This is a genomic window from Cellulomonas gilvus ATCC 13127 (assembly GCF_000218545.1).
Lineage (GTDB): Bacteria > Actinomycetota > Actinomycetes > Actinomycetales > Cellulomonadaceae > Cellulomonas > Cellulomonas gilvus.
Window position 1 is genome coordinate 1537330 of record NC_015671.1, and the last position, 56535, is coordinate 1593864.

The window sequence follows — 56535 nt, forward strand, 5'->3', positions numbered from 1 at the left end:
GGTGCCGTCGCCCGCGAACGGCGGAGGCGGCGTGCCGTCCAGCGTGAGGTCGGACAGCGCCTCGTCGCCCACGACGAGCGTGCGGGTGCGTGTCGCGAGCTCGCGCACGCGGACCCGGGTCTCGGCCGTCAGCGACGTGCCGGTGGGGTTGCGGTGGTCCGGGATCAGGTACGCGAGCCGGGGCGCGGCCTGCCGCAGCGTGGAGGCGAACAGCTCGAGGTCGAGCCCGTCGGGACCGGACGGGACGGCGACCGGGCGGGCGGCCGCCGCGCGCACCGCGTCGAGCGCGTGCGGGTACGTCGGGTGCTCGACGAGCACGCGGTCGCCCGGGCCCGCATGCGCCGTGACGAGCAGGTGGATCGCCTCCTGCCCGCCCGTGGTGACGAGCACCTGGTCGGGCGTGGTCGGGACGCCGCGTGCGGTGTACCGCGCCGCGACGGCCGCGCGCAGCTCGGGCAGTCCTCCGGGCGCGTACCCCGTCCCGGGCAGGTGGCGGGGGAGCAGGTCGAGCGCCTCGACCACGGCGTCGTGCAGCGCGGGCGGCGCGGCCGGGGCCGCGATCGTGAGGTCGACGACGTCGTGCGGCGTGAGCGGGTCCGGCGCCTCGCGGCCGGCCGTGCCCCGGTCCGGGAGCGTGGTGACCGTGCCGGACCCGCGGCGGCTCAGCAGGTAGCCCTCGTCGCGCAGGGCGTCGTACGCCGCTGTCGTGGTGGTGCGGGAGACCCCCACGGCCTCGGCGAGCTCGCGCTCGCTGGGCAGACGCGTGCGCAGCGGCAGCCTCCCGGACAGCACGGCCGCGCGCAGGCCGTCGGCGAGCGCGGCGTACGCCGGGCCGGGCCGCTCCCATGCGCCGAGCACGGTGCGCAGCCGCTGGCCCGAGACGCGGCGGTCGGTGGGCAGGTCGTCGACGGACATGGAGCCACTCTCGCAGAAGTGGCTATGGAGTGCATAGCCAACGTGTCGCGACGATGGGGCCATGATTCTTGCGGTCGCTATCGTCGTGCTCATGGTTCTCGTCGTCCCGCTCGTCCGCGTCGTGCGCGCGGACGGCCTCGGGCACCGCGCTCCCGCGCGCGCCGACTGGGCGGCGGGCACCACGGTCGAGATCGCGCGCAGTGTGGCGGCCCACCGGTGAGCCGGCCGACGGTGGCCCCGGCCGGTGTGCTGCCCCCGCCGCGGCTGCGGCGCGGGGTGCAGCTCCTGATCGGGCTGGTGCTCTACGCGCTGTCCATGGCCCTGCTGGTCGACTCGGCGCTGGGCAACATGCCCTGGGACGTGCTGAGCGAGGGCGTCGCACGCCGGACGGGCCTGTCGTTCGGCGCGGTGACGCTGGTGATCAGCGCGCTCGTGCTGGCGTGCTGGGTGCCCATGCGCCAGCGGCCGGGTGTCGGCACGGTCGCGAACGTGCTGGTGATCGGCCTGCTCGCGGACCCGTTCCTCGCGCTCGTCGCGGGCGTGGGGGACCTGGCCGTGGGATGGCGCGTGGTCGTGGCGGCGGCAGGCATCGGGCTCAACGGCCTGGCCACCGCCCTCTACGTCGGTGCCGGGCTGGGGCCCGGGCCGCGCGACGGGCTCATGACCGGGCTGGTCGCGCGGACCGGGCGGCCCGTGGCGCTCGTCCGGACGGCGATCGAGGTCGCGGTGGTGCTCTCCGGCATCGCGCTCGGAGGGACGTTCGGCGTCACGACGGTGGCCTACGCGCTGCTCGTCGGGCCGTTGGTGCACGTGCTGCTCCCGCCGCTGCGCATCGCGCCCGCCGGACCCCCGCACCCGGTGCGCGTCGACGCGACCGTGGTGCGACCCGCCCCGCCGGAGCAGGGCCGCACCACGGTCGTGTGATCGTCAGCGGGCGGCGGGGGAGGACTTCGCCGTCTCGGCCGGGTCGCGCACCACGCTGTCGCCCAGGACGTCGTCGATGCGTGCGAGCAGCTCCGCGGGGATCGTGACGCCCGAGGCCTTGACGTTCTCCGCGACCTGCTCGGGCCGCGACGCGCCGATGATCGCCGCCGCGACGTTGTCGTTCTGCAGCACCCACGCGACCGCGAGCTGGGCCATGGTGAGCCCGAGCTCGTCGGCCACCGGGCGCAGCTGCTGCACCCGCTCGAGCGTCTGCGTCTGCTCGAGGAAGCGGCCGATCATGCGCGCGCCGCCCTTGTCGTCAGTGCCGCGCGAACCGGCGGGTGCGGGCTGACCGGGCAGGTACTTGCCCGTGAGCACGCCCTGCGCGACCGGCGACCACACGACCTGCGAGAGGCCCTCGTCGCGTGAGGCGGGGACCACCTCGTCCTCGATCACGCGCCACAGCATCGAGTACTGCGGCTGGTTCGAGACGAACGGCACGCGCAGCTCGCGCGCGAGCGCGGCACCGGCGCGGATCTGGTCCGCGGTCCACTCGCTCACGCCGATGTACAGCGCCTTGCCCTGCCGGACGACGTCCGCGAACGCGAGCATCGTCTCCTCGAGCGGCGTCGCGTGGTCGAACCGGTGGGCCTGGTAGACGTCGACGTAGTCGGTGCGCAGCCGCTGCAGCGAGCCGTCGATCGACTCGAGGATGTGCTTGCGGGACAGGCCCCGGTCGTTCGCGCCCTGCGGGCCCGTCGGCCAGAAGACCTTCGTCATGATCTCGAGCGACTGGCGCCGCTCACCCGCGAGCGCCTCGCCCAGCACGGACTCCGCGGCCGTGTTGGCGTAGACGTCGGCCGTGTCGAACGTGGTGATGCCCGCGTCGAGCGCGGCACGCACGCACGCCTTGGCCGTGTCGTTCTCGACCTGCGAGCCGTGCGTGAGCCAGTTGCCGTAGATGATCTCGGTGACCTGCAGGCCGGATCGGCCCAGGTGTCGGTAGGTGACCATGGCAACCACCCTAGGTCGTCACGGGGCGCCGGGCTCGTTCCCGGCGTCGCGTCACTCGGGGTACTGGCGGCGCTTGACCTGGGGCTTGGGCAGGCGCGCCCGGCGGAGCTGGAACGCGCGCATCACGGCGTACATCAGCGTCCCGCGCGGCACCGCGCCGAACTTGACGACGAGGCGGCGCTTGAGGCGCCACCACAGGATCGCGCCGTCGACGACGGCCGCGATCACGTAGACGTACAGCACGAGCAGCGCGAGCACCGCGATCTGCGGGTTGATCTGGGTGAACGAGAGCTGGAGCACCAGGAAGACGGCCGCGACGGGCAGGAAGTACTCGCCCAGGTTGAACCGCGCGTCGACGTGGTCGCGCACGAAGCGCCGGACCGGCCCGCGGTCCCGGGCGGGCATGGCGCGCTCGTCGCCCGACTGCATCGCGCGGTACTCGGCGTCGCGCTGCTCGCGCTGGGCCTGGCGCGCGGCCTTGGCGGCGGTCTTGCGATCGGCGGGGACCAGCGGCCGGCGGTTGGCCGCCTCGGCCTCCTTGCGCCGCGGCGTCGGACGGCCCTTGCCCGTGGCTGCCTGCTCGACGGGCGCGTCGGCCGCGGGGTCGGTCGAGCTCGTCACGGGGTCCTTCTGGCGTCCGAACACCGGACCAGGGTAGTCGAGTAGCGTGGCGGTCCGTGACCGAGGACCGCACCGCCGCACCCGCCCCCACCGTCGTTCCCGACGACCGCGTCGACGCCCTGCGCGAGCGTGTCGCCCGGGCGTTCCCGGACCTGCGCGCCGAGCTCGAGACGCTCGTGCGCATCCCCAGCGTCTCCAACGGCGAGTTCGACCAGGCGCACGTCGAGGCGAGCGCCGAGCACGTCGCGGGACTGCTGCGTGGCGCAGGGATCGACGACGTGCGCGTGCTGCGTGTCACGGGCGCCGACGGCACCGTCGGACGCCCCGCGGTCGTCGCGCGTCGCCCCGGCCCGCAGGGTGCGCCGACCGTCCTGCTGTATGCGCACCACGACGTGCAGCCGCCGGGTGGCGACGCGGACTGGGACACCCCGCCGTTCGAGCCGACCGAGCGCGACGGCCGCCTGTACGGCCGCGGGGCCGCCGACGACAAGGCGGGGATCGTCGCCCACGTGGGCGCGCTGCGCGTCCTCGGTGACGAGCTGGGGGTCTCGCTCGTCGTGTTCGTCGAGGGCGAGGAGGAGATCGGCTCGCCCACGTTCGCGGACTTCCTGCGCGCGCACCACGAGGCGCTCGCAGCCGACGTCATGGTCGTCGCGGACTCGTCCAACTGGTCCGTGGGCGTGCCCGGGCTCACGACGTCGCTGCGCGGCCTCGTCGACTGCGAGGTCGAGGTCCAGGTGGTGGACCACGCGATCCACTCGGGCATGTACGGCGGCCCCGTGCTGGACGCGCCGACGCTGCTCGCCAGGCTGATCGCGACCCTGCACGACGAGCAGGGCGACGTCGCGGTCGCCGGCCTGCACCGCGCACCCGACCCGGTGGTCGACTACGACGAGGCGACGTTCCGCGCGGACTCGGGCGTGCTGGACGGCGTGCGGCTGGCCGGGACCGGTCCGGTCACGGCGCGCATGTGGACGCGGCCGGCGATCTCCGTGATCGGCTTCGACGCACCGCGCGTGGCCACCGCGTCCAACACGATCGCGCCGCGCGCGACCGCGAAGCTCTCGCTGCGCATCGCGCCCGGCAGCGACCCCGCGCGGTCGATGGCGGCGCTGCGCGCGCATCTGGAGGGACACGCGCCGTTCGGGGCCCGGGTCACCGTGCGCGACGGGGACCTGGGTCGCCCGTTCCAGGCGCCCGGGGACTCGCCCGCGATGCAGGCGGCCCGGTGGGCGTTCGCGAGCGCGTGGGGGACCGAGCCCGTGGACCTGGGCATCGGCGGGTCGATCCCGTTCATCGCCGACCTGCTCGAGCTGAGCCCTGACGCCGCGATCCTGGTCACGGGCGTCGAGGACCCCGACTCGCGCGCGCACGGCGCCAACGAGTCGGTGCACCTGGGCGAGCTCGAGCGCGTGGTGCTGGCCGAGGCGCTGCTGCTGGAGCGGCTCGCGCGCGGCTGACCGACGGGGTCAGCGCGCGGCCACGTCCACCGCGCGCGCCCAGGCCGCGACGTCGTCGGGCAGCGGGGGGCTCGTGACGCCCTCGCCGGCCAGGAGGCGCACCACGTCGGGTGCGGCCACGCGGCTGCCGTCGCGGCCCAGGAACCTGCCGGCGATGATCGCGCGCGCCACGTGCTCGGACGCCCCGTCGCGCCCCGGCCGGGAGAACGCCTGCTCGAGGTACACCACGCGCTCGTCCCAGCCCAGGACGGTCGTCGTGATGTCGAAGCGCTGCCGGTACGTGAGCGAGCGGCGGTACTTGATGGTCTGGGCGGCGACCACCGGGTACCACCCGCGCGCGTTGAGCGCGTCGAACGCACCGAGGTCGGCCAGGTAGTTGCTGCGTGCCACGTCGCAGCACTGCAGGTAGATCCCGTTGTTGACGTGCCGGTACAGGTCCAGGTCGGACAGGTGGACGCGCATGCGCGTCACCGACGGGTCGAGCAGGGTCTGTCCCGGGACGGCGCGCCGGGGGCGGAACGTCGCGGTCGCGAGCTGCAGCGTGCGGATCACGGCGCGATGTTACTCACGGGTACAGACGTCGTGTCAGATCGGCGGGTGCGGGTCGTACTGGATGCCCCGCCGCACCTCGCGCGCCGCGGTCACGCCGTCCAGCCGCGCCACGAGGTGCAGCGCCATGTCGATGCCCGCGGACACGCCCGCGGACGTGATCACGTCGCCGTCGTCCACGAACCGCGCGACGCGGTCGGGCTGCACGCTCGGGTCGAGCTCGGTCAGCAGGTCGAACGAGCCCCAGTGCGTCGTCGCGGGGCGTCCCGCCAGCAGGCCGGCCGCCGCGAGCACGAGCGCACCCGTGCACACGCTCGTCAGGAGCGGCGTGCGGGTGCGCAGCTCGCGCACCCACGCGAGGTGCGCCTCGTCGCGCATCAACGTGCGGGTCCCGCGGCCGCCGGGGTAGACCACGACGTGCAGCGGGCCGACGTCGTCGGCGCCCGCGTCGGGCAGCAGCCGCAGGCCCTTCGAGCAGCGCACGCCCGCGCCGTCGGCGGAGAACGTGACCACCTCGGTGTCGGTGCGCAGGTTGCGCGCCCACCATGCGAGCACCTCGTACGGGCCGACGACGTCCAGCTCCTCGCAGCCGTCGAACACGAACACGCCGATGCGCATGGGCTTGCCGGTGCTCACGCGGGCTCCTCGGGGATCACGGCCGGGTGGGTCAGTACCCGGGCAGGGCCAGCATCTGGTCCAGGGCCACGCGGGCCCAGTGCGCGTCGTCCGGGTCGACGACGATGCGGTTCACGGTGCGTCCGGCCGCGAGCGACTCCATGGTCCACACCAGGTGGGGCAGGTCGATGCGGTTCATCGTCGAGCAGAAGCACACCGTCGAGTCCAGGTAGTGGACCTTCTTGTCCGGGTGCGCGGCCGCGAGCCGCCGCACCAGGTTGAGCTCCGTGCCGATCGCCCACGACGAGCCCGCGGGCGCGGCGTCGAGCGCCTTGATGATGTACTCCGTCGACCCCACCATGTCCGCCGCGGTGACCACCTCGTGCTTGCACTCGGGGTGCACCAGGACCGTGACGCCGGGGTCGGCCGCGCGCACGTCGGCGACGTTGCGCTCCGAGAACCGGCCGTGCACCGAGCAGTGGCCGCGCCACAGGATCATGCGCGCGTCGCGGAGCTGCTGAGTGGTGAGCCCGCCGCCCGGCCGGCGCGGGTCGAACACCACGCAGTCGTCGAGCGACAGCCCCAGCTGCTGCACCGCGGTGTTGCGGCCCAGGTGCTGGTCCGGCATGAACAGGACCTTGCCCGTGCCGTCGACGCCCCCGACCTTGTCGAACGCCCAGCGCAGCGCGACGTGCGCGTTGGACGACGTGCAGACCGTGCCGCCGTGGCGGCCGGTGAACGCCTTGATCGCCGCGGTCGAGTTCATGTACGTGACCGGGACGGTCGCGTCCGCGACGCTGGCGTCGACCAGCACGTCCCACGCGTCGGTGACCTGGTCGATCGCGGCCATGTCGGCCATCGAGCAGCCCGCGGCGAGGTCGGGCAGGACCACCTGCTGCGTGTCGGACGTGAGGATGTCCGCGGACTCCGCCATGAAGTGGACGCCGCAGAAGATGACGAACTCCGCGTCGGGCCGGGCGGCGGCCTCGCGCGCGAGCTTGAACGAGTCGCCGGTCACGTCCGCGAACGCGATGACCTCGTCGCGCTGGTAGTGGTGACCCAGGACGAACGCACGGTCACCGAGCGCCGCACGCGCCGCGCGCGCCCGCTCGACGAGGTCGGGGTCGCTCGCGGCGGGCAGGCCGCCGACGCACTCGACACCACGTTCGGACTGCAGGTCCGCACCGCGGCCGAGGAGCAGCAGGGCCGAGGGTGCCGGCTCGGTGAACGCGGCGTCGGCGGCGGGGGAGGTCGTCAGGCTCACGAGCACGATCCTCGCACAGCGACCCGACGCCCCCTGCGGGACCCCGTGCCCTGCGGGCGCCGTCGCGTGGCACCATGCGGACGTGCGAGTGCTGGTCGCCCCCGACGGCTTCGGGTCGAGCCTGACGTCCGCGCAGGCGACGACGACGATGGTCGCGGCCTGGCGCGCCGCTGCGCCGCACGACGACGTCCGCGGGTGCCCGCTGTCCGACGGCGGGCCGGGGTTCGTCGAGACGCTGCACGCGACGCTCGGGGGCGAGCTCGTCGCGGTCACCGTGACCGGCCCGGTCGGCCGTCCCGTGCCCGCGGCGGTCCTCGTGGTCGGCGACGGCCCCGCGCGCACGGCGTACGTCGAGTCGGCGCACGCGGTCGGGCTCGCGCTCGTGCCGGCCGCCGAGCGCGACCCCACGCGGACCACGACGCGCGGGCTGGGCGAGCTGCTCGTCGCCGCGCGGGGCACGGGTGCGCGGCGCGTCGTCGTCGGGCTCGGCGGCTCGGGCACCAACGACGCGGGCGCGGGTGCGCTCGTCGGGCTCGGGCTGGCCGACCCGCACGGTCGGCTCGGTGCGGGCGGCGGTGCGCTGGCCGGCGTCGAGCCCGGCGACCTCGCGGGGCTCGCGGCGCTGCGCGCGGACTGGGCCGGCACGGAGCTCCTGGTGGCCACGGACGTCGACGTGCCGTTGCTCGGGCTGCAGGGCGCGAGCGCCGGCTTCGCTCCGCAGAAGGGGGCGACGCCCGAGCAGGCGCAGGATCTCGAGCGCGCCCTGGCGACGTTCGCGCGCCTCGCGGTCGACGCGCTCGGCGGCGTGCTGCGGCCGGACCTCCTGGCCGGTGCGCGCCCGGCCTCGACCAGCGCACGCCTGACCCACGCACCCGGTGCGGGAGCCGCCGGCGGCCTCGGGTTCGGGCTCGCGCTGGTCGGTGCCCGCGTGGTGCCGGGCGCCGCGCTCGTGGCGGACCTCGTGGGCCTCGACGCGGCGCTCGCGGACGCCGACCTCGTGGTGACGGGTGAGGGCCGGTTCGACTGGCAGTCGCTGCACGGCAAGGTCGCGTCGCTCGTCGCGCAGCGCGCGCTGCCGCACGCCGTCCCGACCGTCGTCGTCGCGGGCCAGGTGCTGGTCGGGCGGCGCGAGCTGTCCGCGGCGGGCATCACGGGCGCGTACGCCGTGTCCGAGCAGCCGGACCAGGTGCCGGCCGCGCTCGCCGACCCGGCCGGGACGCTCGCCGCGCGCGTGACGCGCGTCGCTCGCACGTGGTCGCCCCGGTGAGCGTGCGACCCACGGGTCCTCGCGCCCGTCGGTGCGGCGGTTCGCCCCGCGCGCGGCGCGTCGTACGCTGAGCGGGAACATTCGGCCGGCCGCCGCTGTTGCGACCGTCCGAGACACGTTCGACATCCGTCAGGGAGTGCCCATGAGCGAGACCACCGAGGTCGCCACCCACGGCGTCATCCTCACCGACTTTGCCGCGAGCAAGGTGCGCAGCCTGCTCGAGCAGGAGGGTCGCGACGACCTTCGGCTGCGTGTCGCCGTCCAGCCCGGCGGCTGCTCCGGCCTGATCTACCAGCTGTACTTCGACGAGCGCCTGCTCGACGGCGACGTCACGCGCGACTACGACGGCGTCGAGGTCGTCGTGGACCGCATGTCGGTCCCGTACCTCGAGGGCGCGACGATCGACTTCGCCGACTCGATCGAGAAGCAGGGCTTCACGATCGACAACCCCAACGCGGGCAGCGCCTGCGCGTGCGGCGGCTCGTTCAGCTGATCGACACCGACGAAGGCCCGGGTCCGTGCGACCCGGGCCTTCGTCGTCCCCGGTCGCGTCAGAGGCCCGTGACGCCCAGGAGCGCCCGCACGTCGGCCACCGCGGAGGGCAGCGCGTCGAGGAACGCGTGCACGTCGGCCTCGGAGGTGCCCGGGTGCAGCGCGAGGCGCACGTTGCCCTGCGTGAGCGCCCCCATCGCGGCGAGCACGTGCGACGGCTCGAGCGTGCTCGACGTGCACGCCGAGCCCGAGCCCACGGCGAATCCCCGCCGGTCGAGCTCGGTGACGATCGCCTCGCCGTCCACGTACAGGCACGAGAACGTCACGACGTGGGGGAGCCGCTGCACCGGGTCGCCGACGACGTCGACCGCGGGCACGCGTGCCGCGACCTCGGAACGCACCAGGTCGACGAGCCCGTGCAGCCGGACCGCGTGCCGCTCGGCCGTGGCCACGGCGTGCTGCAGCGCCACCGCCGCGGCGAGCGCGAGAGGCACGCTCACGCCGCCGGGGAACCAGCGGTCGTCGTCCTGCGGCCAGTCCGGCGCACGACGCACCCCCGCGCGCGTCACCAGCACGCCCAGGCCGCCGGGCCCGCCCCAGTCGCCCGGGTCGGCCGCGAGCACGTCCCACGCGTCGCCGACGCCCACGTGCCCCACGCTCGCCCCCGCGTCGACGAGCAGCGGCACGCCGGCCGGCCGAGCCGCCCCGAGGGCCTGCTCCACGGGTTGGAGCGTCCCGACCTCACCGTTGGCGTGCTGCAGCGCGGCCAGCGCCACGCCGGGTGCGGCGACGGCCTCCGCGAACGCCTCGGGGTCCACGCGACCGGTGCCGTCGACCCCGACCGTGACGCGCCGACCGCCCGCCCGGTCGGTGACGAAGTCCGCGGCGTGCAGCACCGCGGCGCGTTCCACCGCACCCACCACCACGTCCGGTCCGCTACGCCGCCGTCCGTGCGCGATCGACCTGACCGCGCCGTGCAGCGCCGCGGTCAGGGACGGCGCGAGGTCGACGTCGTCGGTGCGCGCGCCCAGCGCGCCCGCGATCGCCTCACGTGCGCCGTCGAGCAGGAGGCGCGCCCGGCGGCCCTCGGCGTGCAGGCGGCGCGGGTCCGCCCAGCCCTCGTCCAGCGCGGCCACCAGGGCCTCGCGGGCGGCGGGCAGCAGCGGGGCGCGGCCGCCCGCGTCGAGGACCACTCGGGGTCGGGGCGCGGACGTCGAGGAGCTCACACCGCGCACGGTAGCCGCCGCGCCGGGGACGCCGCGGTCACGTGCGTCCGGGCGACCGGTGAAGGTCCCGTGGTCGCGCGGCGGTGTGACGGTGCTGACACCGTGTCGTCAACGCGCGCCATCAGGCCGTGATCCGGCGATCTGCGCGCTAGGCTGCACGGGTCGAGGACGAAGGTCCCAGGTGTGTGCCGCTCGGACCGGGCGGTGCGGGCCGGGGACGTGAGCGAGAGGTCGCCCGTTGCACCCGGAAACCCCCCGCCGGAAGCGTCGCCCGGCCCTGAAGTGGGCGGGCCTCGTTGCCGCCGCCGCAGTGGTCCTGAGCGGCTGCTCCGACCAGGTCCAGCGCGGCTGGCTGCCCGGCAGCTCGGACGCCGAGGTCACCGACCAGACCGGCCGCATCGTCGACCTCTGGGTCGGCTCGTGGGTCGCCGCCCTGCTCGTCGGGCTCCTGACGTGGGGCCTGATGCTGTGGTGCGTCGCGGTGTACCGCAAGCGCAAGGACGACGACGTCCTGCCCGTGCAGCTCCGCTACCACGTGCCGCTCGAGATCATGTACGTGATCGTGCCGATCGTGATGATCGGCGTGCTGTTCTACTTCACCAACCGTGACGTGACCGAGATCAACGACACGTCCGCCGAGGCCGACGTGCACGTGCAGGTCATCGGCAAGCAGTGGAGCTGGGACTTCAACTACCTCGACGAGGACGTGTACGAGACCGGTCAGCACGCGCAGGACGTGGGCGGCACGCAGGGCGTGCTCGACGAGCAGGTCACGCTGTACCTGCCCGTCGGCGAGAAGGTCGAGTTCACGCTCGACTCGCGTGACGTCATCCACTCGTTCTGGGTCCCGGCGTTCCTCTACAAGCTGGACATGATCCCGGGCAAGACCAACACGTTCCAGGTCACGCCCGAGCAGCTGGGCGTCTACCGCGGCAAGTGCGCGGAGCTCTGCGGCGAGGAGCACTCCTCGATGCTGTTCAACGTCGAGGTCGTCACGCGTGAGGTGTACGAGGAGAAGATGCAGGAGCTGCGCGACGAGGGCCAGACCGGCTCGCTCGGGCTGGAGTACAGCCGTCTGCAGGACGTGAACGGCGTGACGCAGGAGGACGAGCACTGATGGCCACGGCTACCGAGCACATCCCGGGACTGGCGCCGTCGCGCCAGACGCTCGGGCGCACCGTGGTGAAGTGGGTCACCTCGACCGACCACAAGACGATCGGGTACATGTACCTGATCACGAGCTTCGTGTGGTTCGTGGTCGGCGGGCTCCTCGCGCTGCTGATCCGCGCCGAGCTGTTCACGCCGGGCATGGAGGTCTTCCAGTCCAAGGAGCAGTACAACCAGGCGTTCACGATGCACGGCACGATCATGCTGCTGCTGTTCGCGACGCCGCTGTTCGCGGGCTTCGCCAACGTGATCATGCCGCTGCAGATCGGCGCGCCGGACGTGGCGTTCCCGCGGCTCAACATGTTCGCGTTCTGGCTGTTCTTCTTCGGCGGCCTGATCGCGGCGGGCGGCTTCCTGACGCCGCAGGGCGCGGCCTCGTTCGGCTGGTTCGCGTACGCGCCGCTGTCGAACACGGTGTACTCACCGGGGCTCGGGGGAGACCTCTGGGTGTTCGGCCTCGCGATGGGCGGCTTCGGCACCATCCTCGGCGCCGTCAACTTCATCACGACGATCGTCACGATGCGCGCTCCCGGCATGACGATGTTCCGGATGCCGATCTTCACGTGGAACACGCTGGTCACGTCGCTGCTCGTGCTGATGGCGTTCCCGCCCCTGGCCGCAGCCCTGTTCGCGCTCGGCGCGGACCGCCGGCTGGGTGCCCAGGTGTTCAACCCCGACAACGGCGGCGCCATCCTCTGGCAGCACCTGTTCTGGTTCTTCGGCCACCCCGAGGTGTACATCATCGCGCTGCCGTTCTTCGGCATCGTGACCGAGATCCTGCCGGTGTTCAGCCGCAAGCCGATCTTCGGCTACAAGGGCCTGGTCTACGCGACCATCGCGATCGCCGCGCTCTCCGTGACCGTGTGGGCGCACCACATGTACGTCACGGGATCCGTGCTGCTGCCGTTCTTCGCGTTCATGACGATGCTCATCGCGGTGCCCACCGGTGTGAAGTTCTTCAACTGGATCGGCACGATGTGGCGCGGCAAGCTCACGTTCGAGACGCCGATGCTGTGGACGATCGGCTTCCTGGTCACGTTCCTGTTCGGCGGCCTGACGGGCATCATCCTGTCCAGCCCGGCGCTCGACTTCCACCTGTCCGACACCTACTTCGTGGTGGCGCACTTCCACTACGTCGTGTTCGGCACCGTCGTGTTCGCCATGTTCGCGGGGTTCTACTTCTGGTGGCCCAAGTTCACCGGCAAGATGCTCGACGAGCGGCTCGGCAAGATCCACTTCTGGCTGCTGTTCATCGGCTTCCACACGACGTTCCTGGTCCAGCACTGGCTCGGCGTGCGCGGCATGCCGCGGCGGTACGCGGACTACGCCGTGGGGGACGGGTTCACGTGGATGAACCAGCTCTCGACCATCGGTGCGGTCATCCTTGCGGCGTCGACGCTGCCGTTCTTCTGGAACGTCTACACCACCGCACGGAACGCGCCGCGCGTGACCGTCGACGACCCGTGGGGCTACGGCGGCTCGCTCGAGTGGGCCACGTCCTGCCCGCCGCCGCGGCACAACTTCACGTCGCTGCCGCGCATCCGCTCGGAGCGCCCCGCGTTCGACCTGCACCACCCCGAGGTCGCGGCGATGGACTTCGTCGAGCCCGATCCCGGCCCGTTCGACTGGGAGGCCGACCGGCGCGGTGAGACGGACGTGGCCGCCGAGCGCGTCGCCAACGGCTCGGGGGAGCCCGAGCAGTCGTCGGCCACCGTCGTCGACGAGGCCCCGGTCCAGCGCGACGACAACGAGGAGGGGACCAAGTGAAGATCGAGGCCAAGCTGTTCGGCTACGGCGTCCTGTTCTTCTTCCCGGTCGGTCTGGTCTACGCGCTGTGGAGCAAGGGCGAGCCCGTGGGCACCGTCGGCATCCCGCTCGTCGGCGGGCTGGTCGGCATGATCGGCGCCTACTTCGCGCTCCTGGCCCGTCGGATCGACGCGCGGCCCGAGGACGACGAGTTCGGCGAGATCGAGCAGGGCGCCGGCGACCAGGGCGTGTACGCGCCGTGGTCCTGGTGGCCGCTGGCGATCGGCGCGGCGAGCGCCGTGGTGTTCCTCGGCCTCGCCGTCGGGTGGTGGCTCGTGCTCATCGGCATCGGGCTCGGCGTCATCGGCCTGATCGGATGGGTCTTCGAGTTCTCCCGCGGGCAGCACGCGCACTGACCCCGCACCGACGACGCCCGGCCGGACCCCGTGTCCCGCCGGGCGTCGTCGTCTGTGCCCGGGTCGGCGTGGCGCGATGGGGGAGCCGTGCGGCCCACACCCGCCGTGCGCAGCGCAGGAGGTCGTGGACGCGCTGAGGGCCGCCCCCCGGAGCGGGGACGGCCCTCAGCGCGTGGTGCGGCGCCACAGGGCGCCGGTGGTGCGGTCAGACGGTGGGGACGATCAGGCCCGAGGTCTGGCTCCGCGCACGCTCGAAGCGGGCGGCCGCGTCGGACCAGCTGACGATGTTCCACCACGCCTTGACGTAGTCGGCCTTGACGTTGACGTAGTCCAGGTAGAACGCGTGCTCCCACATGTCGAGCACGACGATCGGCACGAGGCCGAGCGGGAAGTTGCTCTGCTGGTCGTACAGCTGGAAGATCGCGAGCTTCTGGCCCACGGAGTCCCAGCCGAGGATGGACCAGCCGGAGCCCTGGATGCCGACTGCGTTCGCGGCGAAGTGCTTCTGGAACGCGTCGAACGAGCCGAAGAACTCGTCGATCGCCGCGGCGAGCTCACCGGTCGGCTTGTCGCCGCCCTCGGGGGACAGGTTCTGCCAGAAGACCGAGTGGTTGACGTGACCACCCAGGTTGAACGCCAGGTTCTTCTCGTGCAGGTTGACCGCGGCCAGGTCCCCGGACTGGCGCGCCTCGGCGAGCTTCTCCAGGGCCGTGTTGGCGCCGGTCACGTACGCGGCGTGGTGCTTGTCGTGGTGCAGCTCCATGATCCGGCCGGAGATGTGCGGCTCGAGCGCCGCGTAGTCGTACGGCAGGTCCGGAAGCGTGTAGTCAGCCATGCGTGAGTACCTCTCCTGCGTCGTCGCGGGAGCGTGAGCCCCCGCTGGGTACGAAGCGGGCGGCCCGCCGGTGAGGCGAGCCGCCCGACTCGGTCAACTCTGGCGGAGGATCAGCGATTCCGCCCGTCCGGGACGGTCTCACCCTCCGGGACACCGTGCTGCGTGCCACCGCCTGCCGTGATCGCGGCGACCGCGTGGTCGTCGTGACCCGGGCCCACCTCGGCCGGCGCATGGCCGTGAGCGGCATGCGCGGCGGCGAGCTCGGCGGGGGTGACGGGCTCGACGCGGTCCTCGTAGAAGACCTGCGAGAGGCGCTGCCGGACACGGTCCTTGCGGTAGCCCTTGCGCCGCACGCCGCGCGAGTCCTCGGCCGGCTCGATCTCGAGCGGCCGCACCGCCTCGTGCTGCACGCGCAGCCAGCGCTCGTGCGCGTCGAGCGGCTTGTGCACCTCGATGTACTCGCCGGACGCGAAGCGGACGATCCGGCCCGTCTCGTGCCCGTGCAGGACCAGCTCGCGGTCCTTGCGCTGCAGGCCGAGGCAGATGCGCTTCGTGACCACGAACGTGAGCCACGGCCCGACGAACAGCAGCACCCGGAACACCCAGGTGATGTCGTTGATCGACAGGTGGAAGTGCGTCGCGATGAGGTCGTTCGAGCCGGCGAGCACCAGGATGAAGAACGCCATGAGCAGCGAGGTGCCGAACGCCGTGCGGAACGGGCGGTTGCGCGGGCGGTCGAGCAGGTGGTGCTCGCTCGTGTCGCCGGTCGCGAACGACTCGATGAACGGGTAGGCGGCGAGCAGCGTGAACAGCACGCCCGGCACGACCATCGCGGGGATGATCACGTTCAGCGGGACCGTGAAGTCGCCGATCATGAACTCGGCACCGCCCGGCATGAGGCGCAGCGCTCCTTCGAGGAACAGCATGTACCAGTCCGGCTGGGCGCCCGCGGAGACCGGGGACGGGTCGTAGGGCCCGTAGTTCCAGACCGGGTTGATCGACATCGTGCCCGCCATGAGCGCGATCACGCCGAACACCACGAAGAAGTTGAACAGCAGCTTGCCCGCGTACACCGGGAGCGCCGGGTAGCCCACCACGTTGGAGTTGGTGCGGCCCGAGCCGGGGAACTGGGTGTGCTTGTGCATCACCATGAGGAACAGGTGCAGGCCGATGAGCGCGAGGATCAGGCCAGGCACCAGCAGGATGTGCACGGTGAACAGGCGGGGGATCAGGTCCGTGCCCGGGAACTCGCCGCCGAAGATGAAGTACGACAGGTAGGACCCGATGATCGGGATCGCCTTGACCACGCCGTCCGTGATGCGCAGGCCGTTGCCGGACAGCACGTCGTCCGGGAGCGAGTAGCCCGAGAAGCCCGCCGCGAGCCCCAGGATCAGCAGCACGAAGCCGACGACCCAGTTGATCTCACGCGGCTTGCGGAACGCGCCCGTGAAGAACACGCGCATCATGTGCACGACGATCGACGCCATGAAGATCAGCGCCGCCCAGTGGTGGATCTGCCGCATCAGCAGACCGCCGCGGACCTCGAAGGACAGGTCCAGCGTGGACTTGAACGCCTCGGACATCTCGACGCCGCGCATGGTCGCCCACACACCGTCGTCCGGGTAGTGCGTCTCGGCCATGCTGGGCACGAAGAACATCGTGAGGAACACGCCGGAGACCAGCAGCGTCACGAACGAGTACAGCGCGATCTCGCCCAGGAAGAACGACCAGTGGTCGGGGAACACCTTGCGTGCGAAGAACTTGACCGCGTTGCCGACTCCGGTGCGCTGGTCCAGGTAGTCCGCCGTGGCCGCGGCGGCCTTCGCGCCACCGCTCGGGGGGGTCTTGAGCTCGCTCACTTGGTCGCACGCTCCCAGAAGGTCGGACCGATCGGCTCGGTGAAGTCGCTCTGGGCGACGAGGTAGCCCTCGTCGTCGACCGTGATCGGCAGCTGCGGCAGGGGTCGCTTCGCGGGGCCGAAGACGACCTTGCAGCCGTCCGCGACGTCGAACGTCGACTGGTGGCACGGGCACAGGAGGTGGTGCGTCTGCTGCTCGTAGAGCGCGACGGGGCAGCCGACGTGGGTGCAGATCTTCGAGTACGCGACGATGCCGTCGTGCGACCAGGTCTCACCCTCGGGGGACTGGTCGGAGCGCAGGTCGCGCGGGTCGAGCCGGACCAGCAGCACGACGGCCTTGGCCTTCTCGTCGAGCTTGCCGTGCTCGAGCTCCTCGAGGCCTTCGGGGATCACGTGCCACACGTCGCCGATCGTGACGTCCGCGGCCCGGATGGGGCGGTTCGTCGGGTCGGTGTGCAGGCGCATGCCCTTCTTCCACATCGTGTGCTTGAACTTGCGCACGTTCCAGTCCGAGCCCACGTTGCCCAGCAGCGGCACCAGGATCGAGAGCGGGAACAGCGCGAGCGCCGTGACACCGGCGCCGACCAGTGCTTTGCGCCGTGTCAGGCCCGAGTCCTGCGCGCCGTCCTGGAGCATCTGGACGGCGACCTCACGCGTCTCGTCCGACGAACGCTGCGCGTGCCGCTCCTCGGTGTACTCGCGGTTGCTCATCAGGACCTTGATGAAGTAGTTCCCACCGATCCCGATGCCGAGCAGGCACACCGCCAGGCCCACGCCGAGCACGATGTTCGAGGTCCGCATGGACGAGGCCGTCTCGCCGGGCGGGAGCGCGAAGTACGCCCACACGACCACGATCGTGCCGATGATCGACGCCGTGAACAGCGCCAGGACCTGCCGCTCGACGCGCTTGGTGACGCGCGGGTCGACGTCCGCCTGACGCGGCGTGTGCTCGTGCAGGCCGGGGTTCTCGAACCGCGCGGGGGTCGTCTCGCCGTCGGCGTGGACGACGACGTCGTTGTGGTCGTGCGTGCTCACGAGGACTTCGCTCCGATCCAGACAGAGATGCCGATCAGGAGGCCGAGGCCGACCACCCAGGCCCACAGGCCCTCACTGACGGGGCCGAGCGACCCGAGGTCGAGCCCACCCGGGACCACCTCGCCCTGCTCGTCCAGGAACGCGATGATGTCGCGCTTCTCCTCGGACGTCAGGTTCGCGTCGTTGAACACCGGCATCGACTGCGGTCCGGTGAGCATCGCCTCGTAGAGGTGCGTCGGCGTGGTCTCCCACAGGTTGGGAGCGAACTTGCCCTGCGAGAGCGCACCGCCCGCGCCGCTCGCGTTGTGGCACATCGCGCAGTTGGTGCGGAACAGCGCCATGCCCGAGGCGGAGTCGCCGAGGGCGGGGTCGACCTGCTCGTCCGTCGGGATGGCGGGACCCGCGCCCAGCGAGGCCACGTAGGCCGCGAGCTGGCGGATCTGCTCGTCGTCGAACTGCACCGGCTTGGCCGGTGCCTGCGGGCCGTTCATCTGCATCGGCATGCGGCCGGTGCCCACCTGGAAGTCGACCGCCGCGGCTCCGACGCCGATCAGCGACGGCACGGAGTCCGTGCCCGCGGCCGAGGGGCCGTGGCACGTCGAGCAGTTGGCCTGGAACAGCTTCTCGCCGGCGGCGATGTCATCGGCGGTGGCGGTCTCGTTCGTGGCCTGGGCCGACGACGGGACGACCACGGCGTAGACGCCACCGACGATCAGCAGCGCCAGCAGGAGGAGCAGCGCCGGCGCGCGCCGGTCGTGCCTGCGGGCGGCGAGTGCCTTCACGGATGGATCCTCGTCTCGCGGGGGTGGGGGTACGGGGCGTGTGGTGCGCGGGTCAGCGCAGCAGGTAGATGACCGCGAACAGCGCGATCCAGACGACGTCCACGAAGTGCCAGTAGTACGACGTGACGATCGCCGTGGTCGCCTCGTGGTGCCCGAACCGCTTGGCGGAGAACGACCGGCCGAGCAGGAACAGGAACGCGATGAGCCCGCCGACGACGTGCAGCCCGTGGAAGCCGGTCGTCAGGTAGAACACCGAGCCGTAGGGGCTCGAGGAGATCGTCAGGCCGTGCTCGACGAGCTCGGCGTACTCGAACACCTGGCCGCCGATGAAGAACGCGCCCATCACGTAGGTGAGCGTCATCCACTCGTTCATGCCCCAGCGGTTGACCTGGAGCAGGGACCCCGAGCGCACGGGCTGGAAGCGTTCGGCGGCCCACACGCCCATCTGGCACGTCACCGACGACAGCACCAGCACGGTGGTGTTGATCGCCGCGAACGTGAGGTTGAGCTTGGCCGTCTGCTCCGCGAACTCCTCCGGCACCGCTGCACGGATGGTGAAGTACATCGCGAAGAGGCCGGCGAAGAACATGAGCTCGCTCGCCAACCACACGATCGTGCCGACCGACACAGGGTTCGGTCGGTTGACGCTCACGTGGGGCGAGGTGCGCGGGGCAGCCGTTGCGTTCGACACGGTCGTCATTATGGCCGAAGACGGCGCCGCATGGGTCATTGGGCCCAGGCGTTGCGGGCGTTAAATGTCACACCGTCAGGATCGCGGGCCCGTGGGGCGGGTCCGCGACCCCGTCCGCGGGCGTGCGTGGTCTGGTGCGTGGTGGCTCGTCGTGCCGCCGCGCGCCTCGTGCCAAGATGCACCACGGACCACGTCGACGACGAGTGAGGGACCCCATGAGCACCGCGCACGACCCCGCCGGCACGCCCGCCGGACTCCCCGCCGGACCGCGGATCGTCCTGTACAGCGACGACGTCGACGTGCGCGCGCAGGTGCGGCTCGCCGTGGGCAGCCGGCTCGAGCACGGTGCGGCCGAGATCGAGTGGCTCGAGACCGCGACGGCGCCGGCGGTGATCGCCGCGGTCGAGGCCGGTGGTGTGGACCTGCTCGTGCTCGACGGCGAGGCGGACAAGGTCGGCGGCATGGGCCTCGCGCGGCAGCTCAAGGAAGAGGTCTACGACTGCCCGCCGGCGCTGGTGATCACCGGACGGCCGCAGGACGCGTGGCTCGCGTCGTGGTCGAACGCGGACGCGTCGGTGAGCCGGCCGATCGACCCCTTCGAGCTCCAGGCGGCCGTCGCCTCGCTCGTGCGCAGCGGGTCCGTCGCCGGATGAGCCCCGCGTACACGTGGCCCGACCTGCTCACGAGCCTCGTCGCGAAGCAGGACCTGACGTCCGACCAGGCGTCGTGGGCGATGGACGAGATCATGCGCGGAGAGGCGACCCCCGTCCAGATCGCCGGGTTCCTCGTCGGCCTGCGCGCCAAGGGGGAGACGGTCCCGGAGCTCACGGGGCTCGCGGCGACGATGCTCGCGCACGCGCACCGCATCGACGTGCCCGGACGCTCGGTGGACATCGTGGGTACCGGTGGCGACCGGTCGCACACCGTGAACATCTCGACGATGGCCGCCCTGGTCGTCGCCGGGACGGGGCTGCGCGTCGTCAAGCACGGCAACCGGGCTGCGTCGTCGTCCTCGGGGTCGGCCGACGTGCTCGAGCAGCTCGGCATCCGGCTGGACCACGCACCCGACCGGGTCACGCGGATCGCGCTCGAGGCCGGCATCACGTTCTGCTTCGCGCAGGTCTTCCACCCGTCGTTCCGGCACACCGCGGCCGCGCGCGCGGGCCTCGGCATCGCCACCGCGTTCAACTTCCTGGGACCGCTCACCAACCCGGCGCAGCCGGCCGCTGCCGCGATCGGCGTGGGCGACGCGCGCATGGGACCTCTGATCGCGGGCGTGCTCGCGGCGCGTGGTGCGTCGGCGCTGGTGTTCCGCGGCGAGGACGGGCTCGACGAGATCGCGCCGACGGCCTCGACCCGGATCTGGGTCGTGGCGGGCGGCACGGTCGACGAGCACCTCGTCGACTGGTCCGAGCTCGGCGTCGAGCGCGTGCAGCTCGACGAGCTGCGCGGGGCGGACGCGGCGCACAACGCCGGCGTCGCCCGGCGCCTGCTGGACGGGGAGCCCGGACCGGTGCGCGAGACCGTGCTGCTCAACGCGGCGGCCGCGCTCGTCGCGGACGGCACGCTGCCCGGCACCGCGACGGGGACGCTGCACGAGCGCCTGCTCGCAGGGGTCGCCGCGGCCCGTGCGTCGATCGACGACGGTGCCGCGCGGGACGCGCTCGCGCGCTGGCAGGCCGCCAGCGCCTGACGCGGGCGGCTCAGTCCTCGAGGCCGAGCGCGAACGCCTGGTCGAGGTCGTGCTGGCTGTAGGTGCGGAACGCGATGTAGGTCTGCGTCCGCAGCACGCCCTCCACCTTGCTGACGCGGTCGGCGATGACGTCCGCGAGCTCGTCGTGCTCGCGGACCCGGACCATCGCGACGAGGTCGACCTCGCCCGTCACCGAGTAGACCTCGCTGACGCCCGGGATCTCGGCGATGGCGGCCGCCACCTCGGGGATGCGCGCGGCGTCGGTGTCGATGAGCACGATGGCAGTCAGCATGTCGGCCATCATGCCGCGGTCACGCCGTGCGCGGCACGGGCTGCTCCGGCGCGTCGCGCGGCACCACGTGCAGCACCCGGGCGACCTGCCCGCGCACGCGCTCGGTGTGCGCCGCGATCGCCGCAGCCGGGTCCACGTCGCCCAGCGCGGTCCGCACGGGGAGCGCCCAGGTGCCGCCCGAGACCTCGACGATGCGGACGCCGGGCCGCTCGAGCCAGTCCAGCACCAGATCCGCCTCCTCCGGATGGGCCGCGGCCATCGGAGGGACGGGCGCCGCGACGTGCTCGGCCGTCGCGCGCAGCGTCTCGATGGCGGGGCGCGGATCGGTCGAGCGGTCGACGCGCGCGGTCGCGGCCAGCCGCCCGTGCCGCACGAGGACGATCTCCCAGCCGCCGTCGTCGGCGCGCCGGGCGGCCACGAGCTCGGGGAGTGCGGCGAGCGGGCCGACGCGCTGGACGCGCGCGGCTCCGCGCAGGAACGCGCCCAGCCGGTCGCGGACCGTGGCCGCCTCCTCGTAGCGCTGCTGCGCGACCAGGGTCTCGATGCGCTCGGCATGTGCGGCGACGACGGGCGCCGGGTCGCCGGCCATGGCTGCACGCACGCGCTCGACGACCGACGTGTAGGCGTCCTGGTCCTGGCCGCCGACGCACGGCGCGCCGCACCGACCCATGCCCGCCAGTGCGCACGACGACGCGGCGGGCGTGGCCACGAGCGGCAGCCGACGCGTGCACTGCCGGATCTCGAACGTCTCGTGCAGGGCCTCGAGCGCGAGCTGTGCGGAACGCTGCGCGCCGAACGGACCCAGGTAGGTGGCGCCCGGCTCGTCGCGCACCTCGCGCACCACCGACAGCCGCGGGTACGGCTCGCTGGTCAGCCGGAGCCACGGCATGCGTTCGGGGAACCGGGAGCGGCGGTTGTAGCGCGGGGAGTGCTCCGCGATGAGGCGCAGCTCCCGCACGCGGGCCTCGAGCGGGGTGGCGCACACCACCGGGTCGACGCGTTCGGCGATGCGCACCATCTCGCGGATGCGTCCGCGCTTCTCCGACGACGTGAAGTACGAGCGGACGCGTGTGCGCAGCGACGTCGTGGACGTCCCGACGTACAGCACCTCCTGCCCGGGACCGCGGAACAGGTAGACGCCGGGCGCATCGGGCAGGTGGTCGGCGAGCGTGCGCTTGCGACGGACCTCCTGCGGCACCGGGTCGGTCGCGCTCGCGAGGTCCTCGAGATGCGTCACGCCCAGCGGGCCGAGGCGTCCGAGCAGCGCGTGCAGCACGTCGACCGTCGCGCGCGCGTCGTCGAGCGCACGGTGCGTGGGCGTCACCTCCGCGTGGAACAGCGCCGCGAGCGTGCTGAGCTTGTGGTTCGGCGCCTCGTCGCGCGTGACGACCCGACGCGCGAGCCGCACGGTGTCCACCACGCGTGGGCCCGGCCACGCGTGACCGGTGCGGGCCGCGGCCGCACGCAGGAAGCCGACGTCGAACGGGGCGTTGTGCGCGACGAGGACGGCCCCGTGCGCGAACTCGAGGAACGCCGGCAGCACCTCCTCGATCGGGGGTGCCCCGATGAGCATCGCCGTGGTGATCCCCGTCAGCACCTGGATGAACGGCGGCACGGGACCACCCGGGTCCACCAGGGTCTGGAACTCGCCGAGCACCTGGCCGCCGCGCACCTTCACGGCGCCGATCTCGGTGATCGCGCAGTCCGCCGGGGTGCCGCCCGTGGTCTCGAGGTCGACCACCACGAACGTGACGTCGGCGAGCGGGGTCCCGATCTCGTCGAGGCCCAGCTGCACCGGTGTGCCGCCGGCGGCGGGCGCGCCCGCCCAGACCGGGCGCAGGCGGTGCAGGGCTGACATGGCGGCGACGGTACCCGCGCGCACCGACACCGCGGCCGAGCGCGCCTCGGCGCGCCTAGGGTGGCGCCATGAGCGCTGCGAGCCCCGACGTCCCGGCCGCGCTGCGCCACCGGCTGGTCGAGCTCGCCGCACGCACCGTGGGTGAGCTGGAACCTCTCCTGGTCCCCTCGTCGCTGCGCCGCGTGCGCGCGTTCGCCCCCGCCAAGCGCGCCGCGTCCGGGAGCGCGCCCCTGTGGGCCGCGCTCGAGGCCGACGCGGCCTTCCGCGCGCGCGTGGCCCGCACGTGGCGCCACGCGCACCCGGACGTGGCGTCGCTCGTCGGCGGTGTCGAGGACGACGACGAGCGTGCGCCCGACGACCCGCGCGGCGCCGAGGTCGCCACCGGGCCCGCCGCCGAGCCGGCGCCGGAGTCCGGTGGCCCGGCGCTGCCGCCGTCGGTTGACGCGCCCGCACCGTCGTGGGACGCGGCGGCCGGTGCGTGGCTGCACGCGCAGGACTGGTCGGTGTGGGTCCCGCGGGAGCTCGACGCCGCCGAGCCGGCGTCCCCGGACCCCGCCGTGGCGCGCCTGCGCACGCGGGCTGAGGAGCTCACCCGTGCGCTGGAGGAGTCGCGCGCGCAGGCCGCGGCGCTCACGGACGAGGTCGCCACGACGCGCCGCGAGCTGCGGCGCCTGCGCTCGGACGCCGATCGCGCACGTGCGCAGGGCCGGCAGGCGGCGCAGGACGCGCAGACCGCGCTCGAGGAGGCCCGCGCGGCACAGGCCGCGGCCGCCGACGCGCAGCGCGTGGCCGCCGAGGACCTCCGGGCCGCACGTGCCGAGCGCGACGCCGCCCGCGCGGAGGTGCGCGTCGCGCGCAGGCTCGCGGACGCACGTGTGCGGCTGCTGCTCGACACGATCGTGGACGCCGCGAGCGGTCTGCGCACCGAGCTCGCGCTACCCCCGGCCGCCGACCTGCCCGCCGACCTCGTCGCTCCCGAGCCCGACGCCGCGCCGGTGCGGGTCGGCTCCCGGGGGCGCCTGGTGGACGACCCGACGCTGCTCGACGAGCTGCTCCGCCTGCCTCGTGCGCACCTGGTGGTCGACGGCTACAACGTGACCAAGTCCGCGTTCGGCGGGCTCACGCTCGAGCTCCAGCGCCGGCACCTGGTGGACGGCCTCGCGAGCCTCGCGGCCCGGACGGGTGCCGAGGTGACGTGCTGCTTCGACGGCAGGCCCTCGCCGATGCCCACCGCGTCGCTCGCGCGGGGCGTGCGGGTGCGGTTCTCGGTCGGGGAGATCGCGGACGACCTGATCCGGCGCCTGGTGCGTGCGGAACCCGCCGGGCGGGTGGTGGTCGTGGTCACGAGCGACCAGGAGGTCACGCACGACGTCGAGGCGGACGGTGCCTACGTCGTGCCGTCCGCCACGCTCGTGGGGTGGCTGCAGCGCAGGTGAGCGGCCGTGTCGGTGGCTCGGCCTAGCGTCGCGCCATGATCATCGACTGCGAGGGGTGCACGGCCCGGCCCCGGGCGTGCGGGGACTGCGTGGTGTCGTTCGTGCTCGAGGTCCCGGCCCGCGCCGACGCCGGGCGTCAGGCCGGCGGAGGACCGGCGTTCGAGCTCGACGAGGACGAGCGTCGCGCGCTGGGCACGCTCGCCGCGCTGCACCTGGTGCCGCCGTTGCGCATGGCCGCGCACGGCTGACCCGCCCGATGCGCGTCGAGGGCGGCACCTCGACGGTGCCGCCCTCGAACGCGCTGCCAGGTCAGGCGCGGCTCACTCGGCGCCACCGACGGGGCCGTCGTACAGCGCGTCGATCTCGCCCTCGAAGTCCTTGAGCACCACGTTGCGCTTCACGCTCAGCTTCGGCGTGAGATAGCCGTTCGCGATCGTCAGGTCCGTGTCGAGGATGCGGTACTTGCGGATGGACTCGGCGCGCGAGACGGCCTTGTTCGCGCGGTCGACGGCCTTGTCGATCGACGCGAGCACGTCCGGGTCCTGCGCGGCCTGCGCGAGCGTCATCTCGGGCTTGCCGTGCGCGGTCAGCCAGCCGGGCACGCCCTCGGGGTCGAGCGTCACGAGCGCACCGATGAACGGGCGCTGGTCGCCGACCACGACCACCTGGCTGATGAGCGGGTGGCCGCGCAGCCGGTCCTCGAGCACCGCGGGCGCGACGTTCTTGCCGCCCGCGGTCACGATGATCTCCTTCTTGCGGCCCGTGATGCGCAGGTAGCCCTCGTCGTCGAGCGATCCGAGGTCGCCCGTGCGGAACCACCCGTCGTGCATCGACTCCTGCGTCGCGGCGTCGTTGTTGTGGTAGCCCTGGAAGACCTGGATGCCCTTGATCTCGATCTCGCCGTCGTCGGCGATGCGGACCGCGGTACCCGGCAGCGGCTTGCCGACCGTGCCGATCTTGGTGCGTGCGGGCCGGTTGACGGTCGCGGGCGCGGTGGTCTCGGTCAGGCCGTAGCCCTCGAGCACCTTGAGGCCGACACCGCGGTAGAAGTGGCCGAGGCGCTCGCCGAGGGGCGCACCGCCCGAGATGGCCCACTTGGCCTGACCGCCGAGCAGCGCCCGCAGGCGGTGCAGCACCAGGACGTCGGCCACCTTGTGCTGCAGCCGCAGCCACGGGCTCGGGCCGCGCGGCGTGTCGAGCGCGCGCGAGTAGACGATCGACGTCTTCGCGGCGCGCTGGAAGATCGACCCCTTGCCGCCGGCCGCGGCCTTCTGCTCGGCGCCGTTGTAGACCTTCTCGAACACGCGCGGGACCGCCAGGATGAACGTCGGCCGGAACGAGGCCAGGTCGTCCAGCAGCGTGCGCGTGTCGGGGGAGTGGCCCAGCACCGCACCCGCGGGCATGCACAGCACGTGGATGAAGCGTGCGAACACGTGCGCGAGCGGCATGAACAGCAGCGTCCGCGAGCCCGGCTCGGACACGACCTCGCGCAGCCCCTCGACCGCGTTGACCGTGAGCTCGTAGAAGTTGCCGTGCGTGAGCTCGACGCCCTTGGGGCGTCCCGTGGTGCCCGAGGTGTAGATGACCGTGGCGACGCTCGCGAGCTCCGCGAGCCCGCGCCGGCGGGCGATCTCGTCGTCGGGGACGTCGGCGCCCGCGCTGACGAGCGTCTCGACGGCACCCTCGTCGATCACGAGGACCTCGCGCAGTCCCGTGAGCCCGGTGCGCGCCTCCTGCGCGACGGCCGCGTGCGCCGTGCTCTCGACGACGAGCACCGAGACGTCCGAGTCGCTCAGGATCCAGTTGACCTGCTCGGCCGACGACGTCTCGTACAGCGGCACCGGGATCGCGCCCGCCGCCCACGTCGCCCAGTCCAGCAGCGACCACTCGTACCGGGTGCGGGACATGATCCCGACGCGGTCGCCCGGCTCCACCCCGCGCGCGACGAGACCCTTGGCGACGGCCACGACCTCGGCGTCGAGCTCGCGCCCCGTCAACGGGATCCAGGGGCCGTCCTGCTGCGTCTTGTGCTCGATCACCACGCCGTCCGGGTCTGCCGCGACGCGGTCCGCGAACAGGTCGTTGAGGTTGCGCGAGCGCTCGATCTCGACGAGCAACGGTGTGCTGAACTCGACCATGCTGACTCCAGTGGCAGTGGTGGCAAGTGCGACGAGGATACGGGACGTCGGTCCAGGTACGAGGGGGTGGGCCCCGGTCTACGCTCGACGCGCCTGTGCCCGTGGCCGCGTGCACGCCGCACCTCCCGGTGGCGCTAGCGTGACGGCTGGACCAGGCAGGCGCTCGGCGCCACCCATCAGCCCTTCTCTCTCGACGCATTGGGGAACGAACACATGCACGCCATCGGGGTCGACATCGGCGGGACCAAGATCGCGGCCGGCGTGGTGGACGACGAAGGCCGGATCCTGGCCAAGACGCGTCGGGACACCGAGCCGGACGACGCCGCGAGCATCGACGCCGCGATCGCGGACGTGTACGCCGAGCTCAGCGCGCAGCACAAGATCGGTGCGATCGGCCTCGCCGCGGCGGGGTTCGTCGCCGCCGACCGGTCGGGGGTGCTGTTCGCGCCGAACATCGCGTGGCGCGACTACCCGCTGCGTGACCGCGTGGCGGCGCTGATCGACGAGCGGCTCGAGATCGTCGTGGAGAACGACGCGAACGCCGCGGGCTGGGCCGAGTTCCGCTACGGCGCGGCGCGTGAGGTCGAGGACATGCTCACGCTCACGATCGGCACGGGGCTGGGCGGGGCGATCGTCTCGCACGGCCAGCTGGTGCGCGGTTTCGCGGGCGTCGCGGCCGAGGTGGGTCACATGCGCGTGGTGCCCGGCGGGCACTACTGCGGGTGTGGTCACGAGGGCTGCTGGGAGCAGTACGCGTCGGGCAGCGCGCTCGTGCGGGACGCCCAGGCCGCGGTCGTCGCGTACCCGGACCGCGCCGCGCGCATCCTCGAGCTCGCGGGCGGCGAGGTGGACAAGATCATCGGTCCGCACGTGACCGCGGCGGCCGAGGAGGGCGACGCTCTCGCGATCGACCTGCTCGCCGAGCTCGGCCGATGGATCGGGGAGGGTGCGGCGTCGGTCGCGGCGCTGCTCGACCCCGCGATGGTCGTGATCGGCGGCGGTGTGGCTGCCGCGGGCGACCTGCTCCTGACGCCCGCGCGCAAGGGCTTCGCCGACCAGCTCTCGGCCCGCGGTCACCGGCCCGAGGCGGAGATCGTGGTCGCCGCGATGGGCAACGACGCCGGCATCGTGGGTGCGGCGGACCTCGCGCGCATCTGAGCACACGTGCCCGGCGCGGTCGTCGGTGACGAGCAGTCAGACGACCGCGCCGGTGTCGCCGTCCGCATCGTCGTCGTCGCCTCTGCGGCCTGCCGGCATGCGCCACAGCAGCACCGCGACACCGAGCACGAACACGCCGCACGCCGCCTGGATGAGCACGGGCGGCACGTCGCGCCAGAAGACGACGAGCGCGAGCAGGAGCACCGGCATCCCGCCCGCGGCGAGCCACGCCATGGTCAGCAGCGGGTCGCCACCGAGGACCGGCCCGGGGTCGGGCGGGACGAAGCCCTCCGCCTCGTCGACCGCGGCCTCGGCGTCGGCGTACTGGGCCGAGCCGTCCCACGAGCGCGGGCCGTCCACGGCGTCGCGCCCGGACGCCGCGTCGCCGGTCCACGGCGAGTCGACGCCGGGTGCCACGGGGAAGTCGAGCGGTCGGCGCGGGGTGCTGTCCGCGGCCGAGTCGACCTCGCCGAGCTGTTCGACGATGCGCGCCCAGCGGTCGTCGTCGACCGGATCGGCGGGTCCGTCGGAGCGAGCAGCCATGTGAGCACTCTAGAGTCGGACGTGGCGGTCCGACGGTCCGCGCTGCAGCGGGAGGGTGGGCCACTTGTTCTACTGGTTGATGAAGCGGGTGTTCGTCGGTCCGTTGCTCCAGCTCGTGTACCGGCCCTGGATCAAGGGCGCGGAGAACGTGCCGGCCTCGGGTGCGGCGATCCTCGCGAGCAACCACCTCGCGGTGATCGACTCGTTCTTCCTGCCGCTCATGCTCGACCGCGAGCTCGTGTTCATCGGCAAGCAGGAGTACTTCACGGGGCGGGGCCTCAAGGGTCGGCTCACCGCGGGCTTCATGCGCGGCGTGGGGACCATCCCGGTCGACCGCGGGGGCGGCAAGGCCAGCGAGGCGGCGCTGCGGACGGGCCTGCGGCGGCTCGAGGCCGGTGACCTGTTCGGCATCTACCCCGAGGGGACGCGCAGCCCCGACGGCCGCCTGTACCGCGGCAAGACCGGCATCGCGCGGCTCGCGCTCGAGTCCGGTGCCCCCGTGATCCCCGTCGCGATGGTGGGCACCAACATCGCGCAGCCCGTCGGCAGGACGATCCCGCGCGTCATGCGGATCGGCATGGTCGTGGGGGAGCCGCTCGACTTCTCGCGCTACCGCGGCATGGAGAACGACCGCTTCATCCTGCGGTCCGTCACCGACGAGATCATGTACGCGATCATGAGCCTGTCCGGCCAGGAGTACGTGGACGTCTACGCGGCGACGCAGAAGGCCCGGATCGCGGCGGGCGTGGCGGCCACGCCGGACGCCGCCGACGACGCGCGCACGGTCGCACCGGGCGGTCGGCCCGCACCCGACGTCCAGGTTCCGGTACCGCCGCAGGACGAGGGCGAGCCGTCAGTAGGATGACCGCGTCGGCCGCACGGCCGTCGCTCCCGGGTGCTGCCGCCGTGCGGCCGCCCGGACCTGGGTCCCGGGGCCGTCCGGCTCCCGCGCCCTAGGGTCGCCTGCGTTCCCGCAGGCAGGTCCTGCAGCTCTACGGAAGGTGTCTGTCATGTCGGTCCGTCGCGTCGCCCTCCTCACCGCGGGTGGCTTCGCCCCGTGCCTCTCGTCCGCCGTCGGTGGCCTCATCGAGCGCTACACCGAGATCGCGCCGGACGTCGAGATCATCGCCTACGAGCACGGGTACTACGGGCTGCTGCGGGGCGACAAGATCGTCATCGACGCCGAGACGCGCCAGAGGGCCGGCGTCCTGCACCGGTTCGGCGGCTCGCCGATCGGCAACTCGCGCGTCAAGCTCACCAACGCCAAGGACTGCGTCAAGCGCGGCCTGGTCGCCGAGGGCCAGGACCCGCTCCAGGTGGCGGCCGAGCAGCTCAAGGCCGACGGCGTCGACGTGCTGCACACGATCGGCGGCGACGACACGAACACGACGGCCGCGGACCTGGCCGCCTACCTCGCGGACAACGGGTACGGCCTGACCGTGGTCGGCCTGCCCAAGACGATCGACAACGACGTGGTCCCGATCCGGCAGTCGCTCGGTGCGTGGACGGCGGCCGAGGAGGCCGCGGGCTTCGCTGCGAACGTCATCGGCGAGCACCGCTCCGGTCCGCGCATGCTGATCGTGCACGAGGTCATGGGCCGGCACTGCGGATGGCTCACGGCCGCGGCGGCCGCCGAGTACCGCAAGTGGCTCGACCAGCAGGAGTGGGTCCCCGGCATCGGCCTGTCGCGCGAGCGCTGGGACGTGCACGCGGTGTTCGTGCCCGAGCTCGCGATCGACATCGACGCTGAGGCCGAGCGGCTCAAGGGCATCATGGACAGCCAGGGCAACGTCAACATCTTCCTGTCGGAGGGTGCGGGCATGCACGAGATCGTCGACCAGCTGACGGCGGCAGGCACGCCCCCCGAGCGCGACCCGTTCGGCCACGTGAAGCTCGACACGATCAACCCGGGCCAGTGGTTCGCCAAGCAGTTCGCGGACAAGCTCGGCGCCGAGAAGACGATGGTCCAGAAGTCGGGCTACTACTCGCGTGCCGCGGCCGCCAACGCCGAGGACCTGCGCCTGATCAAGTCCATGACGGACCTCGCGGTGGAGTGCGCGCTGCGCGGCGAGTCCGGCGTGATCGGGCACGACGAGGAGCGCGGCGACGTGCTGCGTGCGATCGAGTTCCCGCGCATCGCCGGTGGCAAGGCGTTCGACGTGACGCAGCCGTGGTTCGGTGCGCTGCTCGCGGACATCGGCCAGTCGCTGGTCCCCGCGAGTCACTCGTGAGCGTGGAGCCGGACCCGCAGGTGGTCGCCGGGCTCGACGCCTGGCGATCCCTGCCCGCGGGTCAGCAGCCGGCGTGGCCGGACGCCGACGCGCTCGCGCGGGTGACGGACCGGCTCGCCGCGCTGCCCCCGCTCGTGTTCGCGGGCGAGGCGGACGCGCTGCGGGCGCAGCTCGCGGCGGCAGGTCGGGGTGAGGCGTTCCTGCTCCAGGGCGGCGACTGCGCCGAGACGTTCGCCGAGGCGACCGCGGACAACATCCGGAACAAGATCAAGACGATCCTGCAGATGGCCGTCGTGCTGACGTACGGCGCGAGCCTGCCGGTCGTGAAGATGGGCCGGATGGCGGGGCAGTACGCCAAGCCGCGTTCCTCGGACAGCGAGACGCGGGACGGGGTCACGCTCCCGGCGTTCCGGGGCGACATCATCAACGGCTTCGACTTCACACCCGAGGCGCGGACGCCCGACCCGCAGCGGCTCCTCGAGGCCTACCACACGTCCGCGTCGACGCTGAACCTCATCCGGGCGTTCACCACGGGCGGCTTCGCGTCGCTGCTGCGCGTGCACGAGTGGAACAAGGGCTTCACGACGAACCCCGCGTACGCGCGGTACGAGGAGATCGCGGCCGAGATCGACCGCGCGATCCGGTTCATGGCCGCGTGCGGCGCCGACTTCGACGCGCTGCGCACGGTGGACTTCTACTCCTCGCACGAGGGGCTGCTGCTCGACTACGAGCGCCCGCTCACGCGCATCGACAGCCGTACGGGTCTGCCGTACGACTGCTCGGCGCACTTCGTGTGGATCGGGGAGCGCACGCGTGAGCTCGGTGGCGCGCACATCGACTACTTCTCGCGCGTGCAGAACCCCCTGGGCGTCAAGCTCGGCCCGACCTCCACGGGCGACGACGCGATCGCGCTGATCGACGCGCTCAACCCGACGGGGGAGCCGGGGCGCCTCACGTTCGTGACGCGGATGGGCGCGGGCAAGATCCGTGACCGGCTCCCGGCTCTCGTCGAGAAGGTCGCGGCTGACGGCCGTCCGGTGACGTGGGTGTGCGACCCGATGCACGGGAACGGCATCACGTCGGCGACGGGCTACAAGACGCGCCGCTTCTCCGACGTGATGGACGAGGTCGCGGGCTTCTTCGAGGTGCACCGCGCGCTGGGCACCGTCCCCGGCGGGCTGCACATCGAGCTCACGGGCGACGACGTGACCGAGGTCCTCGGCGGCGCCGAGGAGATCGACGACGAGCGGCTCGCGGAGCGCTACGAGACGCTCGTGGACCCGCGCCTGAACCACCAGCAGTCGCTCGAGCTCGCGTTCCAGGTGGTGGAGCTGCTGCGCGCAGCCTGACCAGCCCGCGCTGACGACGAGGCCCGCCCGACCGGACGACCGGTCAGGCGGGCCTCGTCGTCGGACACGGGGTCACACGACCGTGAGCGTCACCACGGTGCCCTTGGGGACCGACTCGCCGGCCCGGACGCTCTGGTCCCGGACCGTGCCGAAGACGCCGCCCAGGAAGTCCTCGCGCGCAGCCACCAGGCCACGCTTCTCGAGCTCCTTCGCCGCCTTCTCGAACTGCATGCCGAACAGGTCCGGCACCTCGACCAGCTCGGGGCCCTTGGAGACCACGAGCGTCACCGTGTCACCCCGGTGCCCGTCGGACTTCGCGCGCGGGTCCTGGCTGATGACGAGCCCCTGGTCGACGTCGTCGCTGAACGCCTCGGTCGTCTTGACCTTGAGACCGTCGGCCTTGAGCTGCTTGGTGGCGTCCTGCGCGCTCTTGCCGACCACGTTGCGCACCGTGAGCGGCTCGGGTCCCTTCGAGACGGTCAGCGTGACCACCGTGTGCCGCGTGGTCCGCGTGCCCGCGTCCGCGTCGCTGCCGTCGGGCAGGGTCGCGGCCACGACCACGCCCAGGCCGGCCTTGTCGTCATACACCGCGGGCGCGTAGTCGACCTCGAGGCCGGCGTCCTCGAGTGCCTTCTCGGCGTCCGCCTGCAGCGTGCCGACGACGCCGTCCGGGACGTCGACGTAGTCCGGCCCCTTCGACACGACGACCTCGACGGTGCCGTCCTTGCGGACGCGGTCGCCCGATGCGGGGTCGCTGGCGACCACGAGACCCTTCGCCACGGTGTCGGAGAACTCCGAGCTCACGTCGGGGTGCAGCCCGAGCGCCTCGAGCGCACCCGTCGCCGCGTCGGTGCTCTTGCCCGCGATCGGCGGCACGGTCGTGTAGGCGCCCGGACCCGCGGCGACGTACCACCAGCCCGCGCCACCGAGCAGGAGTGCGACGAGCAGCACGAGGCCGATCGCCAGCGCGCGGCGTCGGCGGCGTGGGGGCGGCGTGACGGCGGCCGGCTGCGGCGCCGCGGCGACGACGGACGGCAGGCCTGCGCCCAGGCCGATGGGCAGCGCGACGGTCGAGCCGTGGTGCGTGGACGCGTCGATCAGCATCGTCGCGCCGGGATCGGTCGCGTCGTCCAGCGCCGCGGCCACGGGGCCGGGCGGGTCGTCGTCCGGCAGAGGCGTCTCGTCCGGGTCGGTCGCGGCCGGGAGCACGATCGTCGCGGGGACGTCGGCGCGGCGCTCGAGCGTCTGCGGGTCCAGCTCGGAGCGCACCCGACGCAGCAGCGTGACCGCCGCGCCCGCGTCGACGGGGCGGTCGTCGGGCTCGCGCGCGGCCAGCGCGCGGACCAGGTCGTCGAGCTCGACCGGCAGCCAGCTCACGACGTCGGAGGGCGCGGGGATGTCCGAGTTGACGTGCTGGAACGCCACCTGGATCGGCGTCTCGCCGGTGTACGGCTGCCGGCCCGTGAGCATCTCGAACAGCAGGATGCCGCACGCGTACACGTCGGTGCGCGCGTCGCTCGAGCCGCGCACCACGAGCTCGGGCGCCAGGTAGGCGACCGTGCCCAGCACGGTCCCGGTCGTCGTCGCGGTCACCTCGGTCACGGCGCGGGCGAGCCCGAAGTCGGCGAGCTTGACGCGGTCCTCGCTGGACAGCAGCACGTTCTCGGGCTTGATGTCGCGGTGCACCAGCCCCGCGCGGTGCGCCGCCCCGAGTGCGTCCAGCACGGCCTCGGTGATGCGCAGCGCGTCGGCGACCGTCAGCGCGCCCTGCTCGCCGAGCCGACGGCGCAGGTTCGACCCGTCGACGTACTCCATCGTCAGGTAGGACGTCTCGCCGTCGACGCCCTGGTCGAACACGCCGACCAGGCCGGGGTGCGTCAGCCGGGCGGCCGCGCGCGCCTCGCGCCGGAACCGCGCGACGAAGTCGGCGCCGGACGTCCCCTCGGCCAGGTGCGGGTGCATGACCTTGAGCGCGACGTCGCGGTCCAGGCGGCGGTCGACGGCCAGGTAGACGGTCGCCATGCCACCGCGGGCGATGCGGGAGACGACCTCGTACCGCCCGTCGACCAGGCGGCCCACGAGCGGATCTGTGACGGCGGTTCCCACGCGGCGAGTCTACGGTCGCGGTGCGGCCGGACGGTGGAGCCCGCGCGGACGCGCGGTCAGAACCGCCCCATCAGCGTCTGCACGTTGGCTGCGTAGCGGCGCGTGTCGGAGAACATGCCGTACTTCCGCACCGACGCCGCGCCCTGGTAGTAGCCGGCGATCGCGGACGGCAGGTCGGGCGACATCCGGACCAGCGCCTTGAGGATGACGACGCCCGCCGTGACGTTGTCGTCGGGGTCGAGCAGGTTGAGCTCACGTCCGACGAGGTCGGAGGCCCAGTCGCCCGAGGACGGGATCACCTGCATGGTGCCGATCGCGTTCGCGGGCGAGACCGCGGTGTGGTGGAACCCGGACTCCTGGAACGCGATGGCCTGCGCGAGCCGCGGGTCCAGGCCGTAGGCCCGCGCGGTGGCGGCGACCTTGGCCTGCATCGTGGCGGGGGACGGGACACCGGCGGCCAGCAGCGCGCGCTTGTTGGCGTTCGCGGCGTCCACCACGTCGCGCGCGTACGTCCGGCCCTCGAACGTGTCGCCCACGAGCTGCTCGGTCGCGCCGCGGTCGCGCGTGCTGCCACCGTCGTGCGTGGCGCCGCCACCCGGGAGCGTGAGCCGCTGGCCGGCGCGGATCATCGCGTCCGCGCCCAGGTGGTTCGCCGACACGATCGCGGAGACCGTGGTGCCGTGCCGACGCGCGATCGCGGAGACGGTGTCGCCGGCGCGCACGGTGTACGACGACGTGCGCGGCGTGCTCGGCGTGTGCGTCGTCCCGCCCGCGGACGGGATCCGCAGGCGCTGCCCGACGACGATCATCGCGTCGGAGCCCAGCCCGTTGGCGGACACGATCGCGGCCACGGACGAGCCGGTCCGCGCGGCGATCGCGCTCACGGTGTCGCCGGGGCGCACGGTCCAGGACGCGCTCGCGCTCGGCGTGCGGGTGCGCGTCGAGCCGTCCCCGGACGCGCTGGGGATGGCCAGCACCTGGCCCACGCGGATGCGGGAGACGTCGGTCAGGGCGTTCGCCGAGGCGATCGAGCTCACGCTCGCGCCCGTCCGCGCGGCGATGTGGCTCACGGTGTCGCCCTCGCGCACGGTGTAGCTGGAGTCGGCGTGCGCGGCGCCCGAGGTGGAGACCGAGATCGCGACGAGCGCCAGGGTCGCGCCCGTGCCGGTCGCCGCACGGCGCAGGTGGTCGTTGCGGCGCGGCGCGCTCGTCGTCGGTGCCATGGTCGTTTCCCCCGGGCGTGTTGCGGATGTGACCAGTGTGACCACTGGTACAGATGTGACAGGTGTGAAACTAGCCGACCGTGGGTCCGCTGGAAACCCCTTGCCCCGTTCGGACGCACCGTCGCGCCGCGCGCGGCGGCCGCGGCCGGACCCGCGGGGTGGTGCGTAGGCTGGCCCGGTGACCGACACCGCACCCGCTCTCGAGACCCTCGTCGACGCCTGGCTGACCGTCCCGGACGTCGCCGACCGCATCGGTCTGGACGTCGGCAAGGTGCGCCGCCTGATCCAGGAGCGCAAGCTCGTCGGCGTCCGCCGCGGTGAGCCGCGCGTGCTGAGCGTCCCGGAGCGCTTCCTGGTCGCCGGTCGCCAGGACGCGGCCGCCACGGGGGAGTGGGCCGTGCTGCCGTGGCTGCAGGGCACGCTGACCGTGCTCGCGGACGCGGGGTTCTCCGACGAGGAGGCCATCGTGTGGCTGTTCACGCCCGACGAGACGCTGCCCGGCTCGCCGATCGACGCGCTGCGCGGCGGGCACAAGACCGAGGTCCGGCGCCGCGCGCAGGCCGAGCTCTAGGCGGTCGCCGCGCCCACGGGTCAGGCGCGTCGGTCGACCGCGGCGTGCGCGAGGGCCTCGAGCACCTCGCCCGCCGGCTGCGGCCAGGCCCGGTCGTGCAGCCGGGCGAACGCCGGGCCCGCGAGCTCGTCGATGAGCGCCTCGACCTCGTCGACCGCCCCGGTCTCCCGGATCGCCGTCGCGAGCTCGTGCACGGAGGCGTCCGACTGGTCGCGGACGCCCAGCCGGTCGCGCAGCAGGGCCGCGGTGCGCTCGTCGCCGCTGTCGAGCGCGCGTCGCATCGCGCGCGCCACCAGGACCGTGCGCTTGCCCTCGCGCAGGTCGTCGCCCGCGGGCTTGCCCGTGGTGCGCGGGTCGCCGTAGACGCCGAGCACGTCGTCGCGCAGCTGGAACGCCTCGCCCAGCGGAAGCCCGATCGCGCGCAGGTCCGCGACCTCGTCGTCGGCTGCGCCCGCGAGCGTCGCGCCCAGAACCAGCGGGTGCTCGACGCTGTACCGCGCGGACTTGGCGCGGATGACGTCGCGTGCGCGCCGCTCGTCGGCCTCGGGATCGCGTCCCCACGGCTGCACCTGCGCGAGGAGGTCCAGGTACTGGCCCACCGTGACCTCGGTCCGCATGTGGTCGAACACCGCGCGGGTGTGCGCCGTGCCCGCCGGGTCGAGCCCGTCCAGCGCGGCCGCGAACATCTCCTCGCTCGCGACGAGCGCGAGGTCGCCCAGCAGGATCGCGGAGGACGCGCCGTAGCCCTCGGCGCTGCCCTGCAGGCCGCGCGCGGCGTGGTGCTGCGCGAACGCGCGATGCGCGGCGGGCTGGCCCCGGCGCGTGTCGGAGTCGTCCATCACGTCGTCGTGGAACAGCGCCGCGGCCTGGAACAGCTCGAGCGCCGCACCCACCCGGAGCGCCGCACGCTCGTGCGCGGTGCCGGGCTGCCCGCCGTGCGCGCGGAATGCCCAGTAGCAGAACGCGGCACGCAGCCGCTTGCCGCCGCTCAGCATGCGCTCGACCGCGTGGACCAGGTCGAGCGCGTCGTCGCCGATCGCGGTGAGCGTGGTCCGCAGCCGGGTGACCTGGTCCGCGAGCTCGCGGTCCACACGGGCACGCACGTCGTCGAGCTCGACGAGCGCGGACGGGGCCATGGGCAGGGGGGTGCTCACCCCGCCAGCCTAGGTGACCGCGACGCGCCCGCCGAGGGTCAGCGTGCGCACGCCGTCGCGGTCCAGGACCGCGACCGTGACCAGCTCACCGCTCTCGCGCGCGAACGCCGACTGGGCCGCCACCCCGTCGGGCAGGTCGGCCGCGGGCGTCTCGCTGAAGCCCGCCCCGTCCAGCGAGTCGCGCAGGTCCTGCATCAGGTCCTCGGCCGAGAGGGTCGTGCGCAGGTTGAGGCTGATCTCGACCAGGTCGCCTCCGTCGACGGGCTGCGCGCTCGACACCAGCACGTCCGCGTCACCCGGCAGCGTGACCAGGTCGGACGGGAAGCCGTCGGCGAGGCCGCCGACCGTGGAGCGGGTCGTGTCGGGCAGTGCGAGGGGCGCCTCGGTCGCGACGGAGGCGCCCGCGGTGGACGCCGCGGTCGTCGGCGCGGTGGGCTCCGCGATCCTCGCAGGTGCCGAGCTCGAGCACGCGGTCAGCAGCGCGACGAGCGCGGCGTACGCGGCGACGGCCGGGACCGGGCGCCGGTGCGGCGGTCTCGGGGAGCGGAGCATCGGGCCAGCCTAGCGAGCCGACCCCAGGCGCCGTGGCCGCCCGTGGGTCCACAGCGGCAGCCGGCCGGGCGCACGCGCGAGGCGCACGTGCGGTGGGGTGCGGGCATGACCACGACCCCGACGCTGCGGGTGAACGAGCCCCGCGAGATCGTCTCCCTCGTCCCGTACCGGCTCGGCTTCCGGCCCCGCGACTCGGCCGTCGCGGTGAGCCTGCGGGCCCCGCGCGGCAGCGTGGGGCTGGTCATGCGCGTCGACCTGTCCGCGATCGGCGACCCGGTCGTCGGGCGGCAGGTCGCGCGCGCCATGGTCGGCACGCTCGGGCGGGACCGCGCGAGCAGCTCGGTGCTGGTCGTCTACACCGACGAGGACCCGCGCGGGGTCGACGGCGCGGCCGGCCGGGCGGTCGAGCACTTCCGCGAGGCGGCCGAGGCGCTGCTCGGGCCCGCCGCCGTCTGGGTGGTCACGGACCACGGCTACCTCTCCTACGACTGCACCGGGGCGTGCTGCCCGCCGGGTGGTCGTCCGCTGCGTGAGCTCGAGTCGACGCAGGTCTCGGCGCGCATGGTGCTCGAGGGCGCCACGATCGCGGAGTCGCGTGACGCCGTGGTCCGGATCGCCGCGGCCGACTCGCAGCGCCGTCGCGTCGTGGCCCGTACGCGGCGGCGCTGGCAGGAGCGCGGCGCCGAGGCCGCGCAGGACGGTCCGGGCGCGGTCGAGTGGTGGCGCGCCGAGTCGCTCGCGTCGTGGCGGCTGGCCGTCGACCACGTGGCGGGGCGTGCGCCCGCGCACGCGCGCGCACCCTGGGGCCGCGTCGAGGCAGGGCTGACCGACCGTCGCGTGCGGGACGCGGTGCTGGCGTCGTTCGTGCCGGGTGCCGGTGACCTGCCGGAGCGCAGCCTGCGTGGGACCACCGTCGCCGCGCCCGAGGACGCCGCACTGGGCCGCCTGACCGCGGCGCTCATGGGTCCCGGCCCCGGGGTGCGACCGCCGCAGCCCGAGACGCGCTGGCACGAGCAGGCGCTCGAGGCGGTGGTCGCGCACGGGCGGGCGGGTGCGCAGGCACCGGCGCTGACGCTGCTGGCGCTGCTGGCCTGGTGGCGCGGCGACGGTGCGCGCGCGCAGATCCTGCTCGACCGCGCGCTGCGCGACGACGCGGAGCACCGGCTCGCGGTCCTGCTCGACTCGGCGCTCGCCGCGGGCCTCGGCCCGGGCTGGACACGCACCGAGGAGCCGGACGCGGCCGGCTGACACCCGTCGCCGCAGGTGCGGGTGCAGGCGTGGGCCCGCGGGCGGTAGCGTCCTGCCCAGGGCGTTCTCGGGAGGAGTCGACGTGGGGATCGTGGTCGGGTACCTGGCAACGCCGGAGGGGCGTGCCGCGCTGGACGTCGCGGTCCAGGAGGGCGCCGCGCGGGGGCGCGGTGTGGTGGTCGTCGTGAGCATGCGCAGCGACGAGTCCGCCGAGCAGCGCGCCGCGGTGGAGGCCGAGCTCGCCCGCGTGGGTGAGGACCTGCGTGGACGGGGGATCGAGCACGAGGTGCGGATCCTGGACGGCGGCGACGTGGCCGACGACCTGATCGCGACCGCGGAGGAGACCGGCGCGGAGCTCGTGGTGATCGGGCTGCGCCGCCGCAGCCCCGTCGGCAAGCTCATCCTGGGTGCCAACGCGCAGCGCGTGCTGTTCGATGCGCCGTGCCCCGTGCTGACGGTCAAGCCCGCCGCGAGCTGACGCGGCGCCGCGCCCGTCAGGGCTGCCGAGGCGGCGCGGGAATCATCGGGGCGGCATGCTCGTTGGGGACTGCGGGAGCGTCCCGGCGTCGCCACATCAGGCCGCGTGAGAGGACCCCCGCGGGCGAGCGGACCTCGCCGACGAGCCAGCCGATCCGCCCCGTGCGCACGCCGACGGGTGGACCTGAGCCGACCCGCGCCCGATCCCGCGTTCTGCTCGGTACAATATCCGTCTACCACCCGACACCTCCCGCGGGTGTCGTGCTGCCGAAAGGTCGTTCGTGTCGTCCCAGACTCCGCATCCCGCGCTCCCGCGTGAGTTCGAGCACCCCGCCCTTCAGGACCTCGTCGTCCGCGGCCGCACGCACGGCACCGTCGGTGCGCAGGACGTGCGCGCCGCCTGCGAGCAGGCCGGCGTCGAGGACGCCAAGCGGCTCAAGGCCGTGGTCCGGGGTCTCGCGACCGCGGGCGTCACGGTGAGCCAGGCCGGCCTGACCGCCACGCCCAAGGCGAAGGTCGCCGCCGCGACGACCGCGAAGGCGCGGACCACCGCGACGGCCGACGTGGTCGAGGGTGCCGCCAAGCCCGCCACGCGCCGCGCGACCACCAAGGCCGCCGCGGCGACGTCCGTGGCCACCGAGGACGCGCCGACCGAGCCCGCGCCCGCCGCGGCCAAGAAGGCACCCGCCAAGAAGGCCCCGGCCAAGACCGCTGCCAAGGGTGCGGCCAAGGGCGCCAAGGCCGCTCCCGACGACGCGGTCGAGGGCGACGAGGCCGACATCGACGTCGAGGACGTGGACCTCGAGGCCGACCCCGAGATCGCCGAGGTCGTGGCCGAGGCCGTCGCCGAGGACACCGAGTCCGACTCCGAGGAGTCGGAGGACGGCGCGACCGCGAAGAAGCCCGCCGAGGCCGAGGAGTCGGACACCGACAAGGGCTTCGTGTACTCCGACGCCGACGACGACGACGCGCCCGCGCAGCAGGTCGTCACGGCCGGGGCGACCGCGGACCCGGTCAAGGACTACCTGAAGCAGATCGGCAAGGTCGCGCTGCTGAACGCCGAGCAGGAGGTCGAGCTCGCCAAGCGGATCGAGGCCGGCCTGTTCGCCGAGGAGCGCCTGGGCTCGGGCGCCACGATGGAGCCCAAGATCCGCCGCGAGCTCGAGTGGATCGCGCAGGACGGTCGGCGCGCCAAGAACCACCTCCTCGAGGCCAACCTGCGTCTCGTCGTCTCGCTGGCCAAGCGCTACACGGGCCGCGGGATGCTGTTCCTGGACCTGATCCAGGAGGGCAACCTCGGTCTGATCCGCGCGGTCGAGAAGTTCGACTACACCAAGGGCTACAAGTTCTCGACGTACGCCACGTGGTGGATCCGCCAGGCCATCACCCGCGCCATGGCCGACCAGGCGCGCACCATCCGTATCCCGGTGCACATGGTCGAGGTCATCAACAAGCTCGCCCGCGTCCAGCGGCAGATGCTCCAGGACCTGGGCCGCGAGCCCACGCCCGAGGAGCTCGCCAAGGAGCTCGACATGACCCCGGAGAAGGTCGTCGAGGTCCAGAAGTACGGGCGCGAGCCGATCTCGCTGCACACCCCGCTCGGCGAGGACGGCGACAGCGAGTTCGGTGATCTCATCGAGGACTCCGAGGCGGTCGTCCCGGCCGACGCGGTGAGCTTCACGCTGCTGCAGGAGCAGCTGCACCAGGTGCTCGACACGCTCTCGGAGCGTGAGGCCGGCGTCGTGTCCATGCGGTTCGGCCTGACCGACGGCCAGCCCAAGACGCTCGACGAGATCGGCAAGGTCTACGGCGTGACCCGTGAGCGGATCCGTCAGATCGAGTCGAAGACGATGTCGAAGCTGCGCCACCCGTCGCGCTCGCAGGTGCTGCGCGACTACCTGGACTGACACCCGTCCGCACGCACGACGAGCGCCCGGCGCCCCTGCAGGGGAGCCGGGCGCTCGCGCGTCGCATCCGGCCCGGCACGGCCGCACCCGCGGACGACGAAGGCCCGGCACCCCGTGGGGGCCGGGCCTTCGTCAGGGTCGGTCGTGGTCAGCGCAACGCGCCGGCGCCGTGCTCCTCGAGGAGCCGGTCGGTCTCGTCCTGGACGTGGGTCGCCATCGCGGCGAACTTGGGTGCGTGCTCCCGGGAGTGGTGAGCGCAGAACAGGAGCTCGCCCACGGGCAGAACCACGCGGACATAGGCCTGGGCGCCGCAGCGGTCGCAACGGTCGGCTGCGGTGAGCGGTTCGGTCATGGTCGCTGTCACGCCTCCATACAACCATCCGGGCCCGCGATCCATCCCCTCCATCCGGGGAGGTTCGCCACGGGCGTACCCAAATGTCACACGATCGTGATGCACGTGACATTCAAGGGACCTTCGGCACCCCGGGGCTCACTCTTGAGGGTGAACACCGCGATCGGGTGCCCGCGGCATGGCGTCGCGGGGCGCGTCGGCGGTCGCGACTACGATCCTGGCGTGACCACCACCCCCGCCCGCTCGGACTACACGGCCCGCCACCTGTCGGTGCTCGAGGGCCTCGAGGCCGTCCGCAAGCGCCCGGGCATGTACATCGGCACCACCGACAGCCGCGGCCTCATGCACTGCCTGTGGGAGATCATCGACAACGCGGTCGACGAGGCGCTCGCGGGGCACGGCGACCGCATCGAGGTCGTGCTGCACGCGGACTCGTCGGTCGAGGTGCGGGACAACGCACGTGGCATCCCGGTGGACGTGGAGCCCAAGACCGGCCTGACCGGCGTCGAGGTGGTCTTCACCAAGCTGCACGCGGGCGGCAAGTTCGGTGGCGGCTCGTACGGCGCGTCGGGTGGTCTGCACGGCGTGGGCGCCTCGGTGGTCAACGCGTTGTCGTCGCGCCTTGACGTCGAGGTGGACCGCCACGGCAAGACGCACCGCATGACGTTCCACCGGGGCGAGCCGGGCGTGTTCGACGACGCGGCGGGCCGCTCACCGGAGTCGCCGTTCGAGCCGTTCGTCTCGGGCTCGGAGCTCGCGGTGGTCGGCAAGGTCGCGCGCGCCCGGACCGGGACACGCGTGCGGTACTGGGCGGACCGGCAGATCTTCCCGGCGACCGCGGTGTTCGCGTACGACGAGCTGGTCACGCGCGCCCGGCAGACGAGCTTCCTGGTGCCCGGACTGACCATCGTGGTGCGTGACGAGCGCGGCCTGGCGGGGACTCCCGGCGCGGACGGCCCGCACGAGGAGACGTTCTGCCACACGGGTGGTGTGGTCGACTTCGTCGACCACCTCGCGCCCGACGCGCCGGTGACGGACACGTGGCACCTCACGGGATCCGGCACGTTCGTCGAGACCGTGCCCGTGCTGGACGAGCGGGGCCACATGAGCCCGCGCGAGGTGCAGCGCACGTGCGAGGTGGACCTCGCGGTCCGGTGGGGCACGGGCTACGAGACCGAGGTCCGGACGTTCGTCAACATCATCTCGACGCCCAAGGGCGGCACGCACCTGGCCGGGTTCGAGGCGGGGCTGCTCAAGACGCTGCGCAAGCAGGTGGAGGCGAACGCACGCCGCCTGAAGATCAGCGCGAAGGACGCCGCGACGGAGCGGATCGAGAAGGAGGACGTGCTCGCGGGCATGACGGCCGTGCTCACGGTCCGGCTCGCGGAGCCGCAGTTCGAGGGGCAGACCAAGGAGGTGCTGGGCACCGGTCCGGTGCGCGGCATCGTGCACAAGGTGGTCGAGTCCGAGCTCGCCGCGATCTTCGGCTCGAGCCGGCGCGAGCACAAGGCGCACAGCGCCGCGCTGCTGGACAAGGTCGTCGGGGAGATGCGGGCGCGGCTGTCCGCGCGCAAGCAGAAGGAGATCTCGCGCCGCAAGAACGCGCTGGAGTCCTCGTCCCTGCCCGCCAAGCTCGCGGACTGCCGGATCGACGACGTGGCCCGCAGCGAGCTGTTCATCGTCGAGGGCGACTCGGCGCTGGGCACGGCCAAGCTGGCGCGCTCGTCGGACTTCCAGGCGCTGCTGCCGATCCGCGGCAAGATCCTCAACGTCCAGAAGGCGTCCGTGACGGACATGCTGAAGAACGCGGAGTGCGCCGCGATCATCCAGGTGCTGGGTGCGGGCTCGGGCCGCTCGTTCGACCTCGAGGCGGCGCGCTACGGCAAGGTCGTCCTGATGACCGACGCGGACGTCGACGGCGCCCACATCCGCACGCTCCTGCTCACGCTGTTCTTCCGCTACATGCGGCCGCTGGTCGAGGCGGGGCGGGTGTACGCGGCCGTCCCGCCGCTGCACCGCGTGGAGCGGGTCGGCGTGCGCAACGACGCCGACCGGTACCTGTACACGTACTCCGAGGCGGAGCTCGCGGCAGTGCTCAAGAAGCTCGACCGTGCGGGCAAGCGCTACAAGGACGACATCCAGCGCTACAAGGGCCTCGGGGAGATGGACGCGGACCAGCTGGCCGAGACCACGATGGACCCGCGGTTCCGCACACTGCGCCGCGTCACGGCCGAGGCGGCGCAGCGCGCCGAGCAGGTCTTCGAGCTGCTGATGGGCTCCGACGTGGCGCCGCGCAAGGACTTCATCGTCGCCGGAGCGCAGGCGCTGGACCGCAGTCGCATCGACGCCTGAGGCCCGGCCGGCGAGAAACCGCTTGCCCGGCGGTGCCCGCTCGTCGGAACGTGGGGACGTGACGACCACCGAACCCGCCGCCACGCCGGCCGCACCCGCACTCATCCCGATCGCCCAGCGTGCGCAGGCGCCCGTACAGGTGCGCCTGCCGGCCGACACGCACGGCCTGCGGTGGCGACCCCTGACGCCGCAGGACGTGCCCGCGCTCACGCGTCTGGTGACGCGCATCGAGGAGGCCGACGCCGAACCGTTCCGCACGTCGCAGGACGAGGTCGACGAGAAGTTCGAGGGCGGGTGGAAGGACCACGCGCGGGACACGCTCGCGGGCGTCGACGCCGACGGCGAGCTCCGCGCCTGGGCCCAGGTCAACCAGCCGCCGGGGGACACCACGGTGGTGCGCGCCTACCTCGACGGGGGCGTGGACCCGGCCTGGCGCGGGCGGGGGATCGGGCGTGAGGTCCTGGCGTGGGAGATCGACCGTGCGCGGCAGCTGCTCGCCGCCACGGGCAAGGATGTTCCCGGCCGGATCGGTGGTTTCGCCTCGGAGCAGGCCACCGCGACGATCGCGCTCCTCCAGGCCGGCGGCCTGACCCCGATCCGGGTCTACTCCGAGATGCGCCGGCCGCTGGGCACCGACCTGCCGGACGTCGCCGCACCTGACGGCGTGCGCATCGTACCGTGGTCGCAGGACCGCGACGACGACGTGCTCGCGGCCCACAACGAGGCGTTCGCGTCCCACTGGGGCAGCGAGCCGCAGACCGTCGAGTCGTGGCGCGCCGGACGCAGCCAGTTCGCCCCCGCCTGGAGCCTGCTGGCGGTGGACGACGCCACGGACGAGGTCGCCGGGTACCTGCTCTCGGGCCGGTACGAGCAGGACTGGGAGCTCGCGGGGCACAGCTCGGGCTACGTCGAGCTGCTCGGCGTGCGGCCCGCGTGGCGCCGGCGGGGGATCGCACCCGCGCTGCTCGCGGCGGTCATGGCGCGGCTTGCGCAGGACGGCATCGAGTACGCCGAGATCGGCGTCGACACCGAGAACCTCTCGGGGGCGCTCGGGCTCTACACCGCGCTCGGCTTCGCACCGTTCCACCGGTCGTCGCTCTACACGATCGAGCTGTGACGAGGGCCGGGGCGTCGCGGGCGCCCCGGCCAGCCCGCTAGCATCGCGCCGGCGGACGACGAGGTCCGCCGTCGTGCTGCCGGGAGACCGGCGGGGGAGGTGGCCCGATGGGCTCGTCGGTCGCGGTCCGGTGCTGGGGCGCCGCGTGGCTCGTCGTCGTCGCGACGCACCTGGGCGCGCTGGCCGCGCGTGCGGCCACGCTCGCGGACGTCACGCAGTGCCTGCTCGCGCCGCTGCTCGCGGCCGCGCTGGTGGCGGCCACGCGCTGGCCCCGCACCGCCGCGGTGCGGTGGGCGCTCGCGGGGCTGGGCGCGTCGTTCCTGGGTGACGCCGCGCCGCGGCTGCTGGCGGGCGACGGCGCGTTCCTGGTGATGGTGGCGTGCTTCCTGCTCGCACAGGTCGCCTACGTCGTGGCGTTCGCGCGGTATGCGCAGCGCAGCGTCCTGCGCACGCGTCCCGTCGTCCTCGTCGCGTACGGCGCGGTGCTCGCGGTCCTGGTCGGGCTGTGCGCCCCGCACGCCGGTGCCCTGCTGGTGCCCGTCGCGGTCTACGCGGGTGTGCTCACGGCGATGGCGGTGCTGGCCACCGGGCTCGGTCCGGTCGGTGCCGTGGGTGGTGCGGTCTTCCTGGTCTCCGACGCGCTCATCGCGCTCGCCCGGTTCGTGCCGGGCTGGGACCTGCCGGGACAGGACCTCGCGGTCATGGCGACGTACGCCGCGGGTCAGTGCCTGCTGGTCGTCGCGGTCGCCCGGACCGGGCGCCGGCGGGCTGTGACCGCGGTCCCGGTCCGTCCCGCCGAGCGGCGCGTCGCGGCGCGGGACAACGTGGTGCCGCTCGTCGTCGCCCCGCGCGTCCCGGCCTGACCGACGACGCGTCGCATCACCCGATCGCGTGCACCGGCGCGCTCAGCGCGGTGCCCGACATGTCACGTCGCGGGTCGATCGCGGGCAGCTCGACCGGCTGCCCGGCCGAGCCGCACGCCCAGGCCGGCCCGGTGCCCACCCACGCGAGGATGAGCACGTCCTCGCCCTTGAGGAACCGGTGCGAGCGCACGCCGCCGGTCGCCCGGCCCTTGCCCGGGTACGCGTCGAACGGCGAGACCTTTGCCGTGCCTGCCTGCGTCCCGGGGAGCGCGGACGACGACCCGGCGACGGTCACGACGACCGCGTCCGGCAGCGCGGCCGGGCCTACCGCGGAGAACGCGACCACGCGCTGGCCGGCGCCCAGCTTGATGCCGGCCATGCCACCGGCGGCGCGGCCCTGCGGCCGCACCTGGGACGCCGCGAAGTGCAGCAGCGACGCGTCCGAGGAGACGAGCACGAGCTCGTCGTCGTCGCGTGCGTGCACTGCACCGACCACCTCGTCGCCGTCCTTGAGCGTGATGACCTCCCACGCGTCGCGGTTGGCCGGGACGTCGCCCGCCGCGACGCGCTTGACCACGCCCTGCGCGGTCGCGAGCGCGAGCGCGGGCGCGTCCTGCGCGAGCGACGCGAGCGCGACCACGCGCTCGCCCGCCTCGAGCGTGACGACCTCGCCCAGCGGCACGCCGCCGCCGAGCGTGGGCGCTCCGTCCGTGGGCGGCAGCGCGGGCAGGTCGAGCATCGGGACCCGGAGCAGGCGGCCGCGGGACGTGATCGCGCCGACGTCGGCGCGCGCGCTCGTGGGCACCGCGGACGCGAGCACGTCGTGCTTCGCGCGGCGCGTGTCGGGCGTGCGCACCAGCGGCTCGTCCGTCGCGGTCCGGGCCAGCAGCCCGGTGCCGGACAGCAGCGCGAAGCACGGCGTGTCCGCGATCTCGAGCGGCGCGACGGCGCCCTTCCCGGACGTGCGCGCGGCCGCCGCGCCCGTGACCGCGGAACCACCCGCGGACTCGAGCAGGATGGTGCGCCGGGGCGTGCCGTACGTCGCGGCCACCTGCGCCATCTCGTCGGACACGACCGTGCGCAGCAGGGCGTCGTCGGCCAGGATCGCGCGCAGCTCGGCGATCTCCGCCTCGAGCTGGTCCTTCTCGCGCTCGAGCTCGAGGCGCGAGAACTTGGTGAGCCGGCGCAGCCGCAGCTCGAGGATGTACTCGGCCTGCGGCTCGGACAGGTCGAACACCGTGCGCAGGCGCGAGCGCGCGGCGTCCGCGTCGTCCGACGAGCGGATGACCTGGATGACCTCGTCGATGTCGAGGATCGCGATCAGCAGACCCTCGACCAGGTGCAGGCGCTCCAGCCGCTTGCCGAGCCGGTGCTCGGACCGGCGGCGCACCACCGACAGGCGGTGCCCGACCCAGACCTCGAGCAGGTCGCGCAGCCCGAGCGTGCGCGGCTGGCCCTCGACCAGGGCCACGTTGTTGATCGAGAACGAGTCCTCGAGCGGCGTCGCGCGATACAGCTGCTCGAGCACCGCGTCGGGGTCGAACCCCGCCTTGACCTCGATGACCAGGCGCAGGCCGTGCTGGCGGTCGGTCAGGTCCACCGCGTCGGCGATGCCCGAGATCTTCTTGGCCTGCACGCCCTCCTTGATCTTCTCGATCACCTTCTCCGGGCCCACCATGTACGGCAGCTCGGTGACGACGATGCCCTTGCGCCGCGGGGTGACGTTCTCGACGCGCGCCGTGGCGCGCGTGCGGAACGCACCACGCCCGGTCCGGTACGCGTCGCGCACGCCGTCGAGGCCGACGATCTTGCCGCCGGTGGGCAGGTCAGGCCCCGGCACGAACCGCATGAGGTCCTCGAGCGTCGCGTCGGGGTGCATCACCAGATGACGCGCGGCCGCGACCACCTCGACGAGGTTGTGCGGCGCCATGTTGGTCGCCATGCCCACCGCGATGCCCGCGGCGCCGTTGACCAGCAGGTTCGGCAGCGCCGCCGGAAGCACCTCGGGCTGCGTGAGCTTGTTGTCGTAGTTCGGCACGAAGTCGACGACGTCCTCGTCGATGTCCGTGGTCATCGCGGTCGCGGCGGGCGCGAGGCGCGCCTCGGTGTACCGGGGCGCCGCCGGACCGTCGTCGAGCGACCCGAAGTTGCCGTGGCCGTCGACCAGGGGCAGGCGCAGGCTGAACGGCTGCGCGAGGCGGACCATCGCGTCGTAGATCGCTGTGTCGCCGTGCGGGTGCAGCTTGCCCATGACCTCGCCGACGACGCGCGCCGACTTCACGTACGGCCGGTCGGGACGCAGTCCCATGTCGGCCATCTGGAACAGGATGCGGCGCTGCACGGGCTTGAGGCCGTCGCGCGCGTCGGGGAGCGCACGCGAGTAGATGACCGAGTAGGCGTACTCGAGGAACGAGCCCTCCATCTCGGCGGCGACGTCGATGTCGACGATCTTCTCGACGAGGTCCTCGGGCGGCAGGTCCGGGGTCGCGGGGCGACGGGCCATGCGGTGGTTGCTCCTCGGTCGTGCGCGGTGTCGTAGCCGGGACATTCTCGCCCGCCGCACGGCGCCCGCGTGCCAGGCGCGCGGGGATCGCTAGCCTGGCGGGATGCAGGACGCGTCCGACGCCGACGGCGGCGCCGACCCCGCCGCCCCGGGGTACCCCGCGGGCTGGGAGGCGGACGTCGTCCTGCACGACGGCTCGACCACACGCGTGCGACCGATCCGGCCCGACGACGCCGAGGCGCTGCAGGCCTTCCACGTCGCGCAGTCCGAGCGCTCGACGTACCTGCGGTTCTTCGCGCACCTCGAGCGGCTCCCCGAGCGTGACCTGCAGCGTCTGGTCAACGTCGACCACGTGGACCGGGTCGCGCTCGTCGCCACGGCCGACGACGACGGCCCGCTCGGCTACCGGATCATCGGGGTGGCCCGGTACGACCGGCTCGACGAGGACGAGGCCGAGGTCGCGTTCAACGTCGCGGACGCGCACCAGGGGCGCGGGGTCGGCTCCGTGCTGCTCGAGCACCTGGGTGCGGCGGCGCGCGAACGCGGCGTGCGACGGTTCGTCGCGGAGGTGCTGCCGCAGAACGGGCGCATGATCGCGGTGTTCCGCGACGCGGGGTACGAGGTGCGGCAGCACGCCGAGGACGGCGTCGTGTCCCTCGCGTTCGACATCGACCCCACCGACCGGTCGCTCGAGGTCGTGGCCGACCGTGAGCACCGCGCCGAGGCCCGCTCGATGCGCGGCGTGCTGGGTGCGCGCTCGGTGCTCGTCGTCGGACCCGTGCTGCCCGGCGCACCCCCGCCGCGGCCGCTGCACCTGAGCATGGCGCGTGCGGTGCTCGCGCACCTCGCCGCGGGCGACCCGACGCTGCGGGTGCAGGCCGTGGGCGTCGACGACGGTGCGGGGCCGCGCGACGACGCGTTCGCGACGGTCGAGGCGCCGGCGGACCTCGCGGTGCTCGCGGTCCCCGCGCAGGCCGCGCCCGCGGTCGTGCGGGCGATCGCACCGCTCGGCGTGCGTGCGGTGGTGCTGCTCTCGTCGGGCTTCGCCGAGGACGGCGAGGCGGGCCTCGCGCGGCAGCGCGCGGTCCTCGCGGCGGCGCACGGCGCCGGCATGCGCGTGATCGGGCCGTCGTCGTTCGGCGTGCTCGCGGTGGGGGAGACGGGCACGCTCAACGCCTCGCTCGCGCAGGAGCCGCCGCATGCGGGCCGCGTGGGGCTGTTCTGCCAGTCGGCCGCGCTCGCGGTGCCGCTGCTGGACGCGGTGCGCCGTCGTGGGCTGGGTCTCGCGGAGTTCGTCTCCGCGGGGCACCGTGCCGACGTCTCGGGCAACGACCTCATGCAGTTCTGGGCGGACGACGACGGCACCGACGTGGTCGGGCTGTACCTCGAGTCGATCGGCAACCCACGCAAGTTCTCACGCGTGGCTCGGCGGCTCTCGCAGGTCAAGCCCGTCGTGGTGCTGACCGCCGGGCGGTCGGGCCAGGTCATCCCGCCCGGGCACGCCGTGCGCGCGACGCAGGCACCCGCACGTGCGGTCGACGAGCTCATGCGCCAGTCCGGCGTGGTCCGCGTCGACAACACGCACCAGCTGCTCGACGTCGCCCAGCTCCTGGCGCACCAGCCGCTGCCCGCGGGACGCCGGGTCGCGATCGTCGCGAGCGCGTCGTCGGTCGCCGCGCTCGTCGCCGAGGCCGCCGCGGCGAGCGGGCTCGCCGTGGTCGGCGCGCAGATCCTGCGCGAGGACGCGACGGCCGACGAGACGCGCGAGGGCGTCGCGGCGGCGCTCCGCGACCCGGGTGCGGACGCGGCGATCGTCGTGCGCATCCCCACCGTCGGCGGCCCGGTGCCCGAGTTCGCCGCGCTCGTGGCGCACGAGGCCGCGCGGTCGGGGCGGACGGTGGTCGCGTGCATGCTCGGGCTGCGCGGCGTCACCCCCGAGCTCACGGCGACGGACGCCGACGGTCGCGCGTGGACCGTGCCCGCCTACGCGACGCCCGAGGACGCCGCGCTGGCGCTCGGGCACGCCGCGCGGTACGCCGCCTGGCGCGCACGGGACCACGGGCTGCCGCTGCACCCCCCGGGCGCGGACCTGCGGGCCGCGGGCCGGCTGGTCCGGCGGTGGCTCGCGGACCACGACGAGCTCCGCCTCGACCCCGCACGGACCGCCGAGCTCCTCGGCACGGTCGGCATCGCGGTGCTGCCCTCGTACGCGGCGCGGGACGCCGACGAGGCGGTCGCCGCGGCCCGCAGCATCGGCTACCCCGTCGCGCTCAAGACCACCGCACCCGCGCTGCGCCACCGTGCCGACCTGGGCGGCGTGCGCCTCGACGTGGCCGACGACGACGAGCTGCGCGCGGACGTCGCGGGCGTCCTCGAGCTGGCCGCGGAGCACGCACCCGAACCGGGTGCGCTGCCGCTCGAGGTGCAGGCGATGGCCCCGCGAGGCTCGTCGTGCGTCGTGCGCTCGATCGAGGACCCGCTGTACGGGCCGGTGCTCAGCCTGGGGCTGTCGGGTGACGCGTCGGACCTGCTCGGGGACGTCGCGTACGGCATCCCGCCGCTCACGGACGCCGACGTGGCCGACCTGGTGCGCGCACCACGCGCGGCCCCTCGCCTGTTCGGCTACCGCGGGCTGCCGCCGCTCGACGTCGCCGCGCTCGAGGACGTGGTCGCGCGCGTCGCGGTGCTGGGCGACGCGCTGCCCGAGGTGCGGTCGCTCGAGCTCAACCCGGTGGTGGTCGCGGAGCGCGGCGCGACGGTCCTGTCGGCACGCGTGGACCTCGCCCGGGCGTCGCGCGCGGATGCGACGCGGCGGCTGCAGCGCAGCTGAGCACCGGGCGAAGAACCTGCGCGGACCCGTCCGGCAGGGCCATCGTCCCTGGTCACGTGCGTGACGCGCGGCCTGAACCGGTTCGTGCGCGGCATCCGGTCCACAGCCCGCGGTCCAGCGGGTGGGGCCGAGGGCCGCGGCGGTGGGAGGATGGGCAGATGCCCGCTGCCGCGACCTCCCTCCTCGAGGACCTGCACCGCGCCGGTTACTACCCGGACCTCGTCGCCGACGTGCTGGACGTCGCGCTGGCCGACGAGTCCGTCGTCGCTCATCTGGTGCATCCCGAGACGACCTTCGACGCCGCCGAGGTGCGCCGTCACGTGACCGTCCTGGCGCTCACGCCGACGCGCCTGGTGTGCGCGCACGTCGACGACCACCCGGCCGATGCCGACCACCCCGCGGCGTCCGCGTCCGCGACCACCGAGTCGGTGCCGATCCACGAGATCCGCTCCGTGGTCCTCACGCACGTCGTCGCGGAGCCCGAGCGGCACCGCACAGGAGCGCCCACGCTCGAGCTCACGCTCTCGATCGGGTGGGGCGCGGTCTCGCGCGTCGACCTCGAGCCGGCCACGTGCGCGGACCCGGCGTGCGAGGCGGACCACGGGCTGACCGGCACGCTCGTGCCCGACGACGTCGTGGTGCGCGTGAGCGCGGCCGCCGAGGGCGCCGACTCCGTGCGGGCCGCGACCGAGTTCGCGCGGGCGTTGTCCGCCGCGAGCGTCCGGCGCTGACGACGACCCGATGACCACGACGCAGACCGGGTCCACGCCCGGGGGTCCTGCCGCCGCGCGGCTCGCGGACGCGGCGCACGAGCACGGCCTCGTGCTGCCGGGTTCCGACGGGCGCGCGTGCCTCGGCACCGTGCTCCCCGCCGCGGCGGGCGCGCTGCTCGCCGGGCTCGACGGCGCGGGAGCCGCGGTCGACGTCGCTCCCGACGAGGCCGCGGGCTGGCTCGCGGCCCGGGAACGACTGGGCCTGCCCGCCGCCGCACGCGTGTGCGTGCTGCTCGTCGACGGCCTCGGCCACCTCAACCTGGCGGAACGGGCGGGCCACGCACCGTTCCTGCGCCGCGCGTCGGCCGGTTCGACCGCGTTGAGCAGCACGTTCCCCTCGACCACCGCGACCGCGCTCGGCACGTTCGGCGTCGGGCAGCCGCCCGGGCGGACGGCGATGCTCGGCTACACCGTGCGCGTCCCCGAGACCGGCGAGCTCGGCAACCTGGTGTCCTGGACCGGGCTGCCCGACCCCGAGCAGTGGCAGCCGCACACGTCCCTGCTGCAGCGCACCACGGCCGCGGGCATCGCGACCACGAGCGTGGGCCCCGCCCGGTTCGCGGGCTCCGGGCTGACGCGCGCCGCGCTGCGCGGCGCGACCTACGTGGCGGCCGAGTCGCTCGCGCAGCGCGTCGACGCCGCGGTCGCCGCGCTGCGGCAGCCCGGCCTGGCGTACCTCTACTGGGGCGACGTGGACAAGGCGGGCCACCACCACGGCGTCGCATCCGCGCGGTGGGGCGACGCGCTCGCCGACGCCGACGCGGAGATCGGGCGCCTCGCGCGCTCGCTGCCGCGCGGCACCGTGCTCGTCGTCACCGCGGACCACGGCATGGTGGACGTCGACCCGCGCCGCCAGCTGGACGTCGCGCACGTGCCCGCGCTCGCCGAGGGCGTCGCGCTCGTCGCGGGCGAGCCGCGCGCGTCGCACCTGCACCTGGCGCCGGGCGTCGATCCGGCGGACGTGCGCGACCGCTGGGCGCAGACGCTCGGCGACGCGGCGCTCGTGCTCACCCGGGACGAGGCGATCGCGGCACATCTGGTCGGCGACGTGGACGAGCGTGTGCTGCCGGTGCTCGGCGACGTGATGGTCGCGATGACCGGCCGCGCCACGGTCGTCGACTCGCGCACGCAGACCCCCGCGTCGCTGACGCTCGTGGGCGTGCACGGCTCGCTGACGCCGCACGAGATGCTGGTGCCGTGCATCGTGGTCGCCTGACCGGCCGGACGCCGGCTCCCGGCCGCTGAGCCGGCGCGTGAGGACCCCCGACCCGACGACCGAACAGGAGCCGCCCCGGTGGCCGAGCTGGTGTTCTTCTCCGGCACGATGGACTGCGGCAAGTCGACGCTCGCGCTCCAGATGCACCACAACCACGCCGCGCGCGGACGCGACGGCGTGCTGTTCACGCGGCACGACCGTGCGGGCACCGCGACGATCTCCTCGCGCCTGGGCCTGACCAAGCAGGCGCACGAGGTCGACGACGCGACGGACTTCTGGCACGAGGTCATCGCGCGCCGGACCCATGGCCGCCCGGTCGACTACCTGATCGGCGACGAGGCGCAGTTCTACACCGCGGCCCAGGTCGAGCAGCTCGCGCGCGTGGTCGACGAGCTCGGCGTCGACGTGTACGCGTTCGGCATCTCGACCGACTTCCGGGCCCGGCTGTTCCCGGGCGCGCAGCGGTTCGTCGAGCTCGCGGACCGCGTCGACGTGCTCCAGGTCCGCGCGCTGTGCTGGTGCGGCGCGCGCGCGACCCACAACGCGCGCGTGGTGGGCGGTCGCATGGTCGTCGAGGGCGCGCAGGTGGTCGTGGGTGACGTGGGCGGTGCGGACGGGACGGCCGAGGCCGCCGACGAGGTGCAGTACGAGGTGCTGTGCCGCCGGCACCACATGCGACGCATGACCGCGGCGACCGCGCGTGCGGCCGCCCCGAGCCCGCAGACGCTCACGGCCGCCCTGCTGGGCGCCGAGGCCGTCGAGGTCTGAGCGCGTCCTACTCCGGGCGCGCGCCGAACACGATCTCGTCCCAGCTGGGCACCTTGGCCCGGCCCTTGCGCGCCCGCGGGCGCTCGTCGGCCGACGCCTGTGCCGCGGCGTCGAGCGGGACGTCCGCGGCGTCGGCGGGCGTGTCGTCGGGAGCGTCGGCTCGGGGCGCAGCCTGGTCGACGGACACGGCGGGCACCGCTCGTCCGGTCCGCGCAGCGGGCTCGTCGGGCACGTCGGGCGCCTCGTCGTCGGCGGGTCGGTCGTGCACCTCGAGGTGCGGCATCTGCGCCCGACGGCCGCGGTGCACGTCGAGCACCACGGCCTCGCGCTCGGGCACGGCGTCCACGGGGTGCGCACCGGGTACGTCCTCGATCCGCGAGAAGTCGAACGCATGCTGCGGCCCGAAGCCCTCGAACGCGCCGTCCTCGCCGTCGCCGTCGTCGTCCGGATCGACCGTCTGCCGCACGCCGCGCCGGCTGCGCAGGTCCTCGAGCAGCGCGTCGGTGCGCTCACGCGCGTCGACGACCGCGGGCTGCTCGTGCGTGTCGTCGGCGCTCACCGCCGGGGCGGTGCCGGTCGCGACCGAGTCGAAGTCGAACACCACGTCGCGCACGGCCGCCAGGTGGCGACGTGCGACTGGCTCGTCGGGCAGCTCGGTCTCGGACAGCCACCGCGCCTCGTCCTCGTCGGCGACCAGCACGCGTGCGGCCGCGTCGAACGACCAGCGCGCCTCGTGCGGGTTGCCGTCCACCGTGAACCGCGCGAGCACGTACCAGGGTCCGGACTGCTCACGCGCGGCATCCCACGAGAGCGAGGACAGGTCCACGCCGCGCGCCGCGAGGCGATCGGTCACGAGGTCGCCGAGCACGGGTGCGCCGGAGTCCTTGCCGACGCGCGTGCCACGCGCCTGCTCGGCGACGTACTCCCGCTCCGCGAGGACCGGGCCCTCGTAGCGGCGCACGTGCTCGACCGGCACGCCCGACGCGTCCGCGACCTCCTGCGTCGTCGCGCCCGCCCGGATGCGCGCCTGGATCTCGCGCGGGCTCAGCGACCCGGCGCTCTCCGCGCGCAGCTGCTCGAGCTGGGGACGGTCGCGCCGCACCGCGGCGCGCAGCTGCTCGTCGATGCGCACGCGGAAGCGCTGGCCGTCCGGGCGCGCGAGCACCAGGTGCTCGCCGTCGTCCTGCAGACCCACCAGCTCGAGCTCATCCATGCCGACCTCCCACGACTCACCGACGAGGGTGCCACCCCGGACGCGCCGATCGCCGGAGGCGGGCACGGTGTGCCGCGTCCGGAGTGCGTGCTGCGATGATGCGCGCGTGGTCCCCGACATCCCGTTCGAACCGGTGCTGGAGGTCGTCGGCGTGTTCGTCGGCGCGATGTCGGGTGCGCTCGCGGCGGTGCGCAAGCAGTTCGACGTGTTCGGCATCCTGGTCCTCGGCTGGGCCACCGGTCTGGGCGGCGGCATGCTGCGCGACGTGCTGATCGGCGCGGTGCCGCCCGTGGGCATCTCCGACTGGCGGCTCATCGCGACCGCGGTGGCCGGCGGGCTCGTCATGTACTTCTTCCACCCGCGGCTCGCGCGGGCCCGCCGCGTGATCGTCGTGCTGGACGCCGGCGCGCTCGCGGTGTTCACGGTGGTCGGCACGGTCAAGGGCCTCGAGCACGGCACCACGGCCGTCGCCGCCGTGCTGGTGGGCGTGATGACGGGCGCGGGCGGCGGCGTGCTGCGCGACCTGCTCACGGGCGAGGTGCCCGTGGTGCTGCACGACCGCCAGCTGTACGCGATCCCCGCGCTCGCGGGCGCCGCGCTCACCGTGCTGCTGTGGGAGGCGGACGTGTCCAGCCCGTGGAGCCTGTCGGCCGTCGTGCTCGGCATCTTCGCGCTGCGTGTGCTCGCGCTGCGGTTCCAGCTCCACGCACCCGGACCCTGGCGCGGACGCGGCTGAGGCGCGCGCAGGACCGGGCAGGATGGTCGGCATGACCCCTGACGAGTCCCTGGTCCGCACGCTCGTGGACGTCGCACGCACGCTCGCGCACGAGGCGGGCCGCCTGGTGCACGAGGGCCGGCCCGACCGGGTCGAGGTGCACGCCACGAAGTCGAGCCCGATCGACGTGGTGACCGCGATGGACCTCGCGTCCGAGGACCTGCTGCGCCGGCGCATCGCCGAGCTGCGGCCCGGGGACGGGATCCTGGGGGAGGAGCAGGGGTACGTGCCCGGCACGACGGGCGTCACGTGGGTGGTCGACCCGATCGACGGCACCGTGAACTACCTGTACGGGCTCGCGTCGTGGTCCGTGTCCGTCGCGGCCGTCGTGACGCCTGCGGGCGACGGGCCGCCCGACCCCGAGACGTGGACGGCGCTCGCGGGCGCGGTGCACGCGCCGACGGACGGCCGGACGTTCCTGGCGGGCCGGGGCCTGGGCGCGACGCTCGACGGCCGGCCGATCCGCGTGGGCGAGGACAAGCCGCTCGACGTGAGCCTGGTCGGCACGGGGTTCGGCTACCTGGCCGAGCGCCGGCGCGCGCAGGCGGTCGTCGTCGCCGACCTGCTCCCGCGCGTGCGTGACATCCGTCGGCTGGGGTCGGCGGCGCTGGACCTGTGTGCGGTTGCCTCGGGCAGCCTGGACCTGTACTTCGAGCGCGGCCTCGCCCCGTGGGACCTCGCGGCCGGTGCGCTCGTCGCGCAGGAGGCGGGCGCCGTGGTCACGGGCCTGAACGGGCGGGGTGCGTCGCAGGACATGACCGTCGCGGGCCCGCCGGGAACCGTGCGTGCGCTCGTGACGTTCCTGGAGGGACACGGTGCCGACGCGACCGCTTGAGTGACGTCACCCGGTCGGGTGATCGTTGCCCCTGGAAGCGCTCGTTAGCCAACGGGCCGGATGTGGTGCACAATCCCCTCCGCGCGGGAACAAGAAGCTCCAGCGACGCATTGATCACGCGTACA

General features: G+C 73.7%; 52 protein-coding genes (1 of these 52 only partly in view). 29 read left to right on the forward strand and 23 right to left on the reverse strand.

Features of this window, described 5'->3' with window-relative positions; translation table 11 throughout:
* A protein-coding gene (gene yczR, locus CELGI_RS07120) for a MocR-like transcription factor YczR (RefSeq protein ID WP_013883443.1) crosses the window boundary here: on the reverse strand, positions 1-915 show its 5' portion. The gene continues 543 nt to the left of window position 1, outside the view; only the first 915 of its 1458 coding nucleotides appear in the window; the start codon lies at positions 913-915; its stop codon lies beyond the left edge, outside the window.
* A gap of 91 nt (positions 916-1006) precedes the next feature.
* Between yczR and CELGI_RS17695 the strand changes: the two genes are divergently transcribed.
* Both CELGI_RS17695 and yczE read left to right on the forward strand, forming a co-directional pair.
* A complete protein-coding gene (locus CELGI_RS17695) occupies positions 1007-1135 on the forward strand; it encodes a hypothetical protein (RefSeq protein ID WP_265338696.1) in 129 nt (42 codons plus the stop codon).
* A complete protein-coding gene (gene yczE / locus CELGI_RS07125) occupies positions 1132-1839 on the forward strand; it encodes a membrane protein YczE (protein ID WP_041574144.1) in 708 nt (235 codons plus the stop codon). Before CELGI_RS17695 ends, yczE begins: the two co-directional genes overlap by 4 nt.
* Before the next feature lie 3 nt (positions 1840-1842).
* Here yczE and CELGI_RS07130 read toward each other — a convergent pair whose 3' ends face one another.
* Both CELGI_RS07130 and CELGI_RS07135 read right to left on the reverse strand, forming a co-directional pair.
* Positions 1843-2853: an aldo/keto reductase family protein gene (locus tag CELGI_RS07130; RefSeq protein WP_013883446.1), complete on the reverse strand. Its 1011-nt coding sequence runs from the start codon at positions 2851-2853 to the stop codon at positions 1843-1845.
* A 51-nt stretch (positions 2854-2904) separates the two neighbouring features.
* On the reverse strand, positions 2905-3498 hold the full coding sequence (locus CELGI_RS07135) for a DUF3043 domain-containing protein (RefSeq protein ID WP_013883447.1): 594 nt from the start codon (positions 3496-3498) through the stop codon (positions 2905-2907).
* A 32-nt stretch (positions 3499-3530) separates the two neighbouring features.
* On the opposite strand from CELGI_RS07135, the gene CELGI_RS07140 reads away from it, so the two are divergent.
* The gene (locus CELGI_RS07140) at positions 3531-4934 is read left to right on the forward strand and encodes a dipeptidase (protein WP_013883448.1); all 1404 of its coding nucleotides are present in this window, start codon (positions 3531-3533) and stop codon (positions 4932-4934) included.
* Between the two features lie 9 nt (positions 4935-4943).
* On the opposite strand, the gene CELGI_RS07145 is transcribed toward CELGI_RS07140, so the two are convergent.
* From CELGI_RS07145 to nadA, 3 genes are read right to left on the reverse strand one after another with little or no spacing between them, the layout of a single operon-like run.
* Positions 4944-5486, reverse strand: a complete 543-nt coding sequence (locus tag CELGI_RS07145) for an acyl-CoA thioesterase (protein ID WP_013883449.1) — start codon at positions 5484-5486, stop codon at positions 4944-4946.
* 33 nt (positions 5487-5519) lie between these two features.
* Entirely contained in the window at positions 5520-6119 is a 600-nt protein-coding gene (locus CELGI_RS07150) for a DJ-1/PfpI family protein (protein ID WP_013883450.1), read from the reverse strand.
* Between the two features lie 31 nt (positions 6120-6150).
* On the reverse strand, positions 6151-7362 hold the full coding sequence (gene nadA / locus CELGI_RS07155) for a quinolinate synthase NadA (RefSeq protein WP_013883451.1): 1212 nt from the start codon (positions 7360-7362) through the stop codon (positions 6151-6153).
* A gap of 88 nt (positions 7363-7450) precedes the next feature.
* On the opposite strand from nadA, the gene CELGI_RS07160 reads away from it, so the two are divergent.
* Together CELGI_RS07160 and erpA are read left to right on the forward strand one after the other, a co-directional pair.
* Positions 7451-8629, forward strand: coding sequence for a glycerate kinase family protein (locus CELGI_RS07160; RefSeq protein WP_013883452.1), 1179 nt, complete (start codon positions 7451-7453; stop codon positions 8627-8629).
* Positions 8630-8771: 142 nt separating this feature from the next.
* Positions 8772-9122 carry an iron-sulfur cluster insertion protein ErpA gene (erpA, locus tag CELGI_RS07165; protein ID WP_013883453.1) on the forward strand — a complete coding sequence of 117 codons (351 nt, stop codon included), beginning with the start codon at positions 8772-8774 and terminating at the stop codon, positions 9120-9122.
* 58 nt (positions 9123-9180) lie between these two features.
* Here erpA and CELGI_RS07170 read toward each other — a convergent pair whose 3' ends face one another.
* Entirely contained in the window at positions 9181-10356 is a 1176-nt protein-coding gene (locus CELGI_RS07170; RefSeq protein ID WP_013883454.1) for a cysteine desulfurase family protein, read from the reverse strand.
* A gap of 229 nt (positions 10357-10585) precedes the next feature.
* Between CELGI_RS07170 and ctaC the strand changes: the two genes are divergently transcribed.
* The 3 genes from ctaC to CELGI_RS07185 are packed head-to-tail and all read left to right on the forward strand — an operon-like array spanning position 10586 to position 13676.
* A complete protein-coding gene (ctaC, locus tag CELGI_RS07175; protein ID WP_013883455.1) occupies positions 10586-11464 on the forward strand; it encodes an aa3-type cytochrome oxidase subunit II in 879 nt (292 codons plus the stop codon).
* A complete protein-coding gene (ctaD, locus tag CELGI_RS07180) occupies positions 11464-13281 on the forward strand; it encodes an aa3-type cytochrome oxidase subunit I (RefSeq protein ID WP_013883456.1) in 1818 nt (605 codons plus the stop codon). The genes ctaC and ctaD overlap by 1 nt, the downstream gene beginning before the upstream one ends.
* Complete coding sequence (locus CELGI_RS07185; protein WP_013883457.1) at positions 13278-13676, forward strand: cytochrome c oxidase subunit 4; 399 nt, start codon at positions 13278-13280, stop codon at positions 13674-13676. Before ctaD ends, CELGI_RS07185 begins: the two co-directional genes overlap by 4 nt.
* 205 nt (positions 13677-13881) lie before the next feature.
* On the opposite strand, the gene CELGI_RS07190 is transcribed toward CELGI_RS07185, so the two are convergent.
* The 5 genes from CELGI_RS07190 to ctaE form a co-directional block, all read right to left on the reverse strand.
* The gene (locus tag CELGI_RS07190) at positions 13882-14511 is read right to left on the reverse strand and encodes a superoxide dismutase (protein WP_013883458.1); all 630 of its coding nucleotides are present in this window, start codon (positions 14509-14511) and stop codon (positions 13882-13884) included.
* A gap of 110 nt (positions 14512-14621) precedes the next feature.
* Positions 14622-16370, reverse strand: a complete 1749-nt coding sequence (qcrB, locus tag CELGI_RS07195) for a cytochrome bc1 complex cytochrome b subunit (protein WP_013883459.1) — start codon at positions 16368-16370, stop codon at positions 14622-14624.
* Positions 16367-17404, reverse strand: coding sequence for a cytochrome bc1 complex Rieske iron-sulfur subunit (qcrA, locus tag CELGI_RS07200; protein WP_013883460.1), 1038 nt, complete (start codon positions 17402-17404; stop codon positions 16367-16369). Before qcrA ends, qcrB begins: the two co-directional genes overlap by 4 nt.
* Complete coding sequence (gene qcrC / locus CELGI_RS07205; RefSeq protein ID WP_013883461.1) at positions 17401-18186, reverse strand: cytochrome bc1 complex diheme cytochrome c subunit; 786 nt, start codon at positions 18184-18186, stop codon at positions 17401-17403. The genes qcrA and qcrC overlap by 4 nt, the downstream gene beginning before the upstream one ends.
* A 52-nt stretch (positions 18187-18238) precedes the next feature.
* Positions 18239-18886: an aa3-type cytochrome oxidase subunit III gene (ctaE, locus tag CELGI_RS07210; RefSeq protein WP_013883462.1), complete on the reverse strand. Its 648-nt coding sequence runs from the start codon at positions 18884-18886 to the stop codon at positions 18239-18241.
* Positions 18887-19092: 206 nt separating this feature from the next.
* Between ctaE and CELGI_RS07215 the strand changes: the two genes are divergently transcribed.
* Both CELGI_RS07215 and trpD read left to right on the forward strand, forming a co-directional pair.
* Positions 19093-19530, forward strand: a complete 438-nt coding sequence (locus tag CELGI_RS07215) for a response regulator transcription factor (protein WP_013883463.1) — start codon at positions 19093-19095, stop codon at positions 19528-19530.
* Entirely contained in the window at positions 19527-20570 is a 1044-nt protein-coding gene (trpD, locus tag CELGI_RS07220; protein ID WP_013883464.1) for an anthranilate phosphoribosyltransferase, read from the forward strand. The genes CELGI_RS07215 and trpD overlap by 4 nt, the downstream gene beginning before the upstream one ends.
* Positions 20571-20580: 10 nt before the next feature.
* Here trpD and CELGI_RS07225 read toward each other — a convergent pair whose 3' ends face one another.
* Both CELGI_RS07225 and CELGI_RS07230 read right to left on the reverse strand, forming a co-directional pair.
* Entirely contained in the window at positions 20581-20862 is a 282-nt protein-coding gene (locus CELGI_RS07225; RefSeq protein WP_041574529.1) for an Lrp/AsnC family transcriptional regulator, read from the reverse strand.
* Between the two features lie 19 nt (positions 20863-20881).
* On the reverse strand, positions 20882-22720 hold the full coding sequence (locus tag CELGI_RS07230) for a DEDD exonuclease domain-containing protein (protein ID WP_041574530.1): 1839 nt from the start codon (positions 22718-22720) through the stop codon (positions 20882-20884).
* Between the two features lie 68 nt (positions 22721-22788).
* Between CELGI_RS07230 and CELGI_RS07235 the strand changes: the two genes are divergently transcribed.
* Positions 22789-24156 (forward strand): NYN domain-containing protein, encoded by a 1368-nt coding sequence (locus tag CELGI_RS07235; protein WP_013883467.1) that lies wholly within the window; start codon positions 22789-22791, stop codon positions 24154-24156.
* A 35-nt stretch (positions 24157-24191) separates the two neighbouring features.
* Complete coding sequence (locus CELGI_RS07240) at positions 24192-24404, forward strand: hypothetical protein (protein WP_013883468.1); 213 nt, start codon at positions 24192-24194, stop codon at positions 24402-24404.
* 72 nt (positions 24405-24476) lie between these two features.
* On the opposite strand, the gene CELGI_RS07245 is transcribed toward CELGI_RS07240, so the two are convergent.
* A complete protein-coding gene (locus tag CELGI_RS07245) occupies positions 24477-26294 on the reverse strand; it encodes an AMP-dependent synthetase/ligase (RefSeq protein WP_013883469.1) in 1818 nt (605 codons plus the stop codon).
* A 213-nt stretch (positions 26295-26507) separates the two neighbouring features.
* Between CELGI_RS07245 and CELGI_RS07250 the strand changes: the two genes are divergently transcribed.
* Positions 26508-27452 (forward strand): ROK family glucokinase, encoded by a 945-nt coding sequence (locus CELGI_RS07250; RefSeq protein ID WP_013883470.1) that lies wholly within the window; start codon positions 26508-26510, stop codon positions 27450-27452.
* Between the two features lie 36 nt (positions 27453-27488).
* Here the strand turns inward: CELGI_RS07250 and CELGI_RS16430 are convergent, their stop codons facing one another.
* Positions 27489-27995 carry a hypothetical protein gene (locus tag CELGI_RS16430; RefSeq protein ID WP_013883471.1) on the reverse strand — a complete coding sequence of 169 codons (507 nt, stop codon included), beginning with the start codon at positions 27993-27995 and terminating at the stop codon, positions 27489-27491.
* Positions 27996-28059: 64 nt separating this feature from the next.
* Between CELGI_RS16430 and CELGI_RS07260 the strand changes: the two genes are divergently transcribed.
* The 3 genes from CELGI_RS07260 (at position 28060) to CELGI_RS07270 (ending at position 31575) form a co-directional block, all read left to right on the forward strand.
* Positions 28060-28860 (forward strand): lysophospholipid acyltransferase family protein, encoded by an 801-nt coding sequence (locus CELGI_RS07260; RefSeq protein ID WP_245528185.1) that lies wholly within the window; start codon positions 28060-28062, stop codon positions 28858-28860.
* 145 nt (positions 28861-29005) lie between these two features.
* Positions 29006-30226 carry a pyrophosphate--fructose-6-phosphate 1-phosphotransferase gene (locus tag CELGI_RS07265; RefSeq protein ID WP_013883473.1) on the forward strand — a complete coding sequence of 407 codons (1221 nt, stop codon included), beginning with the start codon at positions 29006-29008 and terminating at the stop codon, positions 30224-30226.
* The gene (locus tag CELGI_RS07270; protein ID WP_013883474.1) at positions 30223-31575 is read left to right on the forward strand and encodes a class II 3-deoxy-7-phosphoheptulonate synthase; all 1353 of its coding nucleotides are present in this window, start codon (positions 30223-30225) and stop codon (positions 31573-31575) included. Before CELGI_RS07265 ends, CELGI_RS07270 begins: the two co-directional genes overlap by 4 nt.
* A gap of 72 nt (positions 31576-31647) precedes the next feature.
* On the opposite strand, the gene pknB is transcribed toward CELGI_RS07270, so the two are convergent.
* Complete coding sequence (gene pknB / locus CELGI_RS07275) at positions 31648-33681, reverse strand: Stk1 family PASTA domain-containing Ser/Thr kinase (RefSeq protein WP_013883475.1); 2034 nt, start codon at positions 33679-33681, stop codon at positions 31648-31650.
* Positions 33682-33737: 56 nt separating this feature from the next.
* The gene (locus tag CELGI_RS07280) at positions 33738-34904 is read right to left on the reverse strand and encodes a lytic transglycosylase (RefSeq protein ID WP_013883476.1); all 1167 of its coding nucleotides are present in this window, start codon (positions 34902-34904) and stop codon (positions 33738-33740) included.
* 178 nt (positions 34905-35082) lie between these two features.
* On the opposite strand from CELGI_RS07280, the gene CELGI_RS07285 reads away from it, so the two are divergent.
* A complete protein-coding gene (locus CELGI_RS07285) occupies positions 35083-35475 on the forward strand; it encodes an Rv2175c family DNA-binding protein (protein ID WP_013883477.1) in 393 nt (130 codons plus the stop codon).
* A 20-nt stretch (positions 35476-35495) separates the two neighbouring features.
* Here the strand turns inward: CELGI_RS07285 and CELGI_RS07290 are convergent, their stop codons facing one another.
* Both CELGI_RS07290 and CELGI_RS16435 read right to left on the reverse strand, forming a co-directional pair.
* Positions 35496-36629: a polyprenyl synthetase family protein gene (locus tag CELGI_RS07290; protein ID WP_013883478.1), complete on the reverse strand. Its 1134-nt coding sequence runs from the start codon at positions 36627-36629 to the stop codon at positions 35496-35498.
* Positions 36630-36638: 9 nt separating this feature from the next.
* Positions 36639-37181 (reverse strand): hypothetical protein, encoded by a 543-nt coding sequence (locus tag CELGI_RS16435; RefSeq protein ID WP_013883479.1) that lies wholly within the window; start codon positions 37179-37181, stop codon positions 36639-36641.
* Between the two features lie 105 nt (positions 37182-37286).
* On the opposite strand from CELGI_RS16435, the gene CELGI_RS07300 reads away from it, so the two are divergent.
* The 3 genes from CELGI_RS07300 (at position 37287) to CELGI_RS07310 (ending at position 40813) form a co-directional block, all read left to right on the forward strand.
* The gene (locus CELGI_RS07300) at positions 37287-38429 is read left to right on the forward strand and encodes a DUF4192 domain-containing protein (RefSeq protein ID WP_041574533.1); all 1143 of its coding nucleotides are present in this window, start codon (positions 37287-37289) and stop codon (positions 38427-38429) included.
* A gap of 82 nt (positions 38430-38511) precedes the next feature.
* On the forward strand, positions 38512-38907 hold the full coding sequence (locus CELGI_RS07305) for a universal stress protein (RefSeq protein ID WP_013883481.1): 396 nt from the start codon (positions 38512-38514) through the stop codon (positions 38905-38907).
* Positions 38908-39187: 280 nt separating this feature from the next.
* A complete protein-coding gene (locus CELGI_RS07310) occupies positions 39188-40813 on the forward strand; it encodes an RNA polymerase sigma factor (RefSeq protein ID WP_013883482.1) in 1626 nt (541 codons plus the stop codon).
* 148 nt (positions 40814-40961) lie between these two features.
* Here the strand turns inward: CELGI_RS07310 and CELGI_RS07315 are convergent, their stop codons facing one another.
* A complete protein-coding gene (locus CELGI_RS07315) occupies positions 40962-41165 on the reverse strand; it encodes a DUF7455 domain-containing protein (RefSeq protein ID WP_150104686.1) in 204 nt (67 codons plus the stop codon).
* Positions 41166-41387: 222 nt separating this feature from the next.
* Here CELGI_RS07315 and CELGI_RS07320 point away from each other — a divergent pair, with 222 nt between their 5' ends.
* From CELGI_RS07320 to CELGI_RS07330, 3 genes are all read left to right on the forward strand, one after another.
* Entirely contained in the window at positions 41388-43517 is a 2130-nt protein-coding gene (locus CELGI_RS07320; protein WP_013883484.1) for a DNA gyrase/topoisomerase IV subunit B, read from the forward strand.
* Positions 43518-43575: 58 nt separating this feature from the next.
* A complete protein-coding gene (locus CELGI_RS07325; RefSeq protein WP_013883485.1) occupies positions 43576-44634 on the forward strand; it encodes a GNAT family N-acetyltransferase in 1059 nt (352 codons plus the stop codon).
* Positions 44635-44741: 107 nt separating this feature from the next.
* Positions 44742-45497, forward strand: coding sequence for a lysoplasmalogenase (locus tag CELGI_RS07330; RefSeq protein WP_013883486.1), 756 nt, complete (start codon positions 44742-44744; stop codon positions 45495-45497).
* 16 nt (positions 45498-45513) lie between these two features.
* On the opposite strand, the gene CELGI_RS07335 is transcribed toward CELGI_RS07330, so the two are convergent.
* Positions 45514-48000 (reverse strand): DNA gyrase/topoisomerase IV subunit A, encoded by a 2487-nt coding sequence (locus tag CELGI_RS07335; protein WP_013883487.1) that lies wholly within the window; start codon positions 47998-48000, stop codon positions 45514-45516.
* Between the two features lie 103 nt (positions 48001-48103).
* On the opposite strand from CELGI_RS07335, the gene CELGI_RS07340 reads away from it, so the two are divergent.
* From CELGI_RS07340 to CELGI_RS07355, 4 genes are all read left to right on the forward strand, one after another.
* Positions 48104-50830, forward strand: coding sequence for a bifunctional acetate--CoA ligase family protein/GNAT family N-acetyltransferase (locus CELGI_RS07340; protein ID WP_013883488.1), 2727 nt, complete (start codon positions 48104-48106; stop codon positions 50828-50830).
* A 158-nt stretch (positions 50831-50988) separates the two neighbouring features.
* Positions 50989-51561, forward strand: a complete 573-nt coding sequence (locus CELGI_RS07345) for a DUF5998 family protein (protein ID WP_013883489.1) — start codon at positions 50989-50991, stop codon at positions 51559-51561.
* A 10-nt stretch (positions 51562-51571) separates the two neighbouring features.
* The gene (locus CELGI_RS07350) at positions 51572-52819 is read left to right on the forward strand and encodes an alkaline phosphatase family protein (RefSeq protein WP_013883490.1); all 1248 of its coding nucleotides are present in this window, start codon (positions 51572-51574) and stop codon (positions 52817-52819) included.
* 78 nt (positions 52820-52897) lie between these two features.
* A complete protein-coding gene (locus CELGI_RS07355; protein ID WP_013883491.1) occupies positions 52898-53587 on the forward strand; it encodes a thymidine kinase in 690 nt (229 codons plus the stop codon).
* Between the two features lie 7 nt (positions 53588-53594).
* Here CELGI_RS07355 and sepH read toward each other — a convergent pair whose 3' ends face one another.
* Positions 53595-54800, reverse strand: a complete 1206-nt coding sequence (gene sepH, locus CELGI_RS07360) for a septation protein SepH (protein WP_013883492.1) — start codon at positions 54798-54800, stop codon at positions 53595-53597.
* A 106-nt stretch (positions 54801-54906) separates the two neighbouring features.
* Here sepH and CELGI_RS07365 point away from each other — a divergent pair, with 106 nt between their 5' ends.
* Complete coding sequence (locus CELGI_RS07365; protein WP_041574147.1) at positions 54907-55536, forward strand: trimeric intracellular cation channel family protein; 630 nt, start codon at positions 54907-54909, stop codon at positions 55534-55536.
* Positions 55537-55558: 22 nt separating this feature from the next.
* Positions 55559-56410 carry an inositol monophosphatase family protein gene (locus tag CELGI_RS07370; RefSeq protein ID WP_013883494.1) on the forward strand — a complete coding sequence of 284 codons (852 nt, stop codon included), beginning with the start codon at positions 55559-55561 and terminating at the stop codon, positions 56408-56410.
* The last annotated feature ends 125 nt before the right edge of the window (positions 56411-56535 follow it).

Excerpts from the sequence above, each read along its gene's own strand:
- CELGI_RS07130 (WP_013883446.1), bottom strand. The coding sequence starts at position 2,853 with ATGGTCACCTACCGACACCTGGGCCGATCCGGCCTGCAGGTCACCGAG.
- sepH (WP_013883492.1), bottom strand. The coding sequence starts at position 54,800 with ATGGATGAGCTCGAGCTGGTGGGTCTGCAGGACGACGGCGAGCACCTG.
- CELGI_RS07370 (WP_013883494.1), top strand. The coding sequence starts at position 55,559 with ATGGTCGGCATGACCCCTGACGAGTCCCTGGTCCGCACGCTCGTGGAC.
- CELGI_RS07300 (WP_041574533.1), top strand. The coding sequence starts at position 37,287 with ATGACCACGACCCCGACGCTGCGGGTGAACGAGCCCCGCGAGATCGTC.
- CELGI_RS07330 (WP_013883486.1), top strand. The coding sequence starts at position 44,742 with ATGGGCTCGTCGGTCGCGGTCCGGTGCTGGGGCGCCGCGTGGCTCGTC.
- CELGI_RS07280 (WP_013883476.1), bottom strand. The coding sequence starts at position 34,904 with ATGGCACCGACGACGAGCGCGCCGCGCCGCAACGACCACCTGCGCCGT.
- ctaD (WP_013883456.1), top strand. The coding sequence starts at position 11,464 with ATGGCCACGGCTACCGAGCACATCCCGGGACTGGCGCCGTCGCGCCAG.
- CELGI_RS07215 (WP_013883463.1), top strand. The coding sequence starts at position 19,093 with ATGAGCACCGCGCACGACCCCGCCGGCACGCCCGCCGGACTCCCCGCC.
- erpA (WP_013883453.1), top strand. The coding sequence starts at position 8,772 with ATGAGCGAGACCACCGAGGTCGCCACCCACGGCGTCATCCTCACCGAC.
- CELGI_RS07350 (WP_013883490.1), top strand. The coding sequence starts at position 51,572 with ATGACCACGACGCAGACCGGGTCCACGCCCGGGGGTCCTGCCGCCGCG.
- CELGI_RS07265 (WP_013883473.1), top strand. The coding sequence starts at position 29,006 with ATGTCGGTCCGTCGCGTCGCCCTCCTCACCGCGGGTGGCTTCGCCCCG.
- CELGI_RS17695 (WP_265338696.1), top strand. The coding sequence starts at position 1,007 with ATGGTTCTCGTCGTCCCGCTCGTCCGCGTCGTGCGCGCGGACGGCCTC.
- CELGI_RS07225 (WP_041574529.1), bottom strand. The coding sequence starts at position 20,862 with ATGCTGACTGCCATCGTGCTCATCGACACCGACGCCGCGCGCATCCCC.
- CELGI_RS07340 (WP_013883488.1), top strand. The coding sequence starts at position 48,104 with ATGCAGGACGCGTCCGACGCCGACGGCGGCGCCGACCCCGCCGCCCCG.
- CELGI_RS07240 (WP_013883468.1), top strand. The coding sequence starts at position 24,192 with ATGATCATCGACTGCGAGGGGTGCACGGCCCGGCCCCGGGCGTGCGGG.
- ctaE (WP_013883462.1), bottom strand. The coding sequence starts at position 18,886 with ATGACGACCGTGTCGAACGCAACGGCTGCCCCGCGCACCTCGCCCCAC.
- CELGI_RS07335 (WP_013883487.1), bottom strand. The coding sequence starts at position 48,000 with ATGGCCCGTCGCCCCGCGACCCCGGACCTGCCGCCCGAGGACCTCGTC.
- CELGI_RS07190 (WP_013883458.1), bottom strand. The coding sequence starts at position 14,511 with ATGGCTGACTACACGCTTCCGGACCTGCCGTACGACTACGCGGCGCTC.
- CELGI_RS16435 (WP_013883479.1), bottom strand. The coding sequence starts at position 37,181 with ATGCTCCGCTCCCCGAGACCGCCGCACCGGCGCCCGGTCCCGGCCGTC.
- CELGI_RS16430 (WP_013883471.1), bottom strand. The coding sequence starts at position 27,995 with ATGGCTGCTCGCTCCGACGGACCCGCCGATCCGGTCGACGACGACCGC.
- CELGI_RS07230 (WP_041574530.1), bottom strand. The coding sequence starts at position 22,720 with ATGTCAGCCCTGCACCGCCTGCGCCCGGTCTGGGCGGGCGCGCCCGCC.
- CELGI_RS07345 (WP_013883489.1), top strand. The coding sequence starts at position 50,989 with ATGCCCGCTGCCGCGACCTCCCTCCTCGAGGACCTGCACCGCGCCGGT.
- trpD (WP_013883464.1), top strand. The coding sequence starts at position 19,527 with ATGAGCCCCGCGTACACGTGGCCCGACCTGCTCACGAGCCTCGTCGCG.
- CELGI_RS07315 (WP_150104686.1), bottom strand. The coding sequence starts at position 41,165 with ATGACCGAACCGCTCACCGCAGCCGACCGTTGCGACCGCTGCGGCGCC.
- CELGI_RS07250 (WP_013883470.1), top strand. The coding sequence starts at position 26,508 with ATGCACGCCATCGGGGTCGACATCGGCGGGACCAAGATCGCGGCCGGC.
- CELGI_RS07245 (WP_013883469.1), bottom strand. The coding sequence starts at position 26,294 with ATGGTCGAGTTCAGCACACCGTTGCTCGTCGAGATCGAGCGCTCGCGC.
- CELGI_RS07235 (WP_013883467.1), top strand. The coding sequence starts at position 22,789 with ATGAGCGCTGCGAGCCCCGACGTCCCGGCCGCGCTGCGCCACCGGCTG.